This window comes from Nonomuraea pusilla, assembly GCF_900109355.1.
GTDB classification, from domain to species: domain Bacteria; phylum Actinomycetota; class Actinomycetes; order Streptosporangiales; family Streptosporangiaceae; genus Nonomuraea; species Nonomuraea pusilla.
This window is the reverse complement of record NZ_FOBF01000030.1, coordinates 1-57,671: the sequence shown is the minus strand read 5'-3', so window position 1 is coordinate 57,671 and position 57,671 is coordinate 1. Positions and strand designations below refer to the sequence as shown.

Here is a 57,671-nt window from a genome sequence, read left to right as displayed (position 1 = left end):
GCCGGTCACGTCCGGGTGGGACTGCAGCAGGTTGGTCATGACATCGAGGCCCTTGGTCCTGTCGAAGTCGGCCGGCTGCTTGGCGACGACCTTGATGCCGGGGAACGCGGCGATGCCCTGCTCGAAACCCTGGCCGCGGTCGCGCGACGCGGACGTGCCCGGCGTGCCCTGGAGCACGACCACGCTGCCCTTCTCGCCCATGTCCTTGGCGAGCTGCTCGGCGGCGAGCTTGCCGCCCGCCACGTTGTCGGACGCCACCGTCTGGGCCACGTCGGCGCCGTTGACGCCGCGGTCGGCCGCGATGACCGGGATCTTGACCCGGTCGGCCGCCTTGACGGCCGGGGCCGCCGCGTCGGAGTCGACCGGGTTGATGATGATCGCCTTCATGTTCTGGCTGGTGAAGTTCTGAACCTGGTTCACCTGCTGGGAGGCGTCGTTCTGCGCGTCGGTGACGGTGAGCGAGACGCCGAGCTTCTGCGCCTGCGCCTGCGCGCCGTCGCGGAGCTGGACGAAGTACGGGTTGTTCAGCGTCGACACCGACATGCCGATCTTGATGTCCCCGCCGCCGGAGGAGCCCGCAGACCCGCCGCCGCCGGACGAACCGCAGGCGGCCAGACCGAGGGTGAGCGCCGCACCGGCCATGACAATCGCGGGAATCCGCATGATCTTTCCCTTTCTAGTTGGTTCCCCTGCGCCGCAGGGTGTCCACGAGCACGGCGAGCGCGATCACCACGCCGATCACGACCTGCTGCCAGAAGGCCGAGACCGACAGGAGGTTCAGCCCGTTGCGCAGCACGGCCAGGATGAGCGCGCCGACGAACGTGCCGAGCGCCCGGCCCTTGCCGCCGGACAGGCTGGCGCCGCCGATCACGACGGCCGCGATGGCGTCGAGCTCGTAGCCGGCGGCGGCCTGCGGCTGCGCCGAGGCGAGGCGGCTGGCCAGCACGATCCCGGCGACCGCCGCGAACGCGCCGGACAGCGCGTACGTGATGAGCTTCTGCCTGTTCACCTTGATGCCGGACAGGCGCGCGGCCTCCTCGTTGCCGCCGATCGCGTACATGGCGCGGCCGGGGTAGGTGCGGTTGAGCACCACGGCCGCGATCAGCCCCATGATCACCATGACGACCACGGGGATCGGCAGGTAGTCGCCGAAGGTGCCGCCCAGGGTGGAGACCGCGTCCGGCATGGCGATCGGGCTGCCCTGGGAGATGACGAGGGCCAGGCCGCGGGCGATGCCGAGCATGGCCAGGGTCGCGATGAACGGCGGGAGCTTGCCGTACGCGATGAGCGCCGCGTTGACCAGCCCGCACACCACGCCGACGGCCAGGGAGACGGCGGTGGCCACCGGCCAGGGCAGCCCGGCGGAGGTCGCGGTCCAGGCCAGGACGATCGCCGACAGCGCGGCGACCGAGCCGACGGACAGGTCGATGCCGCCGGTGACGATCACGAAGGTGGCGCCGAAGGCGAGGATCGCGGTGACGGCCGCCTGGACGCCCACGTTGAGCAGGTTCGTGACGCTGAGGAAGTCGGCCGACAGCAGCGACAGCGCCACGACCAGCACGACGAGCGCGACCAGCGCGCCGTTCTCCGCGAACCACGACGCGGCCGGAGACCGCCGGGCGAGCACATTACTGGACACGAGAACCCTCCACCTCCGTGACCGCCAGCGCCATCACGTCGTCCTGCGTGGTCCCGGCCGCGGGCAGCTCGCCGACGAGCCGCCCCCGCGCCATGACCAGAATCCGGTCGCTCATCCCGAGGATCTCCGGCAGGTCGCTGGAGATCATGAGCACTGCCCGCCCGGCGGCGGTGAGCTCGTTGACGAGCTGGTAGATCTCGACCTTCGCCCCCACGTCGATGCCGCGGGTGGGTTCGTCGAGGATGAGCACGTGGGCGTCGGCCACGAGCCACTTGCCGATGACCACCTTCTGCTGGTTGCCGCCCGACAGCGTGCGGACCTCCTGGTCCAGCCCGGTCATGCGGATGCCGAGCTGCTCGGCCACTTTGGCGGCGGCGCCGCGCTGGCCGGCGCGGTCGACGAAGCCGGCCCTGGTGGCGGCGCGCATGGTGACGAGGCCCAGGTTCTCGCCGATGTCGGCGCCCAGCACCAGCCCCTGGCCCTTGCGGTCCTCGGGCACGAGGCCGAGCCCGGCCTCCATGGCGGCGTGGACGTCGCCCTTGGGCAGCCGCCTGCCGCGCACGACCACCTCGCCCGCGTCGTAGGAGTCGGCGCCGAAGACGGCCCTCGCCACCTCGGTGCGGCCCGCGCCGACCAGCCCGGCCACGCCGACCACCTCGCCGGCGCGCACCTCGAACGACACGTCGTCGAAGACGCCGGTCCTGGTGAGCCCGGAGACCTTCAGCAGGGGCTCGCCCCGCCCGGCGGCCTGCCGGGGGTACTGCTGGTCGATGGGGCGGCCGACCATGACGCCGATCAGCTCGTCCTGCGGGGTGCCCGCGGGCACCTCGGCCACGGACCTGCCGTCGCGCAGCACGGTCACCCGGTCGCCGATCTCGGCGATCTCCTCCAGGTGGTGCGTGATGAACACGATGGACACGCCGTCGTCGCGCAGTTGCCGGACGATGGCGAACAGCTTCTCCACCTCGCCCGTGGTGAGCACCGCGGTGGGCTCGTCCATGATGAGGACGCGGGCGTCGAGCGCGAGCGCCTTGGCGATCTCCACCATCTGCATGCGAGCGATGCCGAGCCGGCCGACGGGCGTGCGCGGGTCGACGTCCACGCCGACCCGGTCGAGCAGCGCCTCGGCCTGCTCGATCATGCGCTTGCGGTCCACCAGGCCGAACCTGCGGGGCGGGCGGCCCAGCGACAGGTTCTCGGCGACGGTGAGCTGGGGGACGAGGTTGAACTCCTGGTAGATGGTGGCGATGCCGAGCCGCTGCGCGTCGCCCGCGCCGCGGATCTCCACCGGCTGCCCGTCCACCAGCACCCGGCCGGCGTCCGGCCGGTACGCGCCCGACAGGATCTTGATGAGGGTGCTCTTGCCCGCGCCGTTCTCGCCGAGCAGGACGTGCACCTCGCCGGCGCGCAGGGTCAGGTCGACCCCGTCGAGGGCCTGCACGCCGGGGAAGCCCTTGCGCAGCCCCTCGGCCCGCAGGATCTCCGTCCCGTGTGCCCTGGTCCTGGCCTTGTCGCTGCTCATCATGAGCCCTTTCCCTCGCAGGACCGGCGGATCACGAGCGTCGCCGGGAGCACCGCCGACGCGGCCGGCCGGCCGTTGACGCGGCTGAGCAGCAGCCGCACGGCGTGCCTGCCCATCTCGGCGGCCGGCTGGGCGATGGCCGTGACGGGCGGGTCGATGTGCTTGAACCAGGTCACGTCGTCGAAGGAGGCGATCGCCACGTCGCGCGGGATGCGCAAGCCCCTCGCCCGGATCTCCTCCAGGCCGCCGAGCGTCATCAGGTTGTCGCCGAAGAAGACGGCGTCGGGGGGTTCGGGCAGGTCGAGCAGCTCGGCGGTGATGCGCCGGCCGCTGCCCTCGCGGAAGTCGCCGGGCCGCACGTACTCGGGCCGCAGCTCCAGGCCCTCGGCGGCCATGGCCGCGGCGAACGCCTCGGTGCGTTCCCGTCCGGTGGACAGGGTGGCGGGGCCGGAGGCCAGCGCGATCCTGCGGTGGCCCTGCTCCCGCAGGTGCCGTACGAGCTCGGCGATGGCGGACGCCCCGTCGGAGCGCACGGTCGGGACGTCCAGCCCGGCGATCGAGCGGTCGAGGAACACCAGGGGCCTGCCCGCCTCGGCGAGCTGCTGCACCAGCGGCGTCAGCTCGGCCGTGGGGCAGATGAGCAGGCCGTCGACCCGCTGCTCCAGCAGGGTGCGGACGTAGTGGTCCTGCTCGTCGGGCCGCTCGTCGGCGTTGCCCATGACGACCGTGTAGCCTTCGCGCCTGGCCTCGTCCTCGACGCCTCTCGCCAGTTCGGTGAAGAACGGGTTGAGTATGTCGCCGATGATGAGGCCGATGGTCCTGGTCGCGGTGGTGCGCAGCGAGCGGGCCACGGCGTTCGGCACGTAGTTGAGCGCCGACATGGCGTCGTAGACGCGGCGGCGCGTCTCGTCGTTGACCGACGGGCTGTCGTTCAGCACGCGCGAGACCGTGGCGACGGACACTCCGGCCGCCGCGGCCACGTCCTTGATGCGTGCCATGCACCCTCCTCCGTGTAATCGATTTCATGAGGGTATGTAATCGATTACATGATGCGCAAGAGGGTGGGCCCACGTTTTTCACCACAACGTGGGCCCGGTTGTGCGAGGTGTCAGCGGCTGATCCGCACCGCGTCGGCGATCACGTAGCCGGTGCCCGACGTCCACCGGCTGACGCCGACGACGTTGAAGGTGCCGGCGTTGAGCGAGAAGGTGCCCAGGCTGCGCCAGGAGCCGCCGCCCGACCGCTGGTCGACGTACACCGTCTGGTTACCGCCTGAGGCGGCCACGATGTACGGCGCCGAGCTGTTGTACCCCGCGTCGGCCGGGTACCACACCTCCACCTTGTACGTGCCCGCGCTGGGGATCGTCGCCTGGTACCAGGCCGGGTCGCTGGCCGCCACCGGGTTGGCGAACCGGTAGTCGGCGCCGTAGCGCTGGCTGGAGTAGGAGGACGTGCCCCAGTTGGAGCTGGCCGTGAACTGCCCGGCGGTGGTGTTGTCCACCGTCGTGGACCACGACGGGGTGCCGCCGCCGGTCACGTAGTTCATGTACGTGGTCCAGTTCCAGTACGAACCCGGGTCGGTGTGCGTCGCGCCCGGCACCTCGTTGTGCCCGATGATGTGCGAGCGGTCCTTCGGGATGCCGTACTTGTCGCAGATGGCCTTCGTCAGGGCCGCCGACGACCGGTACATCGCGTCGGTGAACCACGAGGCGTCGCTGACGTAGCCCTCGTGCTCGATGCCGATCGACCGGGTGTTGTAGGTCCAGTTGCCCGCGTGCCAGGCGATGTCCTTCTCCCGCACCATCTGGGTGATGGCGCCGCTGGAGGACTTGACCACGTAGTGCGCCGACACCTGGGCGCTCGGGTTCTGGAACCAGGAGATCGTGCCGGCGTACGAGCCCTGCGTGACGTGGATGACCACGCGGTCGATGGCGTAGCTCGACGGGCGGCTGGAGGCGGTGTAGTTGCTGGAGCTCGCGGCGACCCAGGCGGCGTCCGGGTAGTCGGAGCTGAGGATCTCCGCCTGCGCGCTGAGGTCGCGGGTGGCCGCGTACTCGCCGCGGTCGGCGGTGACCTCCTGCGGCTTGACGGTCACGCCGCGGGCCGAGACGCCGAGCCCGAGCCCCTCGTACACGGCGTCGGCGTAGAGCCTGGCCAGTTCGGGCGAGGCGGCGGCCGCGTACTTGGCGACGGCGCGGTACCACCGGCCCGCGTCCTTGCGGGCGTTCTCGTCGAGGCCCAGCTCGTCGGCGTACGAGCGGAGCACGGCGGCGCCGCCGAGGACGTTGGAGGCGTCGTCGGCGCGCAGCTTCTCGACGGGCAGGCCGGTGAGCTCGGCGGCCTTCTCCAGGGTGTGGTTGCTCGGGTTGCTGACCAGGTGCATGACGCCGTACCCGCCGCTGGCGCTGGGCTTGCCGGCGTGGCCGTCGAGGTGGGTCTCGGCGTAGGCGAGCGCCACGAGCAGGTCGCGGGGGACGTCCTGGGCGGCGGCGGCGCGGGAGAAGGCGGCGGGGAGAGGGGTGGCCCTGTCGGCGAGCGCGGGCTGTCCCGCGACGACGAGGAGGGCGGCGCTGATCGAGGTGGCGAGGGCGGCTAATCGCGGGCGACGAGACATGGGGTGCTCCTCGATGGGGGGTATCGGGTGCACCGTACGGCAGTTTCTGACTGGATGTCGATAATTGACATTACTCATGAGTTAGGTGAAACTTTTCGCCCACCACTCTGGGGAGGGGTCCCCCTGCGCCGGCGCGCGTCCCGGATGGGACGCACTGAAGGGCGCCGAGGCCCGCCGCGCGGAAGGCCCGCTGGACGTGGAAGTCCGCCAGGGGGGAAGCTCGCCGGACGTGAGGCCTCGCCATGCGGGAAGGCCGCCGGGCAGGGAGGGTTCCCCCGGGTGGGGGGGCTCGTCGGGCCGGAGGGCGTTCCACATGGGAGGGCGTTCCAGGCGGGAGCCGGTGGGGTCGGGTGGTGGATTTTTGGGTCCCCTTGCCTTGACTGAAAACTATTGCGCTTTGCCGGGGATGCGCTGAAACTTCCTTTCGTGACCGCGCTTCTGCGTACCGTCCTGGCCGCATCGGCCGCCCTCGCGACGCTGGCCGTCGCACTCGTGAGCATCGTGGCACCCGCCCCCTCCGCGGCCGCCCTGGCCTGCGCCACCGACCCCGCCACCCCCAAACGGCAGCTCCGCGCGATGTGGATCTCCACCGTCGCCAACATCGACTGGCCGAGCCGCACCGGGCTCAGCGTGTCGGCCCAGCAGTCCGAGTTCCGCGCCTGGCTCGACCTCGCCGTCCAAAAGCGCATGAACGCCGTCGTCGTCCAGGTCAGGCCCACCGCCGACGCGTTCTGGCCCTCCCCGTACGAGCCGTGGTCGCAGTGGCTGACCGGCACCCAGGGGACGAACCCCGGCTACGACCCCCTCGCCTTCATGGTCGCCGAGGCCCACGCCCGCAACATCGAATTCCACGCCTGGTTCAACCCGTACCGGATCGCGAACCACGACGACCCCACCAAGCTCGTCTCCACCCACCCCGCCCGCCAGCACCCCGACTGGCGCTTCGCCTACGGCGGCAAGCTCTACTACAACCCCGGCATCCCGGCCGTGCGGACCTTCATCGAGGACGCCGTCATGGACGCCGTCTCGCGCTACGACATCGACGGCGTCCACCTGGACGACTACTTCTACCCGTATCCCGTGAGCGGCGAGACCATCCCCGACTCCGCCACCTACGCCACCTACGGCGGCGGCTTCCCCAGCGTCGCCGACTGGCGGCGCGACAACGTCAACCGGCTCGTGCAGGAGCTCGGGCAGCGCGTCCACGCGGCCAAGCCGCACGTCGCGTTCGGCATCAGCCCGTTCGGCATCTGGCGCAACTCCTCCACCGACCCGCTCGGCTCGCGCACCTCCGGCCTGCAGTCGTACGACGCGATCTACGCCGACAGCCGCCTGTGGGTGAAGCAGGGCTGGGTGGACTACCTCGCGCCGCAGATCTACTGGCACATCGGCTACTCGGCCGCCGCGTACGAGGTGCTCACCGCGTGGTGGTCGGACGTCGTCAAGGGCACCTCCGTGCAGCTCGTCGTCGGCCAGGCCGCCTACCGGGCGGGCGCGTCCGGCCAGGACGCCGCCTGGCAGGACCCGTCGGAGCTGAGCGACCACCTGACCGACAACCGGCGCCACCCCGAGATCGCCGGGGACGTCTACTTCAGCGCCAAGGACGTCAAGGCCGACCGGATCGGCGCCATCACCACGCTGGTGAACACCCACTACACCAGGCCCGCGCTGCTGCCCGCCCGCGGCGCCGGCGCGGCTCCCGCCGCGCCGGTGATCGGCTCGGCCGTGCGCGGCTCCGGCGGCGTCCAGCTCTCCTGGACCGGCTCGGGCGCCTACTACGCCGTCTACCGGGTGGACGGCACGCCTCCGACCGCCGACCCCTGCTTCTTCGCCGACGCCCGCAACCTGCTCGGCACCACCAGGCAGACCTCCTTCACCGACGCCGCCGCCCCGGCCTCCGCCACCTACTACGTGACGGCGCTCACCCGACAGCACCAGGAGAGCCAGCCGAGCGCCGGCAGATCGGCGGGGTCGGGGACGTTCAGCGTGGTGGTGGACAACGCCGACGCCGGGTTCACCGCGTCGTCGGCCTGGGGCACCTCGTCCTACTCCACGCAGCTCCACGGCACCGACTACCGCTTCGCCACCCCGGTCGCCGCCAGCGACCCGGCCTGGTTCCGCGCGGCCATCCCGAGCACGGGCAGCTACCGGGTGGAGGTCTGGTACCCGTCCAATTCCGGCTACAACAGCGCGACCCCGTACGTGGTGGCGGCCAGTGGCGGGAACCAGACGGTGACGGTCGACCAGCGCTCCGGCGGCGGCCAGTGGCGGGTGCTCGGCACGTACACGCTGGCCGCGGGCACGTACAACGTGGTGGGCGTCAGCCGCTGGACGTCCGCGACCGGGTACGTCATAGCCGACGCCGTCAGGATCACGCAGGTGTGAGCTACCTGGCGTCCCAGGCGGCGCTTCGCACGAAGTGGTTGTCTTGACGCGCTCCCCGGCTTGAAAGCCGAGGATTCAGTCCGTGCCGCGTGTTCATGCGGCACCTCTGAGGCTTCCTGCTTCAACGGGTTGTGCCACCTGGTGAGGTGGTCTTACCTGCCCTCCACCGGAACGGCGTGCGCCGTCCCGCCCACTTTCGTGAGAGGCGTTTAACCTCTCCGCCCGTCCGGCGGCGAGGATGTTCTTCGCGGCGTTGACGTCCCGGTCGTGGACCGCCCCGCAGGGGCAGGTCCACGACCGGACGTTCAGCGGCATCGACTCGGCCACTGCTCCGCATGCCGAGCAGAGCTTGGAGGAGGGGAACCACCGGTCGATCCGGTGGAACGTACGCCCGTACAGGCGAGCCTTGTACTCCAGCATCCCGACGAACGCCGACCAGCCCGCGTCGTGCACGCTCTTGGCCAGCCGGGTACGCGCCAGTCCGTTCACGGCCAGGTCTTCCACGTAGATCGCTTGGTTCTCGCGGATCAGCTTCGTGGATTCCCGGTGGTGGAACTCGCGGCGCGCATCGGCGACCTTCGCGTACTGGCGGGCAACCTTCAGCCGGGCCTTGGCCCGGTTGTTCGACCCCTTGGCCTTGCGAGCGAGCGCCCGCTGGAGCCGCTTGAGTTTCTTCTCGGCCCGGCGCAGGAAACGCGGGAAGCCGATCTTCCGCCCGTCGGACAGGACGGCGAAGTGCCCCAGCCCGAGGTCGATCCCGGCCTCTGGCGCGGCCCGCGGGAGAGGCTTTTCGGTGACCTCGACCACGAACGAGGCGAAGTACCGCCCCGCCGCGTCCTTGACCACCGTCACCGAGGACGGTTCGGCGGGCAGGGCACGCGACCAGCGCACCGCGACGTCACCGATCTTCGGCAGCCGCAGCTCCCCGCCTGGGGTGATGGCAAAGCGGGCGTTCTTGGTGAAGCGGATCGCCTGCCGGTTGTCCCTCTTGGACCGAAAGCGGGGCGCAGCCACTTTCGGCCCCTTCCGCTTGCCTGACAGCGAGGCGAAGAAGTTGCGGCAGGCGGTGTTCAGGTCGGCGAGCGCCTGCTGTAACACCACGGCGGACACCTCACCCAGCCAGGAGCGTTCCGGAGACTTCTTCGCCTCGGTGATCACCCGCTTGGACAGGTCACCGTCGCCGATGTACGGCAGGCCTTGTTCCCGGGCGGCCTGCCGTGCGCGCAGCCCGTCGTTGAACACCACCCTGGCGCACCCGAACGCCCGTGCGAGGGCTTGACGCTGGCCCGGCGTCGGGTAGAGGCGGACGTTGTACCTGAGCTGCACGGCCATGAGTGTACGGATCTACGGACGCTCGCATGGGTATTCGAGAAACCCCGGGAACGACTCGGCGATCAGATCAATGCCGCCCACTACCTCCGCGAGGTCACCATCGTCGAGCGAAACGGCACGGTCTTCGCGGTGAAGATCGACATGTCGGTCAGTTCCTCTCTCGGGCGGCACCGCGCAGCGCGGTGGCGGTGAGTCGCTCCGCGTACGCGCGGTCCACCGGCAGCCCGGTGACGAGGACGCGTAGTACAGCGCTCCGGAGAGCTGGTCGAACAGCGCCTCGACGTAGAGGTCGGGGCGCAGCTCGCCGCGGGGGCCTGCGCCCCTCGGTCACCAGGAGACGGGCAGGCGGCGCACGCCGTAGATCGTCATGTCCGTACGCATGGGCACCTCCTCCGGCGGCACCGCCAGCCGCAGGTGCGGGAAGCGGTCGAACAGCGCCCGGTACGCGACGCGCATCTCGATCCTGGCGAGCTGGTGGCCGAGGCACTGGTGGATGCCGTGGCCGAAGGCCAGGTGGCCGGATCTGGCGGGTTTGGTGACGTCCAGCGTCTCGGGGTCGTCGAAGCGCTCGGGGTCGCGGTTGGCGGCGGGGATGGAGAGCGTCACCACCTGGCCCTTCCTGATCGTCCGCCCGGCGATCTCGACGTCCTCCAGGGCGGCCCGGAGCGGCCCGAGGTGGGCGACGGACAGGTGACGCAGCAGCTCCTCGACCGCGCCGTCCCAGAGGGAGGGGTCCGCGCGCAGCGCGGCGAGCTGGCGCGGGTGCTCCAGCAGCGCGTACGTGCCGAGGCCGAGCATGGAGGCCGTGGTCTCGTGGCCGGCGACCAGGAGCAGCATCGCCATGCCGGTGATCTCCTCGGCCGGCAGCTCCCCGCCCGTGACCAGGCCGCTGAGCAGATCGTCCGCCGGCTGGGCGCGTTTGGCGGCGACGAGCTCGTACAGGTAGCCGAACAGGGAGGTCATCGCCGTGGTGACCTCCTCCTTGGTGGACCCGACACGCAGGGCGGCGGCGGAGTCGCGCTGGAAGCGGTCGCGGTCGGCGTACGGGATGCCGAGCAGTTCGCAGATGACCAGGGAGGGCACGGGCAGGGCGAACTCCTGCACCAGGTCGGCGGGCGCGCCCTTCGCCGCCATGGCGTCGAGGGTCTGGGCGGTGATCCGTTCGATCGCGGGCTCCAGCGCGTTCAGCCTCCGCACGGTGAACTGGGCGGACAGGTGGCGGCGCAGGCGGGTGTGGTCGGGCGGGTCGAGCTGCAGGAAGAAGCCCGGCGGCTGGACGAAGCCGTCGGGGTCGAGCCCCTCCCAGGCGATCGGCCAGCGCAGGTTCTCCAGCCTGCTGCTGAAGCGGGGGTCGGCCAGCACGGCGCGCGCGGCCGCGTATCCGGTCACGAGCCAGCCCTCGTGGCCGCCCGGATAGCTCATGGGGTGCAGGGGCGCCTGTTCCCGCCAGCGTCGCAGGTCCTCCGGCGGGTCGAAGGGCGACGGGCGGTCGACGGGGAAGACAAGGGTCATGATCGGCTCCTCGCGGACACGGGACCCTCTACATCTGTAGAGGCTCTACAGGCGTAGAGTATCGGAGGCGGGCGCCGGTGCCCTCAGGGGATGCCGGGTGAGCGGGTCAGCGCTCGCCGACGGTGGCGAGCAGTGCGCGGATCTTGGGACGCAGGTCGGGGACCGCCGCGCCGGGGTCCTGGGTGAACAGCCGGTCCAGAAGCAGGCCGTCGGCGTACGCGATCAGGTCGCCGGCCCACACGCCGGCGTCGGGGATGCCGGAAGCGTCCAGCAGCCCGGTGGCGAGGGCGCGCAGGTGGGCGCGGTTGGCCGCGAGCACCTCGCGCAGTTCCGGGCGGCGGGTGGCCTCCAGCGAGAGCTCGTACCTGGCCAGCTGGCGGTCGCGGCTGGTCGTGAGCCACTGTCCGACGAGCCAGGCCACCGCCTCGACCAGGCCCTCCCGCCCGCCCGCGGACGCCTGCAGCCGCCGCCGCAGCGCGGCGACCTCGGCGGCGGTGTGCTCGGCCAGGCGTTCGACCGCGGCCTGGAGCAGCGCCTGCCGCGTGCGGAAGTAGTACGACGTGGAGCCCTGCGGCAGGCCTGCCGCCCGATCGACGGCGCGGTGGGTCAGACCGCGCACGCCCTCCGCGGCGAGGAGCCCGATCGCCACGTCGGCGATCTCCTGTCGTCTGGACACCCGGCCGAGTGTAGCCGCGCGCCACCGCCCGCCCGCTGAGCTCCGGCTCCTCCGATCGCCTGGGCCGGGCGGGCGGCGGGCAGGCTCCCGGCTCCGTCCCTAGGAGTAGAGCACCGACAGGAAACGCACGAGCACGGCCTCCCGGGCGGCGGCGGGCAGTGCGTCCAGCACCGTGTTGACCGTCGCCATCCCCGCGCCGCCTGCTTCCGGCCGGAGGTCCACGCCCACCGACGCGGCGAGCTCCGCGAACGTCGCGTCGTCGAGCGCGTCCAGGTCCATGCCCGCGATCAGCTCCACCAGCCCGTCCGGCAGCCGCACCGGGCCGCGCCCCCTGGCCGCCTCGGCCGACTCGGCGATGACCTTGAGCATGGCGTCCACACCCGCGAGCGTCACGCCGGTCACGGTGACGTGCAGGTTCGCCGGGATGCCCGCGTACGACAGCTGCGGCTGCAGGAACCAGCCGCGCGACCGCGCCTCGTCGGCCAGCACGAACACGTCCACGTCCGAGCCGGTGAACGCCACGAGCGACGACTCGGGCTCGCCCAGCACCCGCAGCCCGGGGATCGCCGCGACCCCCTCGCGCAGCCTCCTCGCCGCCTCCAGCGTGGCCCGGCCCAGCGCCTCGTACCCCTCACGGCCCAGCGCCTGCAGCGTGGCCCACGCTCCGCCCAGCGGCCCCGCCGACCTGGAGCTCTGCACGGTCGCGTTGATCACGGTGTAGCCCGGCCAGGCCGCCGAGGCGAAGTACGCCCCGCGCCGCGCCGCCGGGTCGGCGAACAGCACGACCGAGGCGCCCTTCGGCGCGTAACCGAACTTGTGCAGGTCGCACGAGATCGACGTCACGCCCGGCACCGACAGGTCGAACGGCGGGACGTGCGCGCCCGCCGCCCGCAGCCACGGCAGCAGCCAGCCGCCCACGCACGCGTCGACGTGGCACGGCACCCCGGCCGCCGCCGCCACCGCCGCGACCTCCTCCACCGGGTCGATCACGCCCTGCGGGTACGACGGCGCCGACGCCACCACCAGCACCGTCCGCTCGTCGATCGCCTCCCGCACCGCCCGCGCCGTCACCTTGTACGTCTCCAGGTCCACCGGCACGGCCCGCACCTCGACCCCCAGGTAGTGGGCCGCCTTGTGGAAGGCCGGGTGCGCGGTGACCGGCAGCACCACGACGGGGTCGGGCCGCCCCGCCAGGTCGCGGGCCGCCTTCACGGCCAGCATGATCGACTCGGTGCCGCCGCTGGTGAAGACGCCGTGGCCGCCGCCGAGCAGGTCCGCGACCGCGCCCACGACCTGCTTCTCCATCTCCACCACGCTCGGGAACGCCGTCGGGTCGAGGCAGTTGACCTCCAGCATCTCGACGTAGGCGCGGATCGCCGCGTCGTGCACCTCGGCGCGGCCCGTGTCGTACACGTAGGCCGTCACCTGGCCGCCTCGTACCGGCAGGTCGTGCGCCTTCATGCGGGCGATCTCGGCGAGCAGCTCCTCGGCGGCGCGTCCGGCGGCAGGCAGGTTCACACGGTCTCCTTCTCGCGGGCGAGCCTGCCGTAGCGGACGACGAACGGCAGGCTGATCAGCATCAGCAGGGCGGGCAGCGCGGTGAAGCCGAGCAGCAGCCCGGTGAGCGCGGACGGCGGCTGGGCGACCGGCGTCTCCACCGGAGCCGACACGAACCCCGACACGGCGAGCACCCCCGCGAACAGCCCCGGGCCGAGCGCCAGCCCGGCCGTCTCGCCCGCCGTCCACAGCCCCGTGAACGCGCCCGCCTGCGCGTGCCCGGTGCGGGCGGCGTCGGCGTGGACGGTGTCGGGCAGCAGCGACAGCGGCAGCAGTTGCAGCGCGGCGTAGCAGACCCCCGCCAGCGCGGTCAGCCCCAGCGTCGCCGCCAGGCCGCCCGCCGCGACCGACGGCACCAGCGCCACCGCCACCGCGCAGAAGGCCGCCGACGCCGCGAGGTAGCAGCGCACCGCGCCGTACCTGCGGGCCAGGCGCGCCCAGGCCGGCACGGCCGGGATGCTCGGCCCGACCAGGCAGACGAACATCAGCGACGTCAGCCCGTAGTCGCCCAGCCGGTACGACGCCACGTACGGCGCGCCCGCCAGCATGACCGCCACCGCCAGCGCCTGCGTCACGAACGCCGCCAGCAGGGCGAAGAACGGCCGGCTGCCCCTGGCCAGGCGCAGGGCCGCCACGAGGCCGAGCGGCCTGGGGCCTGGCCGGGACTCCACCCAGCGGGTCGAGAGCGTCGCCGTCACCAGCGCCGCCGCCATCACCGCGCCGACCGACGCACCCATGACGGCGTAACCGGGCCTGCCGCCTCCCGAGAGGTCCACGACCGCCGGGGCCAGCCCGCCCGCCACCAGGATGCCGACGGTCAGGCAGACCACCCGCCACGACATGATCCGCGTACGTACCGCCGGGCTGCCCGACATCTCGGCGGGCAGGGCCACGTACGGCACCTGGAAGCAGGCGAACGCGGTGGCGGCCAGCAGGAACGCCGCGCCCGCCCAGACCGCGCCGGGCAGGCCGCCCGCGATGCCGCCCGGCACGGCGAACATCAGCGCGAACGCCACCGGCAGCGCGGCGGAGCCGGCGGCCAGCAGCCGCGTCCTGCGTCCCGTCCTGACGGCCTCGCGGTCGCTGGCCGCGCCGACCAGCGGGTTGAGCAGGACGTCCCAGATCTTGGGCAGGGTCAGGACGGCTCCGCCGACGGCGGCGGGGACGCCCAGGGTGTCGGTCAGGTAGTACAGGAGCAGCAGGCCGGGGACGGCCGAGAAGACGCCGGTGCCGACCGACCCCACGCCGTACCCGAGCAGCCGCCCACCACCCGGGCGGGCCCCCTCGGGGCGAGCGTCCTCCCGGGTGGGGGAGGCCCTCTCCACGCGGAGGTCCTTCCGCGCGGGGGAGTGCGCCTCCGGGTGGGTGGTCTTCTCCCGGGCGGAGGGCGGTAAGGGGCGGGTCCCCGGAGCGGGGTCTTCCGGGGGGCGGGTCACGGGGTGGGGCCGGGGAGGCCGAGGGCGAGGTGGAGGGTGCGGTGGAGGTGGGCGCGGAAGCGGCGCAGCGCCGCCCGGTCGCCGGCGCTCCTGCGGCGGCCGTCGCCGTCGAGCACGCCGCCCTTGGCGAAGCCGTGGACGCACCAGATGACCGTCCAGATGGCGTACTCCACGTCCACCTCGGGGTCGATGACGCCGGAGCCGAGCGCGGGCGCGAGCGCGGCGGTCACCGAGGTCACCAGCGGCTGCACGTACTGGCGCTCCAGCTCGGTGATGTCGCCGGCGTCGGAGAGCCAGCGGTGCATCCACAGGGCGGGCACCTCGGGGTTGTCCACGCAGAAGTCGAGGTAGTCGTCGACCAGCCGGTGGATCGCCCCGACCGGGTCGCCGCCGGGCAGGCGCCCGAGCGCGTCGTCGAGCGCCGCCTTCTCGGCCCGGTGGGCGGCCTCCATGACCGCGAGGTACAGCTCCCGCTTGCCGCCGACGTGGTAGTTCACGGTGGCGATGTTCAGCCCCGCCGCGTCGGCGATCTGGCGCGTGGACGTGCCGTCGTAGCCGAGCGCGGCGAACAGCGTGGTCGCCACCTTGAGGATCGCGGCGGCCTGTCCGCTGTCCGCAGGTGTCATGCAGCAGAACGTAGTTCGGCTGGGCCCTCCCGGTCAATCACTTGATGGAGAACGGTCAGCCGGCCTTCCAGTACTTCGTCAGCGCCTTCTCCAGCCGCCCCACGACCGGCTGCCAGGTCTCCGGAAGGCGGTAGCGGGTCGCGCGGTGGCCCTTGTAGGACAGCGTGTACGCGAGGAAGTCCGCCCCCTGCGGCTGCGGCTCCGAGCCGCCGACCTGCAGGTGCCCGAGCGCGCCGCGCAGGCCCCGCAGCTCGGCCCGCGTCAGGCACCTGCGCACGACCGGCCCGGTACGCCTGCTGAAGCGGGCGCAGCCGTCGGTGTAGACGGTCACGCGGTCCTTCAGCCCCGCGAAGCCGCCCTCCTCGCGCAGGTCCACCAGCACCTTCGGACGTGTGGCCGCCGCCTCGGCCGGGGGCGCCGCCAGGGCCAGCAGCAGCGCGGGCAGCAGCAGGAATCGCCAGTTGCTCATGTCCCTTTGACGCACGGGAGCGGCGAACGGCTCACCTCAGCGGCCGAATCCCGCCTCCCTGGCCCGGACGATGGCCTCCGCCCGGTCGGCGACGTGCAGTTTCGCGAAGATGTTGGACACGTTGTTGCGCACGGTCTTCGGCGACAGGAACAGCGCCGAGGCGATCTGCTGGTTCGACCGCCCGGCGGCGACCAGCGCGAGTATCTCCCGTTCGCGCGGCGTGAGCTGGGGGAAGACCGTCTCGTCCGAGGCGGGCCCGGCGAAGAAGTCGGCGACGCGGCGGGCCACGGCCGGGCCGAAGATCGCCTCGCCGTGCGCGACGGCGGTGATGGCGCGCACGATCTCCGCCTGTCCCGCGCCCTTGAGCAGGTAGCCGCGGGCGCCGGCGCGCATGGCGGCGAACAGCGTGGCGTCGTCCTCCGACATGGTCAGGACGACCACGCCGATGTGCGGGCTGTCGGCCACGATGCGCCGGGTGGCCTCGATGCCGTCGAGTCCGGGCATGCGGACGTCCATGACGACCACGTCGGGCTGCAGCTCGCCGGCCAGTGCGACCGCCTGGGCGCCGTCGGCGGCGGTGCCCGACACCTCCACGCCGGGGATCGAGCCGAGCAGCAGCGCCAGCCCGTCGCGGTAGACGGGATGGTCGTCGGCCAGGACCACCCGCACCTGCCGCGCGGGCGCCTGCCGCTCGGGCCCCTGCTGCTCACGCACCGGCGGCCTCCAGCGGCAGCCGGGCCGTGACGAGCGTGCCGCCCTCCGGCGGGCAGCTCACCGCGCAGTCGCCGCCCAGCTCGGTCGCGCGCTCGCGCAGCGAGAGCATGCCGACGCCCGCCGCCACGTCGGGCCCGATGCCCGCGCCGTCGTCGCGTACCGCCACGTCGAGCCTCCCCTCGCGCACGCTCAGCCTGATCGCGCAGCGCGCCGCGCCCGAGTGCCGCGCGGCGTTCGCCAGCGCCTCGGACACGATCCGGTACGCCGCCACCTCCACTGCCGCGGGCAGCATATCCAGCGGCCCTTCACCGTCCACCGCCACCTTCAGCGCGGGCGAGCGGAACCTGTCGGCCTGCTGCTCGATCGCGCCGAGCACGCCCAGCTCGTCCAGCGCGGGCGGGCGCAGGTCGTGCACGAGCCTGCGCACGTCCGCCAGCACGCCGGCGACCTCGGCCGCCGTCTGCTCCAGGATGCGGTCGGCCTGCTCGGGGTCGGTGCCCGCCAGGTTGCGGGCCGCCTCGATGCGCAGCGCCGCAGCGCCCAGGCTCGGGCCGAGCCCGTCGTGCAGGTCGCGGCGGAGCCTGCGGCGCTCCTCCTCGCGGGCCATGACCAGCCGGGCGCGGATGCGCTGCAGGTCGGTGCTCAGCTCGCTGGCCCTGGCCGCCGCCGCGGCCTGGCGTACCAGGTCGCCCAGCAGTCGCTGGTCGCGATCGGTCAGGTCGGTACGGCACAGCACCAGCCGCCCCACCGTCTCCCCCCGGTAGGCGACCGGCAGCGACACCCGCGGCCCGCGCGGCGACCCCCGCTCCACCGCCGACCGCTCGCCGCCGGGCCGCTCGATCTCCACCCGCACGTACGACAGGCGGAACGCCTCGGCCAGCGTCCTCGCCACGGCGACGAGCTGCTGGTCGGGGTCGGTGGCGAGCTCCAGCCGCTCGGCCAGGGTCGAGACGGCCGCGTACGGGTCGCCGCCGGTGCCGCGGACCAGCCGCCTGGCCAGCCGCCACAGCCAGGTGCGCAGCGGCGCGTACACGACGGCGACGATGGCGATGGCGGCCAGCGCGGAGTCCCGCTCGCCCAGGACGCTCCCGGCCACGGTGAACACCGCCACGTCCACCAGCACGACGGCCGCGCCGAGCGCGCCGTACGCGAGGGTGGCCGACAGCAGCCGGTCCACGTCGTACAGGCGGTACTTGGTGACGGCCACGACGACGGCGGCGCAGGTCAGCGCGATGGCCACGGCCAGCAGCACCCCGGGCACCTGCGGCGGCAGCGTGAGCGGCGTGAACAGCACCAGCAGGTCCACCAGCGCCGCCCACACCAGCCAGCGGATCTGCGCCCGCCGCTCCTGCCCGGCCGCCCGGTAGCGGCGCACCAGCACGGCGAACGGCACCACCACGCTGACCAGCACCGCCGCGTACGCGACGTCGAGCGCGGGCTTCCAGGCGGCGTACGGGAGCGGCACGGCGAACGCGTCCAGGCCGAGCCGGGTGATCTCGGGTGGCAGCGCGGCGCCGTGGTAGCGCTCCATCACGGACATGGGGGCGGTGACGAGCAGCGCGGGCAGCAGCCCGGTGAGCACGAGGCTGGCGACGGACAGGCGGCGCCACAGCGGGGCGCGGGGCAGCCGCCCGTCGGGGAACAGCAGGATCAGCAGCGGCAGCCCGAGCAGCAGCGCCGCGCCGAGGCGGGAGTAGAACCAGTACGCCGCGGCGGCGCCGGGGGCGCCCGGGTCGGCGTAGAGGGCGTACGTCGACCAGCTCTCGGCGAACCCGTTGGCGAGCCACAGCAGCCCGAACCCGGTCAGCGCCCAGGCGACCGGGTGGCGCGGCAGGCGGCGCAGCAGCAGCGTGCCGGGCACGAGCTGCGCGAGCCCGGCCAGTGCCGACGGCCAGCCGGCCTCCAGTTCGGCGGCAGGGGGGACGTGCACGGCCGCGCACCGCACGTCCACGGCGACGGCGGTGGCGGCGAGGGCCACGCCGACCACCATCAGCACACCGGGCAAAAGGCCACGATCCGCATGTTTCACGCAGGCATTACACCCGATGGGGCGTCCCCACGTCCCGGGACGGCTGTCCCGCCGTGAACGGGACACCGGGCTCTGCCGTCCCGGGGCCCGCCGCCGACAGCCTGGGACGCAGCACAGAAAGGACCACCATGGACCCCCGCATCAGCACCACCCCGGCCAGGGCCCGCACCGACGTGCCCGCGGGAACCCCCGAGCCGCGGACGCCCTCGATCAGCGCCGCCACCGTGCGCAGGCTCGGCGCGACGCTCGCTGCCGGCACGCTCGTCTGGGCCACGAGCATCTTCGTGGTCGGCACCCACAACACCGGTTGGAAGGAACGGGTCGACGACCTGACCGGGTTCGCCTTCCAGATCGGCGTGTTCGCGCTGCTGGCCGTGCAGACGCGCACCCTGGCCACCGGAGGGTCGCGGGCCGCGCGGATCATGCTCCGCGTCGAGCTGGTGCTGCTCACGCTGGCGAGCCTCTACTCGGTGGTGCACGGCACCATGCCCGAGGACCTGCAGGACATCGCGGTGATGCAGGTGCTCGACGTCTTCTGGCCGCTGTCCATGCTCGGCATGATGGTGATCGGCGTCAAGCTGGCGTTCGCCGGGCGCTGGCGCGGCCGGCTGCGCTGGTGGCCGCTGATCGCCGAGAGCTGGGCCGTCGTGACGGTGCCGACGTTCATCGCCCTCGGCGACCAGGCCGGCCGCTGGGTCGGCGGCGTCCACCTGGTCATCGGGTACGCCACGCTCGGCCTGCTCCTCGCCCTGCGCCCCCACCTCGTCCTCCCCGCCCAGGACTGACCGGCCTCAGGGCGACGCGGCGGGCGGCGGGTCGAGCGGCGGCAGGGGGAGCCGGGCGCTCACCTCGGTGCCGCCGCCGGGACGCGGGGCGATCTCGCAGGCGCCCCCGATCTCGGCGGCGCGCTCCCGCATCGACGTCAGCCCCACCCCCGGCGACGGCGCGTCGGGCAGGCCCTTCCCGTCGTCCGCCACGGTCAGCCGCAGCGCCTCCGCCTCCCGCAGGAAGGCCACCACCACCGACGCCGCCCCCGCGTGGCGGCGCGCGTTCGTCAGCGCCTCCTGCGCGATCCGGTACGCCGCCATCTCCACCCCGGCGGGCAGCCCGTCGAGCGAGCCGTCCACCCGCACCTCGACCCGCGGCCCCGGCCCCGCGCCGAACGCGCGCAGCGCCCCCGCGAGGCCGAGCTCGTCCAGGACGGGCGGGCGCAGCCCGTACACCAGCTCGCGCACCGACACCAGCGTGCCCGTCATCTCCTCCCGCACCCGGGCCAGCAGCTCGCCCGCCGACCCCGGGTCGCGCTCCAGCCGCCGCCGCGCCTCGTCCAGCGTCATCGTGACGCTGGTCAGGGCGGGACCGAGCCCGTCGTGCAGCTCCCTGCCGAGCCTGCGCCGCTCCTCGTCCCTGGTGGCGCTGATGCGCTCGCGCGACTGGCGCAGGTCGGTGCTGAGCCGTACGGCGTGGGCCAGCTCGGCCAGGTGCTTGGCCATGACGGCCTGCTGCTCCCTGGCGGGGCGGGCGCCGGCGAGCAGCAGCCGGCCCACCCGCTCGCCGTGCCAGAGCAGTTCGACCGCCCGCATCCGGTGGCCCAGCGCGCCGTCCGTGAACGACAACGCGGGCTCGCCCCACACCTCGACCGCCGCGCCGCGCGCGCCGAACGCCGCCCGCACCAGCGAGATCGCCTCCGCCAGCGCCTCCGCGGGGTCGCCCGCCCGCTGCACGGCCCGGCTCAGCAGGTCGGCCGCCTTGTACGGGTCGCGCTCCACGTCGAACAGCCGGTCGACCGACCGCTGCAGCCGCAGCCGCACCGGGTGGAACACCGCGCCCGTCGCCATCGCCGCCGCCAGCCCGGCCACCGCCCCGTAGTCGCCCGCGAAGCTGCTGCCCGCCCAGATGAGCACCGAGTACGTGACGCCCATGACGAGCGCCAGCGAGCCGTACACGAGGGTGCGGTTGAGGATGAGCCTGATGCCGTAGAGCTGGTGGCGCAGCACCGAGGCGATCACGGCGATGGGGATGCCGCCCGCGAGGAACACGCGCAGGAACGCCATCACCGGGTCGTCCCCGCTACTGACCGCCCAGAACGCCACGTAGATCACCATCGCGTAGAAGTACCAGGCGATCTGGCGGCGCACCTCCGGCGCGGCGGCCCGGTACCTGAAGCCGAGCGAGACCACGCCGAGCACGGACAGCGCGAGCATCGGCAGGGCGATCCACGACTCCACCGTCTGCGGGATCGTGCCGAGCGCCGCCACCCCGAACGGGTTGTCCATCGGCACGCCCAGCTCGAACGACGGGTCGGGGGCCAGCCCGAGCATCAGCGAGTGGCCCACCATGAGCGTGAGGTCGGCGTACAGGACGAGACGCCACCGCCTGGACGGCGGCCGCCCGTCGGGGAACAGCAGCGGCATGACGGCGCTGAACGTCGGCACCGCCCACAGCCACAGCCACAGCGCCGGCCACCCGATGTAGACGGGCACGCCGGACGTGAACGCCGCCGTCCAGTGGGACAGGGAGTACAGCAGCGACCACGCCGCCCAGACCACGCCGGTGCCCCACATGAGCCAGGGGAACAGCAGGCGGGGCCGCCGGGAGATGAGGAACGCCCCGGCCGCCGGGTACATCAGGCCGATCGGGTCGACGCCGTCGCCGTCCACGTCCCACGGCACCTGCGCCGACAGCCACGCGGCCAGGAGCGTGGCGACCAGCGCCGCCGCCGCGACCGCCCAGGCGGCGGCGACGGCGACCCGCCACCGCCGCGGCGACGGCCCGGCCTCCACGGGTTCGGCGGGAGGGCACGGAACGGTCATCGGGGGGCTCCGAGAGGGAGGAGGGCGGTCACCTCGGTGCCGCCGCCCGGCCTGACCGCGAGCTCGCAGGCCCCGCCCGCCCGCTCGGCGTGCTGCCGCATCAGCTCCGCCCCCTGGCGGCGCTGCTCGGGCAGGCCGAGGCCGTCGTCGGAGACGGTGAGCCTGAGCGCGTCCTCCCGCTGCTCCAGCCGCACCAGGGCGGTCGTGGCGCGGGCGTGCCTGCGGACGTTGGCCAGCGCCTCCCTGGCGATCTCGTACGCGGCCGCCTCCACGGCGGCGGGCACCTCGGCGGGCGCGCCCGTCGCCACGACGTCCACCCGGGGCCCCGGCGCGGCGGCCAGCGTCCGCAGCGCGCCCTCCAGGCCCAGCTCGTCCAGCTGGGAACGGTCCAACCCGGGTGGCCGCAGGCCGTAGACGAGGTTCCTGACGTCCATGACGGCCTCCGTCATCTGCCTGCGGGCCCTGCTGAGCAGGGTCTCGGCGGCGTCCGGGTCGCGGGCGAGGGTGAGTCGCGCCTCGTCGACGCTCATGGCGAGGCTGGTGAGGGTCGGGCCGAGGCCGTCGTGGAGGTCGCGGCGCAGCCGGTGCCGCTCCTCCTCCCTGGTGACGAGCATGCGCTCACGGGAGCGCTGCAGGTCGGCGCTGAGGCGTACCGCGTGGGCCACCTCGGCGAGCTGCCTGGCGAGGATGTCCAGCAGGCCGGCGTCGCGCGGTTCGCCCCTGACGAGCAGGAGCCCGACGTGCCGGCCGTGCCAGACCAGCGGCACCGCCGCGTGCCCGCCGTCGTCGGCGGGGCCGTCGCCGGGGTCCTGGGCGGGGACCTCGCCGTCCACGACGGTACGCGTCCGGCCGCCGGGCAGCGGTACCTCCACGGCCACGCCACGCGCCCCCAGCGCGCGCCGCACCCACGACGCCGCCGACGCCAGCGCCTCCACGGGGCCCTCCGCCTCCTGCACCGTCCGGCTCACCAGGTCGGCCAGCCGGTACGGGTCGTGCCAGGTGCCGAACAGGCGGCTCGCCGCCTCGCGCAGGCGCAGGCGCAAGGGATGGAAGAGCGCGCCCGCGGCGAGCGCGGCAGCGAGCCCCCACCAGCGGCTCAGGTCGGAGCCGAGCCACGGCTGCGACCAGCGGCCCGCCGCGATGATGCCGAAGTAGGCGGCGCCGATCAGCGCGGTCAGGGCGGCGTGGACGGCCACCTGCTCCAGCACCCGGGAGACGAGCCCGCGCGGGCCGGGCGCGCGCACGCCGGCCAGGACCGCCGCCGCGACGATCAGCGGCCTCGCGGTCCTCAGCAGCACAAGCCTGACGTTTCTCCCCATATGCCGCGCATCATAGAAGGCCCGGCCACCCCCGCGCCTCCCCGAACCTCCGCCCCTGCGCCCGGTCCGCGCCTCCCCGGTGCCGGCGCCCCTCCCCGCCACCCGCACCCCGGCCCCTGCTTCCCCCGAACCCCGGCCTCGTGTCCGGACGGCACTTCCCGGGCGGGGATGCCGGGTGGGTGGAGTTCGTTGCGGAACGGTGTCCTGTTTGGGAGGGTTCGAGCGTGGTCCGCGCCCTCACCCTGGCCGGGTGTCCCGTGCACGAGTTGCTCGAACGCCAGACCACCCGCCTGGCCCGGCAGCTCGTCCGCGGCTTCGCCGACGAGATCCCCCTCTACCGCAGGCTGCCCCAGGAGGAGCTCGACGGCGACATCACCGGCATCACCGAGCACAACCTGCGGCTGATCGGCCGCATGTTCCGCGACGGCCGCCCGCCCACCGGGGCCGAGCTCGCGCCCGTGCGCGCGTCTGCGGCCAGACGCGCCCAGGAGGGGGTGCCGCTGGAGGCGCTGCTCGCCGCCTACCACCTCGGCGCACGCCGCGTGTGGGAGCACCTGTTCGCCGCCGCCACCCCCGCCGACCTCGACGACGTCCTCGCCGCGCACACGATCGTCCTGGCCTACCTGGAGGCCGTCACCGTCTCGGTCAGCGCCGCGTACCTGGAGGAGCGCGAGGGCGTGCTGAGCCACGAGCAGCACGCCATGCACGCGACCGTGTCGGCGCTGCTCGGCGGCGACCGGGCGGCGCTCGCCGGGGTGCGGCTCGCGCCGCGCTACCTCGTCGTGGCCCTCGCCGTCGGCCCGCACCCCGACGAGCACCCCCGCGAGCAGCCGGACGGCGGCCGGATCGCGGGACGCCGCAAGCTGAACAGGATCAGGAGGGCGCTCCAGCGGCAGGCCGCCGAGCAGGTGCTGTCCGTGCTCGACACCGCCGGGGGGCTCGCGCTGGTGCCGCTGCCCGGCGCCGACCCCGACCGGTGCGCCGTCGAGGAGCTGGCCGCCCGCGTCACGCAGGCCGCGGGAGCCCCGGTGTGGCTCGCCGCCGAGCCCGCGGCGCCCGAGGCCGTGCCGGCCGCGGCCCGGCTGGCGGAGGAGGTGCTGGAGGTGGCCAGGCTGTTCGAGCGCCCGCCCGGCGCGTACCGGCTGGTGGACGTACTGCTGGAGTACCAGCTCAGCAGGTCGAGCGCCGCGACGGACGCGCTCGCCGGGCTGCTCGACCCGCTGCTGGACAACCCCGACCTGCTGAGGACGCTGAAGGTGTACCTCGACACCGGCCTGGACCGGCGGCGGGCGGCGGAGGTGCTGCACGTCCACCCGAACACCGTGGACTACCGGCTGCGCAGGGCCGTCGCCCTCACCGGGCTCGACCCGCTGGACCCGGCGCACCTGCAGCGGATCGGGGCGGCGCTGGCCGCGCGCAGGCTCAGGTCTGCGAGAGCGCGCCCGTGACGGCGGCCGTCACGATCGTGGCGAAGTTCTTCATCCCGAGACCGTTCGGGTGGAACGGGGCGGCGGGGGAGGCGGGCACGTACGGCTCGATCCAGCGGACGCCGGGACTCGCGCACGGGTCGTGCCCGACGCTGGGCGTCTGCAGGTCGATGAAGCCGATCCCGGCCGCGGCGGCCTGCTCGGCCAGCATCTGGTTGAAGTACATGAGCGTGCCCCGGATGTAGTTGGCGTCGGCCTTGATGATCGGGACGGTCGGGTAGCAGCCGTTCGGCGGCGCGTACGTGGCGTAGCCCACCAGGAAGACGCGGGCGTGGGGCGCGCGGGCGCGGATGTCGGCGGCCAGCGCGGTCAGCTTCGGGCGCAGCGCGTCGGTCTTCACCCGCCAGCTGTCCTGCCCGTCCACCACGTAGTCGTCGTTGCAGGGGTCGCCGACGGGCGGCGGGAGCAGGTTCAGGCAGTCCTCGATGAAGCCGGTCAGCCCGACGTCGTTCGCCCCGATCTGGACGGTGACGAGCGTCGTGTCCTCGCGGAGCGCGTCGAACTGCGGCGCGACGCTGCCGAGGTCGGTCTTCTGCGACTGGTACATGTCCTTGGTCTTGGCGCCGGAGCAGGTGACGTCGCGCAGGACGGCGGCGCCGATCGCGCGGGCCGTCAGGTGCGCGTAGTTGTGGTCGGAGCGCCAGCAGCCGAGGTCGGGCACGACCTGGTCGGGCACGAGCGGGCCTGCGGCGGCCGAGTCGCCGAGCGCCACGTACACCTCGCCCTGCACGGCGCGGGCCGGGCCGGTCAGGCCGAGCGCCAGGGCGGCCGCGGCGAGCAGGACGAGCATCCGTCGGACCATGGGGGACTCCTTGGCAGGGGATTCGTGGGGGGTGGGGAATCCGGGGAGGACGGCGGATCAGCGGCGGAAGGGGCCGGTCACCTCGTACGTGATGCCGCCGGTGCCCGCCGTCTCGCCGCTGGGGCCGCGCTGGGAGGAGAAGTAGAGCCGGGTGCCGTCGGGCGAGAAGGCGGGCCCGGTGATCTCCGACTCGGCCTGCCCGTCGAGCCGCAGCACGGGGGCGACCACGCCGTCGGGGGTGATCACGTTGATCTCCATGTTGCCGCCGTCCTCGGCGACGTACAGGTCGCCCGACGGCAGGCCGGTGATGTTGTCGACGCCGTCGAGGGTGCCGCCGCCGTCGTAGACGGACGTCACGGTCTGCCGCGCGGTGTCGTACGCCCAGACCTTCCTGTCGCCCTTGGCGGTGAAGTAGCAGACGCCGGCGGCGTAGTGGCAGCCCTCGCCGCCGTCGAAGTGCCTGGCGGCGGCGACCTGGTGGCGGGTCTGCCGTTCGAACACGCCGGGCGTGGGGTCGGGCACGGGCCGCCACTCGACGCCGTCGCCGCCGGTGCCGCAGAGCACGTCCAGCCGGCCGCGTGACAGGTCGCCCCAGACGTCGGGGGTGAAGCGGTAGAGGCAGCCGTCGGATTCGTCCTCGGTCAGGTAGACCGCGCGGTGGTCGGGGTCGCAGGCCGCCGCCTCGTGCTTGAACCTGCCCATCGCCGGGCGCGCCTGGGCGGCGCGGGCGCCGTACGGGTCGGTCTCGTACACCCGGCCGCGGAACACCTCCTCGCACGACAGCCAGGTGTTCCACGGGGTGCGGCCGCCGGCGCAGTTGAGCGTGGTGCCGTCGAGGATCCGGTACGCGCGCTCGATGGAGCCGTCCGCGCGGAACCTGATGGCGGACGCGCCGCCGACCAGCGGCACCTCGGAGTTGGACACGTAGATCCAGCCGTCGCCGTCGGCGAAGCACGCGCCGCCGTCGGGCGCCGGGTGCCAGAGGAGGCCGCCGGTCAGGCGGCCCGACCTGGCCACGACCCGGCTGCGGAACCCGGCGGGCAGCGCCACGCCGTTCGCGTCGGCGGCGCCCAGCGGCCCGTAGGGGCCAGCGCCTGCGCGCAGGCCGCCGGACGGGAGGGATCGGGAGGCGGAGGCGGCGGCCTCGTGCCAGACGGCGCCGGAGAAGGCGACGGCGCCCAGCCCGGCGGACACTGCGGTGAGGAACGTGCGGCGGCGCATGGCGGCTCCACGGGTCGCGGACGGTTCGGCGCGCAGACCCACACGATGAGCCACCCCGGCTCTTCTGTGAACTGGACCGGGAAGTAAATCCGGGCTGTCAGATCTGTGACGGCTCACAAACCGGTCACTCGACCAGCGCCTGGTGGACCAGCCGCCGCAGGGCGGCCCTGAGGGGGTAGGCGTTCGACGGCAGGAGCTGGGTGAGGAAGAGCACGCTCAGCTCCTCCTTCGGGTCCACCCAGAACGCGGTGCTCGCCGCCCCGCCCCAGCTGTACTCGCCCTCGGAGGACAGCAGCCCGGCCTTCACCGCGTCCAGCAGCACCCCGAACCCCAGCCCGAACCCCATGCCCGCGTACGACACCTCGGCGAACACCGGCCTGCCGAACTCCTGCAGGTCGGCGCCCCCGGGCAGGTGGTTACGCGTCATGTACGACACCGTGCGCGGGCCGAGCAGACGCACCCCGTCGAGCTCGCCGCCGCGCAGCAGCATCTGGAGGAAGCGGTGGTAGTCGTGGGCGGTGGAGATCAGCCCGCCGCCCCCGGACGGCGCGAGCGGCGGGACGAACGCGAGGTCGCCCATGTCGAGCGGCACCATGCCGTCGCCAGGCACGAGGCTGTAGAGCGTGGCGAGCCGCTCCGCGTGCTCCCTGCCGACGCGGAAGCCGGTGTCGGTCATGCCCAGCGGCTCGAAGATCCGCTCGGCGAGGAACGCGGCGAAGGGCCGCCCTGACGCCACCTCCACGACCCGGCCGAGCACGTCGGTGGCGACGGAGTAGTTCCACTGCGTGCCGGGCTCGAACAGCAGGGGCAGCTCGCCCAGCCGGTCCGCCGTCTGGGCGAGGTCGAGGCCCTTCGGCATGCCCCGGTTGAAGCCGGCCTGCCGGTAGATCTCGTCCACGACGTGGACGTGCTGGAACCCGTACGCGAGGCCCGCCGTGTGGGTCAGCAGGTGCCGCACGCGCACGGGCTCGCGTACGGGCCTGGTGATCGGGGCGGCGGCGGTGCCGCCCTCGTGGACGCGCAGGTCGCGGAATGACGGGATGAACCTGCTCACCGGGTCGTCGAGGTCGAGCGCGCCCTCCTCGTACAGGATCATGGCGGCGACCGAGGTGACGGGCTTCGACATCGAGTAGATCCGGAACAGGGTGCCGGTCTCGACCGGCGCGCCGGTGGCGACGTCGCGGGAGCCGTACGCGGACAGGTGGGCGATCTCGCCGCGCCTGCTCACGAGGACGAGCCAGCCGGGCAGCCGCCCGTCGTCCACGTACCGCGCGAGGTGCGCGTCGATCCGGCGCAGCCGGGCGGGGTCGAAGCCGACGTCTCCGGGGTCGCAGGTGACCTTGAGCTCGCTCACGCCGCCTCCTCAGCGGAAAGGATTCTAGAATCAGATTCTAAGGCGGAGGCTCGCGCAGGGGAAGCTCAACCTGGAAGCGGACCGCCAGTCACTCCACGGGCGGACGCTGCCGCGCGCGTCCACGGCCTACCGTCACCTGGTCACGCCGCCCGGCAAGGCTAGGAACCCCCATGCTCAAGAACTCCACCGACTTCAGGCGCGTCGCCGCCGGCACGCTGCTGATCGTCGCACCCCTCCTCCAGACGATCGCCGTGATCGTCGATCCCGGCACCTGGGGCGACGACCGCGAGGTCGTCAGCTACGGCGACAACCCGGCCCTCGCCCAGCTCCAGTCCGCGCTCTACCACTGGAGCTGGGTGCTCACCGCCGTCGCCGCCTTCGGCCTGCTCCACCTCGTCAGGCGCAAGGCCGTCGTGCTCGGCAACATCGCGGGCGCCATGACCGTCATCGGCTACATCAGCCTGTCGGCGCTGCTGCTCGGCGACCCCGTCGAATGGTGGTTCGGCCGGCACTACCCCGCCGAGGAGGCCGAACGGCTCTTCAACGAGGTGATGGACCTGCCCGGCGTCGTGTTCGGCTTCACCGTCCCCTGGGTCCAGCTCGCGGTGATCGGGCTGCCCCTGCTGACCGTCGCCGTCTGGCGGGCCGGCGAGACGCACTGGTGGGTGCCCCTGGTCGTCATCGTCAGCAACGTCGCGAACTTCTTCGTGCCGTACGGCCCCGTCACCGTCCTGCTGTGGACGCTGCCCACCCTCGCCCTCGGCTGGATCGGGCTGCGCATCCTCCGCATGGACCGCGCCGCCTGGGCGTCGTACTACCCGGTGGAGAGCCCGGCTCCCTCTGCCTGACGACCGCCTCCGCCACGCCTCCCACCAGGCCGTCCCCGGGCCAGTGCCGCTCGGGGGCGGCCTGCGTCCGTGTACGGGAGGATGGGCCGGCGGCGGGCGCGACGGCCCCGGCTCACGATCGGCATCGCGGTTGCCAAGGCTCGACGCCTGATCGCCCCGCTGTTGCGATGACCGTCCGGTCTTCGGGGTTGAATGTGCGAGAGGTAGGGTGAGGATCTGTGACGACGTTCCGGATCAGCGAGGCGGCCGCGCTGCTCGGGGTCAGCTCCGACACCGTCCGCCGCTGGGTCGATGCCGGCCGGCTGCCGGCCGCACGGGACGAGCACGGCCACCGGCTGGTCGAGGGCGCCGACCTGGCCGCCTTCGCCCGCGCCCAGGTCGAGACCGGCGGCGACGGCGGCCGTTCCTCGGCGCGCAACCGCTTCCGCGGCATCGTCACCGACGTGATCAAGGACGCGGTGATGGCGCAGGTCGAGCTGGCGGCGGGGCCGTACCGGGTGGTGTCGCTGATGAGCCGCCAGGCCGCCGACGAGCTCGGGCTCGAACCGGGGGTGGTCGCCGTCGCCGTGGTGAAGTCCACGAACGTCGTCGTCGAGATCCCAGGCCACGAACGCGTGGCCGGCAGCCAGTAGAGGAGCCCCCCTTGGTGTCCAACGCGGTGTCCGGTTCTGTTCTCGGTCGGCTTTCCCGGTGGGCGGCGGTCGTGCCCGTCGCGCTCGCCGTCCTGTCCGGTTGCGGCTCAGGAGAGCCGTCCGCGGCGTCCCCGGCCGCCGCGGACGGGGCCCGGCAGGTGACGGTGTTCGCCGCCGCTTCGCTGACCGGCACCTTCACCGAGCTGGGCAAGGCGTTCGAGGCCGCGCACCCGGGCACCTCCGTCAGGTTCAACTTCGGCTCCAGCGCCACGCTGGCCCAGCAGATCACCCAAGGAGCGCCCGCCGACGTGTTCGCGGCGGCCAGCCCCGCCACCATGAAGACCGTCACCGACGCCGCGCTCACCTCGGGGGCCCCCACCACGTTCGTGCGGAACAAGCTGCAGATCGCCGTGCCCGCCGCGAACCCGGCCAAGGTGGACGAGCTCAAGGACCTGACCGACCCCAAGGTGAAGGTCGCGCTCTGCGCCGAGCAGGTGCCGTGCGGCGCGGCGGCGACGAAGGCGCTCGCCGCGGCCGGGCTGAAGGTCACCCCGGTCACCCTCGAACAGGACGTCAAGGCCACGCTCACCAAGGTGGAACTGGGCGAGGTCGACGCCGCGCTCGTCTACAGGACCGACGTGATCGCCTCGGGCGGCAAGGTGCAGGGCATCGACTTCCCCGAAGCGGACAAGGCGGTCAACGACTACCCGATCGCCGCCCTGGCCAAGGCGCCGTCGGGAGACCTGGCCGGGCAGTTCGTCGCCCTGGTGCTGTCGCCGCAGGGCAAGGACGTGCTCGCCAAGGCGGGCTTCGAGGCGCCGTGATCGTATGGACGCTCCGCTGACCCCGGCCCCCGGCCGTTCCGGCGCGGGCAAGTCAGGCGGGCGCGGCCGGGCCGCGCGGGAGCGGGGGGTGTCGGGGCGGGCGCCCCTCGCGCTCCTGGTGCCCGCCGTGCTCGGGCTGGCCTTCCTGGTGCTGCCGCTGGCCGGGCTGCTGGTCAGGGCGCCGTGGCCGACACTGCTGCGGCGGCTGGCCGAGCCGTACGTGCTGGAGGCGCTGCGCCTGTCGCTGGTGTGCGCGACCCTGGCCACCGCCGTCTGCCTGGTGCTCGGGGTGCCGCTGGCCTGGCTGCTCGCCCGGGTGGCGTTCCCCGGCAGGAGGGTGGTCCGGGCGCTGGTCACCGTGCCGCTGGTGCTGCCGCCCGTGGTCGGCGGCGTCGCCCTGCTGCTGGTGCTGGGCCGGCGCGGCCTGCTCGGCCAGTGGCTGGAGTCGGCGTTCGGCGTCACGCTGCCGTTCACCACGGCGGGCGTCGTCGTCGCCGAGGCGTTCGTGGCGATGCCGTTCCTCGTGATCAGCGTCGAGGGGGCGCTGCGGGGGGCCGACCGCCGCTACGAGGAGGCCGCCGCGACGCTCGGCGCCTCCCGGTGGACGGTCTTCCGCCGCGTCACGCTGCCGCTCATCGCGCCGGGCGTGGCGGCGGGCGCGGTGCTGTGCTGGGCGAGGGCGCTCGGCGAGTTCGGCGCGACCATCACCTTCGCCGGCAACTTCCCCGGCACCACCAGGACGATGCCGCTGGCCGTCTACCTCGCCCTGGAGACCGAACCGGAGGCCGCGATCGTGCTCAGTCTCGTCCTGCTCGCGGTGTCCGTGGCCATCCTGGCCGGGCTGCGCGACCGGTGGGTGAGCGCGTCGTGAGCGGCGGAGGGCTGCGGGCCCGGCTGGTCGTGACGCGGCCCGCCTTCACCCTGGACGTCGCGCTGGAGGTGGCGCCGGGTGAGGTCGTCGCGCTGCTCGGCCCGAACGGCGCGGGCAAGACCACGGCGCTGCGCGCCCTGGCGGGGCTCGTCGCGCTGTCGCCCGGCGGCGAGATCAGTCTCGACGGGCGGGCCCTGCACGCGGTGCCGGCCGAGCGCCGGCCCGTCGGCATGGTCTTCCAGGACTACCTGCTCTTCCCGCACCTGTCCGCCCTGGACAACGTCGCGTTCGGGCCGCGCTGCCGCGGCGCGTCCAAGGCGGAGGCCCGCCGCGCCGCCGCCGCGCTGCTGGAGCGGGTCGGCCTGGCCGCCCACGCCGCCGCCAGGCCGCGGCAGCTCTCCGGCGGGCAGGCCCAGCGGGTCGCGCTGGCGAGGGCCCTCGCCGTACGACCCCGGCTGCTGCTGCTGGACGAGCCGCTGGCCGCGCTCGACGCCCACACCCGCCTGGAGATCCGCTCCCAGCTCCGCCGCCACCTGGCGGACTTCGACGGCGCCACCGTCCTGGTCACGCACGACCCGCTCGACGCCATGGTGCTGGCCGACCGGCTCGTCGTCGTCGAGGAGGGGGCGGTCGTCCAGGAGGGCACGCCGGGCGACGTGGCGCGCCGCCCGCGTACCGACTACGTGGCCAGGCTGGTCGGGCTCAACCTGTACAGGGGCGCGGGCGACGGGGGCCGCGTCAAGGTCGGCGAGCTGCTGTTCAGCACCATCGAGCAGGTCGAGGGGCAGGCGTTCGTGGCCTTCCCGCCGGCCGCTGTGGCCCTGTACCGTTCGCGTCCCGACGGCAGCCCGCGCAACCTCTGGCAGGCCCGCATCGACGGCGTCGAACGGCACGGCGACAACGTCCGCGTCCACCTGGACGGCCCCATCGGCGCGTTCGCCGACGTCACCCCGGCCGCGGTGGCGGAGCTGGACCTCACGCCCGGCCGCACGGTGTGGGCGTCGGTGAAGGCGACGGAGACGCACGCCTACCCGGCCTGACCGCCCCTCGCCCCCTGAGGGGCGGTCGGCGCGGGCGCGTTCCGCGATCGGAGGCGCCGGTCAGGGGCCGTAGGCGCGCAGGAAGGCAGCCACGGCCGCGTCGGCGAGGCGGTCGAGGTCGCCGGGGCCGTAGTGGTCGCCTCCGCCGCAGAACATCGCCTTGTTCACGGGGATCCACAGCAGCATGCCCACGAAGTGGTCGGTGGCGAGCCCGGCGTCGTCGAGGCGGAGCAGGCCGCGCTCGGCGAGCCGTCCGAAGCCGGCGCGCAGGGTCGAGAGGACGCGCTCGAAACCCTGCTCGTACCAGGCGCGGCCGAGGTCGGGGAAGCGGTCGGCCTCGGCGATGACGAGCCGGCGCAGGCGCAGGACCTCGGGCTGCATGAGGGCGTCGAGGAAGGCGCGGGCGAGCGTGCGCAGCGACGCCGCCGGGTCGTCGCCGTCGTCGAGGGCCGCCGCGACGAGCCTGGTGAGCCCGTCGATCTCGCCGGCCGTGTCGAGGACGAGGTGGGTGAAGAGCTGCTCCTTGTCGGTGAAGTGCTTGTAGACGGTCTGCTTCGACACGGCCGCGAGCGAGGCCACCTCGTCCATGCTCGCTCCCACGTAGCCGTTGCGCAGGAAGACCGGTCTGGCCGCCTCGATGATCTGCCGGCGCTTGCGCGCCGAGCGCCCTTCTTCCATGTCCGCTGTCATGGGACCTCTCTTTCTCGCGGAAAGAGTACTGGACAGTTCCGTACTCCGTCAGTACGGTACCGTCTAGTTCCGGAGCCGAACAGGACGGGGAGACATGAGCGACCTTCAGAAACTGGTGCAGGAGACCGCCGACGAGCTGGTCGAGTCGGGCAAGGAGCGCGGGCTGCAGGTGGCCGTCTACCGCGACGGCCGGCAGGTCGTGGACGTCGCCGCGGGAGTCGCCGACCCCACGACCGGGCGGCCCGTCACCCCCGACACGCCCTTCTACAACTTCTCCATCGGCAAGGGCGCCACGGCGACCGTCGCCCACATCCTGGCCGAGCGCGGGCTCTTCGGCTACGACACGCCCGTCGCGGAGCTGTGGCCGGAGTTCGCCAAGCACGGCAAGGAGGGCGTGACCGTACGCCACGTGCTCACGCACACCGCCGGCGTGCCGGGCGTGCCGCTCGACACCACCCCCGAGGACGTCTGCACCTGGGAGACCATGGTCGCCGCGCTGGAGGACGCCGAGCTGTGGTGGGAGCCCGGCACGAAGATGGGCTACCACGCCTACACGTTCGGCTTCCTCGTCGGCGAGATCGTCCGGCGCACCACCGGCAAGCCCATCTCCCAGGTGCTGCTGGAGGAGGTGAGCGGCCCCCTCGGCGTGGGCCGGGAGCTCTACTTCGGGATGCCCGCCTCCGAGCACCACCGCCTCGCGGTGCTGGAGGACGCCCCCAGGGACCCGTCGGCCTTCGCGGACATGCCCGAGGACCTGCCGATGTTCAAGGCGGCCCCGATGAGCCTCATGCCGACGGCCGCGCTGGGCAACCGCCCCGACTACCTGTCGGCCGACATCCCGGCGGGCGGCAAGACGTCGGCCAGGGCGATCGCCCGCATGTACGCCGCGCTGCTCGGCGAGGTGGACGGGATCCGGCTGATCTCCCCCGAGCGGCTGCGCGAGGCGACCGCGATCGCCTGGAGCGGCCCCGACGAGGTCTTCGGCATGCCGTCGGCGTGGGGGCTCGGCTACGCGATCGGGCGGCCGGGGTCGGCGCCGGAGGAGACGCCGACCGTGTTCGGCATGGGCGGCGCGGGCGGCAGCATGGCGTACGCGGACAGCGCCACCGGCACCGTCCTCGCCATCACCAAGAACCTGCTCGCCCAGGACTTCGAGACGGTCGGCAGGATCGCCGCCGTCGTCGAGCGCGGCTGACGGCGGCCGGCCGCGCTCACCGGCCCCGGCGGCAGGGCGCGCTCAGCGGCCCCGGCGGCCGGGCGCGCTCCGGCGGCTCCGGTGGCAGGGCGCGCGTGGCCCCCCGGCCTGCTCAGCCGTCGTGGCAGAAGGGGGTGCCCCCCACGACGCAGGCGATGCCGCCCAGCTCGCAGCTCACCAGCGTGCCGTCCATGCCGAGCACCAGCACGAGCACGAAGCCTGCGCGCTCTGACCGCTGGGCCAGCACGACCTGCCCCACAGCGCCGTTATCCAAGATCACGATCGGGCGTCCAGTCGCGATGTCCATGCCCTTCGTGACTCCTCTCCACGTTCAGAAGCGGGCCCGGCGCCGGGCCCGCCGCCACCAGGATGCCCATGCGAGCGGGTGCCGCGCATCGGCCATGTGGCTTGTCATTCCACAGGGCTTACGGGGTGTTCCGCCGGGTTTTGCGGAGGTTGGGGGGAGGGCATTTCGGTCGGAAGAGGCCGGGTTACAGTGGCCCGAAGGAATCTTGGGGCCAGGGCCGGGGGAGAGGGGCGCCATGACGATCCGTACGTGGCTCACCGACAGGTTCGGGCTCACCGTGCCCGTGGTCGGCGCGCCGATGGCGGGGGTGGGCGCGGGCCGGCTGGCCGCCGCGGTCTCCCGGGCCGGCGCGCTGGGCATGATCGGGGTCTCCGGCGCGGTGACCCCGGCGTGGATCGAGGAGCAGGCGGGCGAGGCCGCCGCCGCGGGCCGCCCGTACGGCATCGGGCTCATCGCGTGGACGCTGGCCCGCGACCCCGCCAAGCTCGACGCGGTGCTCGCGGCCCGTCCCGCGCTCGTGTCGGTCAGCTTCGGCCCGTACGCCGAGCACCTCGGGAAGCTGCGCGCCGCGGGCATCGTCGTCGTCACCCAGGCGGGCACCACCGAGGAGGCCGTCGCGGCCGAGCGGGCGGGCGTCGACGCGGTCGTGGCGCGCGGCGGCGAGGGCGGCGGGCACGGCAGGAACGAGGTGGCCACGCTGCCGCTGCTGCAGAGCGTCCTCGACGCCGTGCGCGTGCCCGTGCTCGCCGCCGGCGGCATCGCGACGGCTCGCGGTCTGGCGGCCGTCCTCGCCGCCGGGGCGGAGGGCGCCTGGGTCGGCACGGCGTTCATGGGCTGCGCCGAGACCGTGCTCCCACCGGCGGCGGCGGAGCGCGTCCTTGCGGCGGCCGAGACCGACACCGCGTACGGGCGGGTCTTCGACGTGGCCCAGCGGCTGGACTGGCCGCCAGAGTACGGCGGGCGCGCCCTGCGCAACGCCTTCTTCGAGCGCTGGAAGGGCCACGAGGAGGAGCTGGCGACGCACGAGGCCGCCCCCGCCGAGATCGCCGCCGCCCGCGAGGCGGGCGACTACGAGACGGCCTGCGTGTACGCGGGGCAGGCCGTCGGCATGGTCCGTGAGCGGCGCACGGCGGCCGACGTGGTGGCCGGTTTCGCCGACGCCGAACACCTGCTCAACCGCTTCCGCTGACGCCCGGCGGCGCGCCCGGAAGGGCGGGTGGGCGGCGCCGGAAGTGCCGGGTGGGACGGCCGTCCGGAGCGGAACGGGCCGACGTAGGATGGCGCCAGCCGACCAGCACGGCCGTTCGAGGCGAAGGAGAGCGCAGCCGGATGACCGAGCTCGACCGCGTTCCGCCGGGCGTCGACCCGAGCGTCCCCAGCTCCGCCCGCGTCTACGACTACCTGCTCGGCGGCAAGGACCACTTCGCCGTCGACCGAGCCGTGGCCGAACGGCTGCTGGCCGTCGCCCCCGACTCCCGCGAGGTGGCGAGGGCCAACCGCAGGTTCCAGGTGCTGGCGGTCCGCCACGCCGCCCAGCTCGGCGTGCGGCAGTTCCTCGATCTCGGCACCGGCATCCCCACATCGCCCAGCATCCACGAGACGGTCCGCGAGGTGAGCCCTGCCTGCCGGGTCGTCTACGTCGACTACGACCCGGTGGCGCGCCTGCACGCCCAGGTGCTGCTGGCCGACTCCCCGGGCGTGGCCGGCATCCAGGCCGACCTGCGCCGTCCCGCCGAGGTGCTCGCCGACCCGCACGTCACCGGGCTGATCGACTTCGACCAGCCGGTGTGCGTCCTCATGGTCGGTGTGCTGCACTTCGTCATGGACCACGAGGACCCGGCGGGCATCGTGGCCGCCTTCAGGGAGCGCATGGCGCCGGGCAGCCACCTCGTCCTCTCGCACGCCATGGCCGAGAGCCCGCCCGAGGCCGTCGCCCAGCTCCAGGCGGCCACCGCCGGCACCCCGGCGCAGGGCAGGTTCCGCACCCGCGAGGAGGTGCTGAAGCTGTTCGACGGCTTCGAACTGATCGGCCCGGGGCTGGTGCCGGTGCAGGACTGGTACGTCACCGAGGACGACGAGCTCCGCATCCCCCTGCTGACCGGAAAGCCCCACCTCCGCCTCGACGCAGGAGTGGGCCGCCTCCCGTAGCGGCGCCCGGCCCGCCGGCGTGGCGGCCCGCGCCCGGCGCGCCTGCGGCCTCCCTTCACCAGGACACCGCGCCCGCCGGCCGTCACGGCGGACGTCTCCCGATGGCCGCGGTGGCGGCGCCGGCGATCGGCGCGCGCGGTTTCCCGATGGTTCCCGTGCTCCCGTACGGCACGCGTACGGCCAGGCCAGGGGATTACGTACGCCCGCGCTCGTGAAATGTCGGTATTGCTTACCGATGGCGCTACGGATTCCCAGGCGGGCGGGCGGCGCTTAGCGTCTGGCGACAACGAGGAGAAACGGTCCGCTCACCTCGTCGTCATGTTCTGTCACCCCCCGTTCCCCGTCTCGTCGCCGGGCGATCCCCGGCGGCGGCGGCCGGCGCGCGCTCACAGGCGGCCCGGCCAGGGGAATCCGCCGAAAGGAGCACGACAGCGTGAAACGCTTACTCGCGGCGGCCGTCGGCGTGGCCACGGCCGCGTCGATGGCGCTGCTCGCCTCACCCGCGAACGCCGCGCCCCCGGGCGCGGCGAAGGACCAGGACAGCGCGTCCGCCCGTGCCGCCGCCGACCCGGCGTCGCTCGCCGCGGCCGTCGCCGACAGGGCCGTGGCCAGCGGGCTGGACGAGCTGAGCAGGGGCCCCGACGAGTCGTACCGCCGCGTCGGCGTGACGCCCGGCGCCAGCGACATGTACTTCGTCTCCTACGAACGTACGTACAAGGGGCTGCCGGTGGTCGGCGGCGACGCGGTCGTCGTGACCGACGCCGCCGGGCACGTCCGCGACACGGTGGCCGCCACCGGCGCCACGACGGCCGACGTGGACACCAGCCCGAAGATCAGCGCCGAGAAGGCCACCGAGGTGGCCAGGTCGAAGCTGTCGCGCGTGGACGACACGGCCGAGCCCCGCCTGGTCGTGCTCGCCTGGGGCGGCAAGCAGCGGCTGGCCTGGGAGGCGACCGTCTCCGGACTGGCCGACGGCAAGCCCAGCATCCAGCACGTGTTCGTGGACGCCCGCACCGGCAAGGTCGCCGACTCGTACGACCTGGTGCGCGCGGGCACGGGCAACGGCTACTACTACGGCCAGGTCACCATCGCGACGAGCGGCTCCGGCAGCTCGTACTCGATGACGGACTCCACCAGGCCCGGCATCCAGTGCGGCGGCCAGAACGGCTCGGCCTACACCGGCACCGACGACGCGTGGGGCAACGCCTCCGGCACCAACCTGGAGACCGCCTGCGTGGACGCGCTCTACAGCGTGCAGCGCGAGTGGGACATGCTGCGTGACTGGCTGGGCCGCAACGGCATCAACGGCAGCGGCAGGGGCTTCCCGGCCCGCGTCGGGCTCGCCGACGTCAACGCGTACTGGAACGGCAGCTACACCAACTTCGGCCACAGCCAGGACAACGCCCGGCAGGCCACCCCGATCGACGTCGTGGCGCACGAGTTCGGCCACGCGATCTTCCAGACCACGCCGGGCGGCGCGGGCTCCGGCAACGAGAACGGCGGCCTCAACGAGGCCACCGGCGACATCTTCGGCGCGCTGACCGAGCACTACGCCAACAACCCGAACGACCCGCCGGACTACCTGGTCGGCGAGGAGGTCGACCTCGTCGGCGACGGGCCGATCCGCAACATGTACAACCCGAGCGCGCTCGGCGACCCGAACTGCTACTCGTCGTCGATCCCGAACACCGAGGTCCACTCGGCGGCCGGGCCGCTGAACCACTGGTTCTACCTGCTCGCCGAGGGCAGCAACCCCGGCGGCGGCAAGCCGTCCAGCCCGATCTGCTCCGGCGGCCCCTCGTCGGTGACCGGCGTGGGCGTCCAGAACGCCGGCAAGATCTTCATGGGCGCGCTGAACAGGAAGACCTCGACGTGGCGCTACGCCAACGTGCGCGCGGCGTCCGTGGCGGCGGCCATCGAGCTGTTCGGCGCGAACAGCGCCGAGTGCAACACCACCAAGGCGGCGTGGAGCGCGATCAGCGTGGCGGCGGCGTCGGGCGAGCCCGCCTGCGGCACCTCCACCAGCGACTTCTCGCTCACGCTCAACCCGACCTCGGGCAGCGCGACACCGGGCGGCCAGGCGACGGTCACCGTGAACACGCAGACCACCTCGGGCTCCGCCCAGACGGTCGCGCTGTCGGCGCCGAACCTGCCCAGCGGCATCACCGCCGCGTTCAACCCGGCGTCGGTGACCTCGGGCGGCTCCTCCACGCTGACGCTGTCCGTCGGCTCGTCTGTCGCGCAGGGCTCGTACCAGATCACGGTGACGGGAACCGGCTCGACCAGCCACAGCGCCACGTTCGGCCTGACCGTGGGGCAGGGGCCGGGCGGCACCGAGCCGCCTGACGTGAGCCTCTCCAACATCAAGGGCCACCTGACGCAGCTCCAGAGCATCGCGACGAGCAACGGCGGCAACCGCAGGTCCACCACCAACGGCTACCTGCAGTCCGTGCAGTACGTCGAGGACAAGCTGAAGGCCGCGGGCTACACCGTGACCAGGCAGAGCTGCACCTCGGGCTGCACCAGCGGCGCGGGCCCCAACCTGATCGCCGACTGGCCCGGCGGCGACGCCAACCAGGTGATCATGTCCGGCGCCCACCTCGACAGTGTCTCCGCCGGCCCCGGCATCAACGACAACGGCTCGGGCTCGGCCACCCTGCTGGAGGTCGCGCTCACCCTGGCGAGCAAGAACCCGACCCTGGCCAAGCACGTCCGGTTCGGCTGGTGGACGGACGAGGAGCAGGGCCTCAACGGCTCCGAGTTCTACGTGAACTCGCTCAGCTCCACCGACCGGTCGAAGATCAAGGTCTACTACAACTACGACATGGTCGGCTCGCCCAACGGCGGCTACTTCATCAACAACATCAGCACGACCGCCGCCCAGTACCTGAAGGAGTTCTACGACAAGCTGAACCTGCAGCCCGAGGAGAACACCGAGGGCGCCAACCGCTCCGACGACGCCTCCTTCCGCAACGCGGGCATCGCCAGCTCCGGCGTGGCGGCGGGCGCCAGCTACACCAAGACGTCGGCGCAGGCGTCCAAGTGGGGCGGCACGGCCGGCCGGGCGTACGACTCCTGCTACCACTCCTCGTGCGACACCACGACCAACATCAACGACACCATCCTCGACCGGGCGGCCGACGCGGCCATGTACGCCGTGTGGAAGCAGTCGGTCGGCACCGGCACGCCGACCCGCGACTTCTCGGTCTCCACGAACCCGGGCTCCGGGACGGTGCAGGCGGGCGCGCAGGCCACCACCACGGTGGGCACGACCACCACGGCGGGCACCGCGCAGACGGTGAACCTGTCCGCGAGCGGCCTGCCGACCGGCGCCTCCGCCGCCTTCAACCCGCAGTCGGTGACGTCGGGCGGCTCGTCCACGCTGACGATCTCGACCTCGGCCACCACGCCGGCCGGCTCGTACACCGTGACGGTGACGGGCACCGGCGAGACCGGCGCCCGCACCGCCACGTACGCGCTGACCGTCCAGGGCACCTCGGGCGGCCGGACGTTCACCAACGACACCGACGTCCAGATCGCGGACTGGGCGAACGTCCAGAGCACGATCACCTCCACGGCGTCGGGCGCGGCGGCGTCGCCGGTCAAGCTGTCCATCACGATCAACCACACCTGCGCCGAGGACCTGGACATCTGGCTCCGGGGCCCCGACGGCACCTGGTACGCGGTGGACAGGTACGGCGGCACGACCTGCACCCAGTACGGCACCAGGACCTTCTCGGTCCCGGTGAGCCAGCAGGCGTCCGGCCAGTGGGTGCTCGACATCGAGGACGTCTACCTCGGTGACACCGGCACCCTGGACTCCTGGAGCATCACCGTCTAGCTCCTGCCGCTAGAAGGTGGGCTCGGGCCCCGGCCGGTCGTCCGGCCGGGGCTCGCGCACGTCGTTGCGGGTGCGCACGCCGAGCTTGTGCAGCACTCGCGCGACGTGGGTGTCCACCGTGCGGCGCGACAGGAACAGCACCTCGGCGATCTCCCTGTTGGTGTGGCCGAGCGCGACCAGCCTGGCCACCTCGGCCTCCCTGGGCGACAGCACGCCGCCGCCCGCCTTCCTGGCCCTGCGCGCCGGCCCCGCCGCGCCGATCTCGCGCAGCAGGCGGCGGCAGCGGGCCGCGTCGCGGGTGGCGCCGAGCGCGGCGTACCGTTCGGCCGCGCCGCCGACGAGCCGGGCGGCCTCGTCGCGCGCGCCGAGGGCGAGCCGGACGCCCGCCTCCGCCTCGGCGGCCCGCGCCGCCGCGTGCGGGCGCGGCATCGCCTCGTAGGCCGCCTTCGCCTCCGCGTACCTGGCGGCCGCCTCCTCGTGCCCGCCCTCGTGCTCCGCCAGCGCGCCGAGCGCCAGGCCGAGCGCGGCGTGCGCGGACGGCGCCGTCCTGCGTTCGACGCCCGCCGCGAACTCCGCCACCAGGCCGGCCGCCTCGCCGGAGCGCCCGGCCTTGAGCAGCGCCTCCACGGCCTGCGGGACGAGCTGGTCGCCCCACACCCAGATGCCCTTGCGGCGCAGCCGGCCCACCGCCCACTCGGCCTCGGACAGCGCGGCGTCGAGGGCGCCGCGGGCCAGGTGCAGCTCGATCAGCCCGGCGGACGCCAGCACCGCCACCGGCAGGAAGCCCGACTCGCAGTCGCGCACGCCCGCCTCCCCGAGCTGCTCGGCCGCCTCCTCCCACTCGCCCCTGGCCAGCGCGAGCATGCCGAGCACGAGCCGGGCGTCCACGGCGAGCAGCGGCGCCTCCGGCGTCATCTCCACCGCCGCGACCGCGCGCTCCCGCAGCCCCTCCCAGCGGCCGGTCAGCCAGTGGAGCCTGACCGACGACATCTCGACCAGGTACACCGGGTAGAGCGCGCCGCTCTCCTCCGCGATCGTCCTGCTGCGCGCGGCGAAGCCCTCGGCCGCGCCGTAGTGGCCGAGCGCCATCGCCGCGTCGCACAGGTTCGAGTACGCCCGCGCCGCCTGCCTGCGCACCGCCGCCGACGGGTGGTTGACCGGCAGGGTCGAGACCAGCGAGAACGCGTCCGGCGAGCCCACCAGCATGGCCAGGGTGACCTTGTTGGCGTGGACGGCCGCGGTCAGCTCGGGGTCCTGGTCCTCGACGGCGGCGAGCAGCTTCTCCGCCTCGTCCATCCACGCCTCGTGGGTGGCCAGCGGCTCGCTGCCCCAGGCGGGCATCGCCAGCAGGGCCAGGCCGCGGGCGGCCAGGCCGGGACGGTCGTGCAGGTCGGGCAGGGCGGTGAGGATCTCCTGGCGTCCCTCGGCGATCGAGCCCGCCTGGTTCGACAGCAGCACGCCCAGGTTGAGCCGCGCCTCGCCGCGTACGTGCCGGGAAAGGAAGTCGTCGGACAGCAGGTGCCGCAGCAGCCGCACCACCCGCCGGTACGAGAGGCCGACGGCGGCGATCCTGCTCAGCCGCAGCGCGAGGGGGCCGCGGGCGTCGGGCGGCAGCTTCGGGTCGGCCAGCATCGCCTCCAGCACCTCGACCGCGAGCGGCACGTCGCCGACGGCGGCGGCGTGGTCGGCCGCCGCGCCGCCGTGGCGCCGCCACGCCTCCAGGTCGCCCGCGCGCCTGGCGTGGTAGGCGAGCTGCACCAGCGGCGCCGGGTCGAGCGTGGAGAGCGCGGCCATCGCCCGCCGGTGGATCGGCCACCGGTCCGGCCCGGGGATCGCGTCGTAGGCGGCCTGCTGGGCGAGGGCGTGCCGGAAGCCGTACTGGCCGTCGGGCTGTTCGAGCAGGACGCCCGCCTTGACCGCCTCCGACAGCCCGGCGCCGGGCGTCTCGGCGCCCTCCTTCTCGTCGTCCGCTCCCTCGCCCGACACCGCGGCGAGCAGCGGCTCGTCGGCGGGCACCCGGAGCACGGCGGCGGCGCGGACCACGCGCAGGGCGGCGGGGGAGAGCCCGGCGAGCTGCTCGGCCATCGCCTCGCGCAGCAGCAGCGGCACGGGCAGCCGGTCGAGCACCTCGGGGCCCTCGGCGCCGCCGGGTAACCGGCCCTCGTCGTCGAGCAACGAGCGCACCACCTCCTCGATCACGAACGGCACCCCGGCGGTGCGCTCGTGCAGCGTGGCCGCGAAGCCCTTCGGCACCGGCGCCCCGCCGAGCAGGGCGCCGGTCAGGTTCCGCACGTCCTCCACGTCGAGCGGGGCCAGCGAGATCACCTCGCTGCGCACGCCCGGCTGGGGGCGGTAGGCGTGGCCGAACGGCAGGCCGGGCACCGGCAGGTCCTCCCTGCGGAACGTCACCACCAGCGCCAGGCCCTCCGGCGGCTGGTCGGTGAGGAAGCGCAGCAGGTCCCTGGTGCCGTCGTCGGCCCAGTGGAGGTCCTCGACGACGAGCGTGGCGGGCGCGGCGGCGGCGAGCAGCGCGTGCACCGCCCGGAACAGCCGGTGCCGCTCCGCGCGCACGTCGTCGAGCGGCGGCGGGGTCGGGGCGGGCGGGAGCTGGCCGGCGAGCTCCGGCAGGTGGCCGCGCAGCGCCCCGGTGACGGGGTTGAGCCGGTCGACCGGGGGCAGCGCGGAGGCGGCGTGGCGCAGCGCGTCGAGCACCGGGCCGTACGGGAACGGCTCCCTCAGCTGGTGGCAGTGGCCGAGCAGCACCGTGCGGCGCTCGGCCCGCAGCCGCTCGGTCGCCGCGCGCACCAGGCGGGTCTTGCCGATGCCCGCCTCGCCCTGCACGAGGATCACGGCGGGCGGGCCGCCGATCGCCTGGAGGAGGGCCCGTAGCTGGGCGTCCCGGCCCACCAGGGCCGGAGAGGCAGGGCCGGTCATCGGCGGCTCCGTAACAGTGCGGGTTGACTCCCCCTGTCGGAACTCAGTTATCCAATACCAGTCAATCTTGGTCAACCCTCCCGGACCTTCCGAAGCCGGTCACCGTTGGGTCCTGCGCCGGCGCCGGACGGGGTAGGGGACGCCCGCCAACAATGCGTAATCGACTGCCCGGGGGCCGGGGTCAGCCGCCGACGTGGATGCCCGGGCGCTTCGCCGGGTCGGGCTCGCTCTTGCGGATGATCTCCCTGACGACCGGCGCGGTGTCGCCGCGGCCGAGGATCAGGTAGCGGAACAGGTGCAGCAGGGGCGAGCCCTCCGCCCACTCGAAGTAGCAGTGGGGACGCACCCCGGTCGCGTCGCGCAGCGCCAGCAGGATCGCGGCGATGGCGTTCGGCGCGGCCGGGCTGCCGGCGCGCAGCACCCGGTGCCCGTCCACCTCGACGCCCCGGATCTGCAGCACGTCGCTGAAGCTCGACGGGTCGATGACGTCGATCTCCAGGAACAGCACGTCGGCCGGGCCCGGCACCGGGTTCATGCCCCGCTGCTCGGCCTCCTTGGCCGCGTACTCGGCCGCGTCGCCCTTCTGCCTGCGGTTGGCGATGAGGTTGAGCGCGCCGTCGTGCTTCAGCGAGTCGGTGACGAACCCGCGGGCCGCCTCGTCGAACTCGATCCTGTCGGCGCGCAGCTCGGTCGTCCGCGAGACGCGCGAGATCAGCGAGATCACGATGATGCCGAGGATGAAGACGGCGGAGATGGCGATGCCGTCGGGCTTCTCCCTGATGTTCTCCACCAGCGCGTACGTCAGCACCGCCGTCAGCACGCCGAACCCGGCGACGGCCCACCGGCTGCGGCGGCGGACGGCGGAGATGGTGACGGCCACCGCGCCCGACACCATCATCGCCAGGATGCCCGTGGCGTACGCGCCCGCCTGGGCGTCCACGTCGGCGTCGAAGGCGAGGGTGATGCCGACGCAGATGACGGTGTAGACGAGCACGACGGGCCGCACCGCCCGGCCCCACTCGGGGGCCATGCCGTACGACGGCAGGTAGCGCGGCACGATGTTGATCAGGCCGGCCATGGCCGACGCCCCGGCGAACCACAGGATGAGGATGGTGCTGACGTCGTACACGGTGCCGAAGCCCTCGCCGAGCCGCTCGTGCGCCAGGTACGCGAGGGCGCGCCCGTTGGCCTGCCCGCCGGGCGCGAACTCGGCGGCGGGGATGAGCACGGTCGTGACGAAGCTGGTGGCGATCAGGTAGACGCTCATGATGAGCGCGGCGGTCGTCAGCAGCTTGCGGGTGTTGCGGATGCGCGAGCGCAGCCGCGCCTCGGGCGTCTCGCCCGACGCGGCGACGAGCGGCATCATGCTGACGCCCGTCTCGAAGCCCGACAGGCCGAGCACGAGCAGCGGGAACGCCAGCACGGCCGGGCCGATCAGCCCGCCGAAGCCGCCGCCCCCGCTGGTCAGAGCGCCGACCCAGCGCGAGACCGCCTCGGGGTCCGACACCACGTCGGCGAGCCCGACGGCCACGACGACCGCGTTCAGCAGGAGGAAGAGCGCGACCAGCGGGATCGCGACCCCGACCGCCTCGGTGAAGCCGAGCAGGAACACCCCGCCCAGCACGAGCAGCAGCACCACCGTGATGGCGACGGCGTGCCCGTGCAGGAACGCGGGGAAGTACGGGTTCTCCAGGATGTGGACGGAGGCGTCGGCGGCCGACAGCGTGATCGTGACGATCCACGACGTGGCCACGAACCCGAGCAGCACCAGCACGAACAGTTTGCCCCGCCAGAACGGCAGCAGCGTCTCCAGCATGGCCACCGACCCCTGGCCGTGCGGGCTCTCCGCGGCCACCCTGCGGTACATCGGCAGCATGCCGAGCAGCGTCAGCGCCACGATGAGCAGGGTGGCGAGCGGCGACAGCGCGCCGGCCGCGAGCGCGGCGATGCCCGGCAGGTAGGCGAGGGTGGAGAAGTAGTCGACGCCGGTCAGGCACATGACCTTCCACCACGCCTGGGGTTCGGCGTGGCCCTCGGCGGTCTCCGGGCCCACGGGCTGCACGCGGTGCCTGAGCAGCCAGCGTGCCGCCCCGCTGCTCGGCTCGGCGGCCGGTGATGGACTCGGGACCACCGGGGGAACGGCCGGCTCGTTCACGGGACCTCCCTCTCGGCGGGAAACGGGACAACATTAGGGCCTCCCGCCGTCCTGCCCGCCGAGAGGGTCGGTCAGGCTCCCCCTCCGGGGACGAACGGTGAAGGCAAGGTGCCCTCCGTCATCAGCGTGTCGAAGGTGCGCCGGATCGCGGCGGAGTCGTTGAGGTGCGGGAACGGCTCGCCGGGGACGTCCACGCCGAGGAACGCGCACAGCGGCCCCCAGCCCTCGCGCACGTCGAACACGAGCAGCCGCTCGGGCGGCAGGCTCGCCCTGACCTCGGCGGCGTGCCGCTCGAACACCTCCACGGCCGCGCGCTCGTCGGGCAGCCCGCCGTCAAGGGTCCAGTCGTCACCGAAGGTGGAGCGGCCGATGTGGGCGAGCACGGGGGAGAGCCTGGCCATGGTGCCGGCCACGGCCGCCGCCCCTTCGGGCAGTTCGCGTCCCTCTGCCTGCCGCAGCGGGTTGTCGGCGAACAGCGCCTTCATGCTCACGTACCAGCGGGACGGGTCACGCACCGTCAGGACGACCTTCGCCTCCGGGAACGCCTCCGCCTGCTCGCGCCAGAAGAAGCTGGCCGGCCAGTCCTGGGCGGAGCGGTAGCCGTCGAACACCCGGTTCCAGTCGAGCGGCTGCCCTGACGCCGCGGGCAGCCACCGGTCCACCTGGCTGGGATCCGTCATGATCTCGAACATGTGGTAGCAGGGGCCGAACCCCAGCCGTTCCAGCGCCGCCTTCATCGAGACGGTCCCGGTCCGCGGGAACCCCGCGCCGATCACCTTGAGCACGCCTGCCTCCCCTGTCGTACGGACGGTCGGTCGAGTGGTGCCTCATGGTGAACGTACGGGACCCCGCGGACGAATTCAATGGCAGGTGAGTTCTCCTACCAGTTGGCCGGCAGGCCCGGCGTGGTCGCGGGCAGGGCGTGGCCGGGCGGGTGGATGACGTACACCACGCCGCCGCTGCTGGAACTGCGCAGCCACACGTTCTCGAAGTCGGCGCGCGGGTAGACCCGGCGGACGGCGTCGTTCGAGGGCGAGGCCGGGTCGTTCGCGATCACGTCGCCGGTGGCGGTGAAGCCGACGATCACCATGAGGTGGCCGTTCGTGCCGTACCCGGCGCCGGGCAGCTCGCTCTTCTTGAACGACTGCGACGTGATCACCGGGACGCCCGCGGAGATCAGCCGCTCCAGCTCCGTCAGCGTGCGCAGCCGGGTGACGAAGCCGTCCAGGCCGTAGCGGCCCGCGTAGGCGGTGTTGAACGGCCAGTTGCCCGCGCCCTGGTAGGCGTGGTCGTAGGTGTAGCGGGCCGCGTAGTCGACCTCCGGGTTCGGGTCGGACGGGTCCACCCACGCGGTGTCCTGCGCGCTCGGCCAGCTGTCCCAGTACCCCAGCACCATCGTGGTCGAGGTCGGGCTGCACCAGGCCTCGCCGCCGCCGTCCCACTCCGGGTAGTGGCCCTGGTGGATGCTCTGCGAGCGGCGCGGCACCGCCAGCTCCTTCCCCCACGCGCCGCCGCCCGGGCTCACCGGCACGGTCTTGCGCTCCGGCACGTACGACGCCATCGCGCCCAGCGTCCGCACCGACGGCGCGACGGACGAGCCCGGCGTCCGGTACAGCGTGAGACGGAGCTGGTAGGCGCTCAGCTGCCGGCCCGCCGCCGCGACCAGCGTGTCCACGGACACGCTCGCGTTCGCGTCGCTCTGGCCGGCGACCGAGGTGCGCCGGATGTCGCCCTCGCCGTACGCCCAGCGGCCCAGCACGTACCAGCCGGTGAGGCCGGCCGCGTTGCGGACCCTGGCCTCCACCTGCAGCCAGCTCCCGGGCGGCGTGTCGGCCGTCCAGGAGGCGATCAGCTCGGTCGCGGGGAACCCGACGGCCTGCTCGGGGCCGGTCCAGCGGGCGTACTCCCAGGTCTTGGTGCCGAGGGCGTCGGTGTACGACGTGGTGCCCGCGGGTGAGGCGAACGACAGCACGGCGCCCGCCGCCGTGCCCTCGGACGTCCCCGAGGTGAAGGACTCCCGCTGGTAGACGACGTCCGCGGCGCCGGCCGCGGACTTCTGCTCGGCCCCGGCGGGAGTGGCGAGGGTGGTGGCCAGCAGGACGGTGGAGAGGAAGACGGTCAGCGCACGCATGAACCCACCTTGCTCGATGACGCATGGTCGGGCCGAGCGTAGGCAGGGCCGCCGCCGGCGCGCATCGGCGAATCTACGTAGGACGCCCCTCGGAGAGGGAGGCGGGCAGGCGCAGCTCGGCGAACACGCCGCGGTGGTCGGTGCGCGGCACGTCCAGGATCTCCGCCGCCCCGACCCCGGCCCGCTCGTCCACGAGGACGTGGTCGATCGTGATCATCGGCGGGATCAGGCGGCCGTTCGGCCAGGTCGGCACCAGCCCCTTGCCCGCCTGGACGGCGGCGTCCACGTAGCCGCGCCCGAGCAGCGTGCGCAGCGCCCGGTGGTCGAGGCTCGCGTTGAAGTCGCCGGCCAGGACCCTGACCGCGTCCGGCGTCGGGGCGGGGAGCGCGGCGAGCGCCCGGTACCACTCGTCCGCCATGCGGCCGAGCGGCGGGTTCGGGTGGATGGCCACGACCTCGACCCTGGCGCCGCCGGGCAGCGTCATCGCGGCGGCCGGCATGTTGTGCCCGACCGGGGTGAACAGGTGCGGCAGCTCGGTGAGCGGGTGCCTGGCGTACAGCCCGCTGCCGGTCGCGCCGTAGTCGGTCTGCAGCACCTGGTACGGCAGCAGCGCGCGGATCCCGGCGGCGTCCAGGGCGGCCGCCTCCCCGTGGGTCAGCTCCAGCGCGCTGAACACGTCCGGCTGGAGGCGGCGGACGAGGTCCACGACCGCCTGCGGGTCGGCCCGTCCGAACAGGTTGATCGACAGCACCCGCAGCGGCGCCCCCTGCGTGGTGGTGTCCTCGACGAACGCGCGCGGCAGCACGCACACCGCCATCGCGGCGCACGACACCACCGCGACCAGCGCCCGGACCAGGTTCCCGCGCAGCGCGAGCACGGCCGCCGTCACCAGCGCCGCGATCGCGCCGTAAGGGGTCAGCGTCATGAGCTGGGTGACGAACGACCCCCACTCCAGCCCGCCCGCGCGGATCACCGCCCACGCCGCGAGGAACGCGACGACGACCCAGGACATCCACCGCCTGCGCCGCCGGGGCCTCGTCCTGCCGCCGCCGCTCGCCTGCGCCGTCTCCACCGTGGTGCTCACGTTGCGGGCCACCCCGACCGTCTCGTCCCGACCTTGCCCGATCGAGCCTAACCGCCGGTCATGAGAGCACCCTGAGAACGGCCTCAGGACGCGCGCGGCGCTGGGACGTCAGCGCAGGACGATCGTGGTCGACCACGCGCGAGCCGTCCGGGTTGGCGAACGCCGACACTTTCAGCGCCTGGTCCGCCGCCGACGCCTCCAGCCGCACCGTGGCGGGGCGTCGGGGCCGCCCGGTTCAACCCCCCTTGGACGAAGTCCGGGCGCGGCGGCGGGTAGGCAGAAGGATGTACGCGGGGGTTCCCTCGGCGGGAGGAGGCAGGCGGGGGCGGGACGCAGCATGATCGCTGTATGACCACCGGTCTGCTGCTCACCCTCGCCGCGCTGGCGCTCGTCGACAGCACAAGCTTCGGCACGCTCGGCATCCCCGTCTACCTGCTGGTCGCCATGGACAGGTCACGGACGTCGCGGCTGCTCGTCTACCTGGCCACCGTCGCGTCCTTCTACTTCCTCGTGGGCGTGGCGCTGATGCTGGGGCTGTCGGCGGTGATGGAGCGGTTCGGCGAGGCGCTGCACAGCCGCCCCGCCTACTGGGTGCAGCTCGTGCTCGGAGTGGGACTGTTCGCGCTGAGCTTCAGGTTCGACCCGAAGCGGCGCAGGAAGCTGGGCAAGCCGGAGCGCAGGTTCGAGCCGCGCGTCGGCGGGCCGAGGACCATGGTGGCGCTGGGGCTCACCGCCGGGGCGGTCGAGGTGGCGACGATGGTGCCGTACCTCGCGGCGGTCGGCATGATGACCACGTCCAAGCTCGCGGCGGCGCAGTGGGTGCCGCTGCTGGCCGCGTACGTGCTCGTCATGATCGTGCCGCCGCTGGCGCTGCTCGGCCTGCGGGCGGTGGCGGGCCGATGGCTGGATCCGAAGCTGGAGCGGGTGCGCGACTGGCTGGCCAGGCACGCGGAGTCTGCGCTGGGCTGGGCGCTCGCCATCGTGGGTTTCCTGCTGGCGAGGGACGCCGCCTCGTACCTCTTCGCCGACGGCTCCGGGGTGATCCTGCGGCTGTGACGCCGCGCCGCCGGGCCTCCCGCAAAAGCCCACTTGCCCCAAAAGTCGGGACTTTGGTCCCTTTTTGCGATATTTCGTGGCTCGGCACACTGTTCCGGTGAAAACCCCGTCAATGTCGATGACGGTGCCCGCATGACCTCCCGTGCCCTCAGGGACCTGTCCGAGCGGGACGCCCTGCGGTTGCTGGCCGGCGTGCCGCTCGGCCGCATCGTCTTCACCCGCCACGCCCTGCCCGCCGTCAGACCCGTGAACCACATCGTGGCCGACGGCCGGATCGTCATCCGCTCCAGCTCCGGCACCATGCTCAGCGACGAGGTGGCGTCGCCCGGCGCCGTCGTCGCGTTCGAGGCGGACGACCTGGACACCGACCTCAGGCTCGGCTGGAGCGTCATCGTCACGGGCCTCGCCGGCGTCGTCGAGGACCCCGACCAGGCCGCCAGGTACAAGGCCAGGCTGCGCCCCTGGCTCGTGGGCGACATGGACCAGGTCATCGCCATCCGCCCCGAGATCGTCACCGGCTTCGAACTCGTCCGCGCGACCGGCTGAGCCGTGCCCGCCACTGGTGACCTTCGTCCCCGAGGAGGATGACCTTCAGCCGCCGCCGCCCGATCCCCCTTCGACGAGCATGAAACCGGACACTCGACACGAAGGGGACGACGATGACCGTCACATCGGCCGCGCTCGCGGCCTGGCGCGGCTTCCGTGGCACGACCTGGCGCACAGCCGTGGACGTACGCGCCTTCATCCAGGCGAACTACACCCCGTACGAGGGCGACGAGAGCTTCCTCGCCGGGCCGACCGCGCGCACGCGGGCGGTCTGGGAGGCGGTGGCGTCGAAGTTCCCCGAGGAGCGCGAGCGCGGCATCCACGACGTGGACGCCTCCACGCCGTCGTCCATCACCTCCCACGCGCCCGGCTACATCGACCGCGACCTGGAGCTGATCGTCGGCCTCCAGACCGACGCGCCGCTCAAGCGTGCCATCATGCCGGCGGGCGGGCTGCGCATGGTCGAGAGCGGCCTGGCCGCCTACGGCTACACGCTCGACCCGGCCGTGAAGGAGATCTTCACCAAGTACCGCAAGACCCACAACGACGGCGTCTTCGACGCGTACACGCCGGAGATCAGGGCCGCGCGCCGCTCCGGCGTCATCACCGGCCTGCCCGACGCGTACGGCAGGGGCCGCATCATCGGCGACTACCGGCGCGTCGCCCTGTACGGCGTGGACCGGCTCATCGACGTCAAGCACGAGGAACTGCACGCGCTCGACGACGCGTTCTCCACCGACCCGGTGATCCGCGACAGGGAGGAGCTGTCGGAGCAGATCAGGGCGCTGGAGGAGCTCAAGCGGATGGCCGCCTCCTACGGCCACGACGTCTCCCACCCGGCCGCCACCGCCCAGGAGGCCGTCCAGTGGCTGTACTTCGCGTACCTGGCCGCGGTGAAGGAGCAGAACGGCGCCGCGATGTCGCTCGGCCGCACCTCCACCTTCCTCGACGTCTACCTCGAACGCGACCTCGCCGAGGGCCTCATCACGGAGGAGCGGGCGCAGGAACTCGTGGACGACTTCGTCATCAAGCTGCGCATCGTGCGCTTCCTGCGCACCCCCGAGTACGACCAGCTCTTCTCCGGCGACCCCACCTGGGTGACCGAGTCGATCGGCGGCATCGGCGCCGACGGCCGCCCCCTGGTGACCCGCACGAGCTTCCGCTACCTGCAGACCCTGCGCAACCTCGGCCCGGCCCCCGAGCCGAACCTCACCGTCTTCTGGTCGCCCGCCCTGCCCGAGCCGTTCAAGCGCTTCTGCGCCGCGCTGTCCATCGAGACAAGCTCCATCCAGTACGAGAGCGACGAGCTGATGCGCCCCCGCTTCGGCGACGACACCGCCATCGCGTGCTGCGTGTCCGCCGCCCCCGTGGGCCGGCAGATGCAGTTCTTCGGCGCCCGCGTCAACCTCGCCAAGACCCTCCTGTACGCGATCAACGGCGGCCGCGACGAGGTCACCGGCGCGCAGGTCGGCCCCGCGTACCCGCCGCTGACCGGCGAGTACCTCGACTACGAGGAGCTGAGGGCGGCGTTCGACCGGATGATGGACTGGCTGGCCCGCACGTACGTCAACGCGCTCAACGTCATCCACTACATGCACGACAAGTACGCCTACGAGCGCGTCGAGATGGCGCTGCACGACCACCCGGTCAAGCGCACCCTCGCCTGCGGCATCGCGGGCCTGTCGGTCGCCGCGGACAGCCTGTCGGCCGTCCGGCACGCCCGCGTCCGCGTGATCCGCGACGAGACGGGGCTGGCCGTGGACTACGAGGTGGAGGGCGAGTACCCGGCGTTCGGCAACAACGACGACCGGGTGGACGGCCTGGCCGTGGAGCTGGTGCGGTCGTTCATGGAGAAGGTGCGGCGCCACCCCGCCTACCGCGACGCCGAGCACACGCAGTCGGTGCTGACCATCACCTCGAACGTCGTGTACGGCAAGCACACCGGCAACACCCCGGACGGCCGCCGCGCGGGCGCGCCGTTCGCGCCGGGCGCGAACCCGATGAACGGGCGCGACAGGCACGGCCTGGTGGCGTCGGCCCTGTCGGTGGCCAAGCTGCCGTACGAGGAGGCGCAGGACGGCATCTCCCTCACCAACACGGTCACCCCGCAGGGCCTCGGCCGCACCCCGGAGGAGCGGGTGGCGAACCTGGTGGGCGTCCTCGACGGCTACTTCGACGCCCGCGGCTTCCACATGAACGTCAACGTGCTCGACCGGGCGACGCTGCTCGACGCCATGGAGCACCCCGAGCGCTACCCGCAGCTCACCATCCGCGTCTCCGGCTACGCGGTCAACTTCGTCCGGCTCACCCCGGAGCAGCAGCGCGACGTGGTCGAGCGCACCTTCCACGGCTCGCTGTGAACGGCCGGGCGGCGCCGTCGGGCGTGATCAGCTCCTGGGACCTGTCCATCGGGGTGGACGGTCCCGGCACCCGGTTCGTGGTGTTCACCGGAGGGTGCCCGCTGCGCTGCCTGTACTGCCAGAACCCGGAGACGTGGCGGATGCGCGACGGCCGCCGGGTGACGGTGGACGAGGTGATGGCCGAGGCTGCCAAGTACCGCAGGTTCATCGAGGTGGCGGGCGGCGGCGTGACGATCAGCGGCGGCGAGCCGCTGCTCCAGCCCGCCTTCACCGGCGAGCTGCTGCGCCGCTGCCGCGCGCTCGGCCTGCACACCGCGCTCGACACCTCGGGCCTGCTCGGGGCGCGCGCCGGCGACGCGCTGCTGGCCGACACGGGCCTCGTGCTGCTCGACGTCAAGTCCTGGGACCCGGCCACCTACCGCCGGGTCACGGGAGGGCCGGTGGAGCCGACGCTGCGCTTCGCCCGCCGGCTGGCCGAGCTGGGGCGCCCGACGTGGGTGCGGTTCGTGCTCGTGCCCGGCCTCACGGACGACCCGGGCAACGTGGAGGGGCTGGCGCGGTTCGTGGCGGGGCTGGGCAACGTCGAGCGGGTGGACGTGCTGCCCTTCCACCGGCTCGCCACCGCCAAGTACGAACGCCTCGGCCTGCGCTTCCCGCTGGACGGGGTCGAGCCGCCCGATCAGGCGCTGCTCGACCGCGTCCACGCCCAGTTCAGGGCCCACGGGGTCACCAGCGTGTGAGCACGCCCGGCTCCTGGCCCGCGGGGTCGTCCGCGGGCGAGCAGGCCCCGGGCCCGCGGGGTCGTCCGCGGGCGATAAGGCCCCGGGCCCGCGGGGTCGTCAGCGGGTGAGCGCGCCCGGGTCGGACAGGGTGACGATGCCGTTCCTGACCTCCACCACGACGCCGTCGCGGCTGTCGCGGCTGTCGCGGCGCCCGGCCTCCGCGCCCGCGCCCTCGTCGTCGCGCAGGAAGACCTTCAGCAGGTCCCGCCGGGTGACGACGCCCGCGAGCCGGCCCTCCCCGTCCACCACGACGAGCTGCCTGATGCCCGCCTCGTCCATGATGCGGGCCGCCGCCACGGTCGAGGCGTGCGGCGGGACGGTCACGGCGGGCGCCGTCATCAGCGCCGCCGCGGTGCCCGCCGCCGCCTTCTCCCTGGGGTCGCCCGGCTGACCCGCGACGCGGCGGCGCAGCCGGGTCCGCAGCGGCGGCCGGTAGCTCTCACCGTGGTACTGCTCGCGGAACTCCTCCTTACGCATCAGGTCCGCCTCCGAGACGACGCCCATGACGCGGCGCTCGTCGTCCACGACGGCGACGGCCCCGGTCTCGCGGGCGACGAGCACCTCGGCGACGTCCTTGAACGACGTGTCCGCGTGGACCGAGGCGGCCCGGGGGTCCATGACGTCCTTGACCGTGATTCGCATCGCGGATCTCCTCCTTCCGTTCCCTGCCATCGCACCTCCTGCTCGGGGGGTGCGCGTAGGGACGGAAGTCCCAGGCCGGGCCGCCTTAGGCCCGTCAGGCGGGGGTGGGGGTGATGAGGCCGTAGTGGCCGTCGTAGCGGTGGTAGAGGACGCAGCCCCTGCCGGTGGCGGCGTCGGCGTAGAAGACGAACGGCCGTCCGGTGAACTCCAGCCGCTCCACGGCCTCCTGCTCGGTGAGGACGGGCGCGGGCACCGGGCTGACCGTGAGCGCCGCGCGGACCGGCCCGAGCAGGCCGGGCCGCGGGTCGAGCTGGGCCAGGCGGTAGCCGTCGCCGCGGGAGCGGGGCCCGGCCCGGTAGACGACGCTGTCCTGGCCGGTGGCGGCCTCGGTGAAGAGGTGGAAGTCGTAGTCCGACTGCTCCATGTCGAAGACGGCCTCGTCGGGGATCGCGCGCTCCAGCGCGTACGTCTTCCTGCGGACGATCACCGGGTCCTCCCGCCTCGGCCGGTGGGGCAGGGGCTCCTCGGGCGGCGCGGGGTGCCGGCGGCCGGGCTCGCCGTCGCGCAGCTCCCGGCCGCGCAGGTTCTCCCAGTCGCGCGTGGTCTTGAGCAGGCGGGCGCGCAGCCGGTCGTTCAGCAGGTGGACGGCCTTGCGGGTGGACTCGGCGGTGGCCTGGGCGTGGATCAGGCGCCCTCTGACGTCCAGGACGGCCTGGGCGGTCCGCCGCTCCCCGGGGTGCGGGGAGGCGACGAGCTTGACGGTCGCGCGCAGCACGGGCTCGTGGGCGAGCCGTGTCAGGGCCGCGACGGTCTCCTTGGCGTGCCTGACGTCCGCCGGCCGGATCCCGCCGCGGACCTCGACGTCCACGGCGGCGGGCTCCAGAGCGATGGGCCTGTGGCTCATGCGATCACACCTTCTTCGCGTCTCGACTGGACGCCTCCACCCTCTGGCCGGGCGAGACGCGGAGAACAGGGACTTGCGGCCTTCATGATCAGGGACCTTCGGCCGTGCGGGAGCGGGCGGTCAAGGCCGAACGGCCCTGTCGGAAGACCGATAGGTCAGCAACTATCGGGCATATGACACAGATGCCGATGATGCAGAAAATCGATGCCTTCTGGCGGGCTGCCAACTACTTGTCCGTCGGGCAGATCTACCTGCTCGACAACCCCCTGCTCGCCGAGCCGCTGCGCCCCGAGCACATCAAACCCCGCCTGCTCGGACATTGGGGCACGACGCCCGGGTTGAACTTCTGCTTCGCCCACCTCAACCGTGTCATCAACGAGCGCGACCAGGACATGATCTACATCGCCGGCCCCGGCCACGGCGGGCCGGCCGCGGTGGCGCACGCCTGGCTCGAGGGGACGTACTCGGAGCGCTACCCCGACGTCTCCCAGGACGCCGAGGGCATGCGGCGGCTGTTCCGCCAGTTCTCCTTCCCCGGCGGCATCCCCAGCCACGTCGCCCCCGAGACGCCCGGGTCGATCCACGAGGGCGGCGAGCTGGGCTACTCGCTGGCGCACGCCTTCGGCGCCGCCTTCGACAACCCGCGCCTCGTGGTGGCCTGCATCGTCGGCGACGGCGAGGCCGAGACCGGCCCCCTGGCGACGAGCTGGCACTCCAACAAGCTGCTCGACCCGTACCGCGACGGCGTCGTGCTGCCCATCCTCCACCTGAACGGCTACAAGATCGCCAACCCCACGGTGCTCGCCAGGATCCCCGAGCCCGAGCTGCTCAAGCTCATGGAGGGCTACGGCTACCGCCCCCACCTCGTGGGCCCCGACCACGAGGAGATGGCCCAGACGCTGGACGTGGTCTTCGACGAGATCGCCGCGTACAAGCAGGGCGAGGAGCGGCGGCTGCCCATGATCGTCATGAGGACGCCGAAGGGCTGGACCGGCCCCCGCGAGGTGGACGGCGTGCCGGTCGAGGGCACGTGGCGGGCGCACCAGGTGCCGCTGTCGGCCGTGCGCGACAACCCGGCGCACCTGGAGATGCTCCAGGAGTGGATGCTGTCGTACCGGCCGCGCGAGCTGTTCGACGCCGACGGGCGGCCCGTCGCCGAGCTGACCGAGACCGTGCCCGAGGGCCCGCGCAGGATGAGCGCCAACCCGCACGCCAACGGCGGCGAGTTGCTGCGGCCCCTGGCCCTGCCCGACTTCCGCGAGTACGCCGTCGAGGTCAAGGCCCCCGCGACCGTGTCCAGCGAGCCCACCAGGGTGCTGGGCGGCTTCCTGCGCGACGTGATCGCCGCCAACCCGCACAGCTTCCGCCTCATGGGCCCGGACGAGACCGCCTCCAACCGCCTGCAGGCCGTCTTCGAGACGACCGACAGGGAGTGGAACGCCGAGGTGCTGCCCACCGACGAGCACCTGGCCCCCGGAGGCCGCGTCATGGAGGTGCTCAGCGAGCATCTGTGCCAGGGCTGGCTGGAGGGCTACCTGCTGACCGGCAGGCACGGCCTGTTCAACTGCTACGAGGCGTTCATCCACATCATCGACGCCATGTTCAACCAGCACGCCAAGTGGCTGGAGTCGTCCAGGAAGATCCCATGGCGGCGGCCGGTGGCCTCGCTCAACTACCTGCTGTCCTCGCACGTCTGGCGCCAGGACCACAACGGCTTCAGCCACCAGGACCCCGGCTTCCTCGACGTCGTCGTCAACAAGAAGGCCCAGGTGGTGCGCGTCTACCTGCCGCCGGACGCCAACACCCTGCTGTCGGTGGCCGACCACTGCCTGCGCTCGCGGGACTACGTCAACGTGATCGTGGCCGGCAAGCAGCCCGTCCTCGACCTGTTCACCATGGACGAGGCCGTCGCCCACTGCACGCGCGGCCTCGGCATCCTGCCGTGGGCGTCCACCGACGACGACGGCGAGCCCGACGTCGTGCTGGCCTGCGCCGGCGACGTCCCGACGCTGGAGACGCTGGCCGCCGCCGCGCTGCTGCGTGAGCACCTGCCGCACCTCAAGGTGCGGGTGGTCAACGTCGTGGACCTCATGCGGCTGCAGCCGTCCACCGAGCACCCGCACGGGATGTCCGACGCCGAGTTCGACACGCTGTTCACCACGGACAAGCCGATCATCTTCAACTTCCACGGCTACCCGTGGCTCATCCACCGGCTCACCTACCGGCGGCACGGCCACGACAACCTGCACGTCCGCGGCTACAAGGAGGAGGGCACGACGACCACGCCCTTCGACATGGCCATGCTCAACGACATCGACCGCTACCACCTGGTGATCGACGTCATCGACCGGGTCCCCGGCCTCGGCAGCAACGCCGCCCACCTGCGCCAGGAGATGATGGACGCCCGCCTGGCTGCGCGCCTGCACACCCGCAGGACGGGCGAGGACGCCCCCGAGATCCGCGACTGGACGTGGGCCTGAGCGCCGGTCGAACCCGCCGTCCGGCCCTGCCGGGAGGGGCCCAAGGTCCCACCCGCCAGGACCGGACGGCTCTGCCGGGTCAAGGGCTCCCCAAGGTTTCCTAGAAGTGTCACCAAGGACACCGATCCGGCTCAGCGAAGGAGGCCGTCATGGCCACCACCCTCCACCCCCCGGTCCTCCACACTCCGGCGGCCACGGCGGCCCGCCACCCCGTCGACTACGTCTGGGCCGTCGCCCGCATCGCGATCGGCTGGATCTTCCTGTGGGCCTTCCTCGACAAGACCTTCGGCTGGGGCTTCGCCACCCCCGCGAACAAGGCGTGGATCGCCGGCGGCAGCCCGACGACCGGCTTCCTCAAGGGCACCGGCGACAACGCGCTCGGCGGCTTCTTCAGCGCGCTGGCCGGCCAGGCGTGGGTGGACTGGCTGTTCATGCTCGGCCTGCTCGGCATCGGCGCCGCCCTCGTCCTCGGCGTGGGCACCAGGATCGCCGCGGTGGCCGGCCCGCTGATGCTGGCCCTGATGTGGGCGGCCGAACTGCCCCTCGCCAACAACCCGTTCATGGACGAGCACATCGTCTACGCGGTCGTCCTGGTCGGCCTGGCCATGGCCAACGCCGGAGCCACCCTCGGCCTGGGCAACCTGGAGATCGTCAAGCGGAACCCGTACCTGCGGTAGTCGCCACGCCGCACCCG

The 57,671-nt window shown here is 73.3% G+C and carries 44 protein-coding genes and 1 pseudogene (1 of these 45 running past the window's edge); 18 read left to right on the top strand and 27 right to left on the bottom strand.

Features of this window, described 5'->3' with window-relative positions:
* The 4 genes and pseudogenes from BMX74_RS46135 to BMX74_RS39220 all read right to left on the bottom strand — a co-directional run.
* Positions 1 to 1,639, bottom strand: a pseudogene (locus tag BMX74_RS46135) (ABC transporter permease/substrate-binding protein); it reaches 279 nt to the left of the window's first position.
* Positions 1,629 to 3,161 (bottom strand): sugar ABC transporter ATP-binding protein, encoded by a 1,533-nt coding sequence (locus tag BMX74_RS39230; protein WP_091105514.1) that lies wholly within the window; start codon positions 3,159 to 3,161, stop codon positions 1,629 to 1,631. The pseudogene BMX74_RS46135 and the gene BMX74_RS39230 overlap by 11 nt, the downstream one beginning before the upstream one ends.
* Positions 3,161 to 4,159 (bottom strand): LacI family DNA-binding transcriptional regulator, encoded by a 999-nt coding sequence (locus BMX74_RS39225; RefSeq protein ID WP_055509202.1) that lies wholly within the window; start codon positions 4,157 to 4,159, stop codon positions 3,161 to 3,163. Before BMX74_RS39225 ends, BMX74_RS39230 begins: the two co-directional genes overlap by 1 nt.
* A gap of 110 nt (positions 4,160 to 4,269) precedes the next feature.
* The gene (locus BMX74_RS39220; protein ID WP_055509205.1) at positions 4,270 to 5,775 is read right to left on the bottom strand and encodes a golvesin C-terminal-like domain-containing protein; all 1,506 of its coding nucleotides are present in this window, start codon (positions 5,773 to 5,775) and stop codon (positions 4,270 to 4,272) included.
* A gap of 426 nt (positions 5,776 to 6,201) precedes the next feature.
* On the opposite strand from BMX74_RS39220, the gene BMX74_RS39215 reads away from it, so the two are divergent.
* A complete protein-coding gene (locus BMX74_RS39215; RefSeq protein ID WP_055509207.1) occupies positions 6,202 to 8,160 on the top strand; it encodes a family 10 glycosylhydrolase in 1,959 nt (652 codons plus the stop codon).
* 93 nt (positions 8,161 to 8,253) lie between these two features.
* On the opposite strand, the gene BMX74_RS39210 is transcribed toward BMX74_RS39215, so the two are convergent.
* From BMX74_RS39210 to BMX74_RS39170, 9 genes are all read right to left on the bottom strand, one after another.
* Positions 8,254 to 9,486 (bottom strand): RNA-guided endonuclease InsQ/TnpB family protein, encoded by a 1,233-nt coding sequence (locus BMX74_RS39210; RefSeq protein WP_143078926.1) that lies wholly within the window; start codon positions 9,484 to 9,486, stop codon positions 8,254 to 8,256.
* A 333-nt stretch (positions 9,487 to 9,819) separates the two neighbouring features.
* Positions 9,820 to 11,004 carry a cytochrome P450 gene (locus BMX74_RS39205; RefSeq protein ID WP_091105510.1) on the bottom strand — a complete coding sequence of 395 codons (1,185 nt, stop codon included), beginning with the start codon at positions 11,002 to 11,004 and terminating at the stop codon, positions 9,820 to 9,822.
* A gap of 106 nt (positions 11,005 to 11,110) precedes the next feature.
* On the bottom strand, positions 11,111 to 11,680 hold the full coding sequence (locus BMX74_RS39200; RefSeq protein WP_055509210.1) for a TetR/AcrR family transcriptional regulator: 570 nt from the start codon (positions 11,678 to 11,680) through the stop codon (positions 11,111 to 11,113).
* 99 nt (positions 11,681 to 11,779) lie between these two features.
* Positions 11,780 to 13,198: a pyridoxal phosphate-dependent decarboxylase family protein gene (locus BMX74_RS39195; protein WP_055509212.1), complete on the bottom strand. Its 1,419-nt coding sequence runs from the start codon at positions 13,196 to 13,198 to the stop codon at positions 11,780 to 11,782.
* Complete coding sequence (locus tag BMX74_RS39190; protein ID WP_091105509.1) at positions 13,195 to 14,562, bottom strand: MFS transporter; 1,368 nt, start codon at positions 14,560 to 14,562, stop codon at positions 13,195 to 13,197. The genes BMX74_RS39195 and BMX74_RS39190 overlap by 4 nt, the downstream gene beginning before the upstream one ends.
* Positions 14,563 to 14,669: 107 nt before the next feature.
* On the bottom strand, positions 14,670 to 15,299 hold the full coding sequence (locus BMX74_RS39185; protein ID WP_055509214.1) for a TetR/AcrR family transcriptional regulator: 630 nt from the start codon (positions 15,297 to 15,299) through the stop codon (positions 14,670 to 14,672).
* A gap of 55 nt (positions 15,300 to 15,354) precedes the next feature.
* A complete protein-coding gene (locus BMX74_RS39180) occupies positions 15,355 to 15,768 on the bottom strand; it encodes a hypothetical protein (protein ID WP_055509216.1) in 414 nt (137 codons plus the stop codon).
* Between the two features lie 36 nt (positions 15,769 to 15,804).
* Entirely contained in the window at positions 15,805 to 16,482 is a 678-nt protein-coding gene (locus tag BMX74_RS39175) for a response regulator transcription factor (RefSeq protein ID WP_256257551.1), read from the bottom strand.
* Positions 16,475 to 18,478: a sensor histidine kinase gene (locus BMX74_RS39170; RefSeq protein WP_091105507.1), complete on the bottom strand. Its 2,004-nt coding sequence runs from the start codon at positions 18,476 to 18,478 to the stop codon at positions 16,475 to 16,477. The genes BMX74_RS39175 and BMX74_RS39170 overlap by 8 nt, the downstream gene beginning before the upstream one ends.
* A gap of 161 nt (positions 18,479 to 18,639) precedes the next feature.
* On the opposite strand from BMX74_RS39170, the gene BMX74_RS39165 reads away from it, so the two are divergent.
* Positions 18,640 to 19,296 (top strand): hypothetical protein, encoded by a 657-nt coding sequence (locus BMX74_RS39165; protein WP_091105505.1) that lies wholly within the window; start codon positions 18,640 to 18,642, stop codon positions 19,294 to 19,296.
* A gap of 6 nt (positions 19,297 to 19,302) precedes the next feature.
* On the opposite strand, the gene BMX74_RS39160 is transcribed toward BMX74_RS39165, so the two are convergent.
* Positions 19,303 to 21,324, bottom strand: a complete 2,022-nt coding sequence (locus tag BMX74_RS39160; RefSeq protein WP_091105503.1) for a sensor histidine kinase — start codon at positions 21,322 to 21,324, stop codon at positions 19,303 to 19,305.
* Positions 21,321 to 22,622, bottom strand: coding sequence for a sensor histidine kinase (locus tag BMX74_RS39155; protein ID WP_236715130.1), 1,302 nt, complete (start codon positions 22,620 to 22,622; stop codon positions 21,321 to 21,323). The genes BMX74_RS39160 and BMX74_RS39155 overlap by 4 nt, the downstream gene beginning before the upstream one ends.
* Positions 22,623 to 22,867: 245 nt before the next feature.
* Between BMX74_RS39155 and BMX74_RS39150 the strand changes: the two genes are divergently transcribed.
* A complete protein-coding gene (locus tag BMX74_RS39150) occupies positions 22,868 to 24,091 on the top strand; it encodes a PucR family transcriptional regulator (RefSeq protein ID WP_091105502.1) in 1,224 nt (407 codons plus the stop codon).
* On the opposite strand, the gene BMX74_RS39145 is transcribed toward BMX74_RS39150, so the two are convergent.
* The 3 genes from BMX74_RS39145 to BMX74_RS39135 form a co-directional block, all read right to left on the bottom strand.
* Entirely contained in the window at positions 24,066 to 24,932 is an 867-nt protein-coding gene (locus BMX74_RS39145) for an SGNH/GDSL hydrolase family protein (protein WP_055509230.1), read from the bottom strand. The genes BMX74_RS39150 and BMX74_RS39145 overlap by 26 nt on opposite strands.
* A gap of 57 nt (positions 24,933 to 24,989) precedes the next feature.
* Positions 24,990 to 26,153, bottom strand: a complete 1,164-nt coding sequence (locus tag BMX74_RS39140) for an alkaline phosphatase PhoX (RefSeq protein WP_055509232.1) — start codon at positions 26,151 to 26,153, stop codon at positions 24,990 to 24,992.
* Positions 26,154 to 26,277: 124 nt separating this feature from the next.
* The gene (locus BMX74_RS39135; protein WP_055509234.1) at positions 26,278 to 27,507 is read right to left on the bottom strand and encodes a serine hydrolase domain-containing protein; all 1,230 of its coding nucleotides are present in this window, start codon (positions 27,505 to 27,507) and stop codon (positions 26,278 to 26,280) included.
* A gap of 170 nt (positions 27,508 to 27,677) precedes the next feature.
* Between BMX74_RS39135 and BMX74_RS39130 the strand changes: the two genes are divergently transcribed.
* The 5 genes from BMX74_RS39130 (at position 27,678) to BMX74_RS39110 (ending at position 31,722) form a co-directional block, all read left to right on the top strand.
* On the top strand, positions 27,678 to 28,355 hold the full coding sequence (locus tag BMX74_RS39130) for a hypothetical protein (RefSeq protein WP_055509236.1): 678 nt from the start codon (positions 27,678 to 27,680) through the stop codon (positions 28,353 to 28,355).
* 218 nt (positions 28,356 to 28,573) lie between these two features.
* A complete protein-coding gene (locus tag BMX74_RS39125; RefSeq protein WP_055509238.1) occupies positions 28,574 to 28,987 on the top strand; it encodes a TOBE domain-containing protein in 414 nt (137 codons plus the stop codon).
* 14 nt (positions 28,988 to 29,001) lie between these two features.
* Complete coding sequence (modA, locus tag BMX74_RS39120) at positions 29,002 to 29,811, top strand: molybdate ABC transporter substrate-binding protein (protein WP_256257550.1); 810 nt, start codon at positions 29,002 to 29,004, stop codon at positions 29,809 to 29,811.
* Between the two features lie 4 nt (positions 29,812 to 29,815).
* Positions 29,816 to 30,682 (top strand): ABC transporter permease, encoded by an 867-nt coding sequence (locus BMX74_RS39115; RefSeq protein WP_055509241.1) that lies wholly within the window; start codon positions 29,816 to 29,818, stop codon positions 30,680 to 30,682.
* The gene (locus BMX74_RS39110; protein ID WP_236715132.1) at positions 30,679 to 31,722 is read left to right on the top strand and encodes an ABC transporter ATP-binding protein; all 1,044 of its coding nucleotides are present in this window, start codon (positions 30,679 to 30,681) and stop codon (positions 31,720 to 31,722) included. Before BMX74_RS39115 ends, BMX74_RS39110 begins: the two co-directional genes overlap by 4 nt.
* 60 nt (positions 31,723 to 31,782) lie before the next feature.
* Here the strand turns inward: BMX74_RS39110 and BMX74_RS39105 are convergent, their stop codons facing one another.
* Positions 31,783 to 32,412: a TetR/AcrR family transcriptional regulator gene (locus tag BMX74_RS39105; protein WP_091105500.1), complete on the bottom strand. Its 630-nt coding sequence runs from the start codon at positions 32,410 to 32,412 to the stop codon at positions 31,783 to 31,785.
* A gap of 94 nt (positions 32,413 to 32,506) precedes the next feature.
* On the opposite strand from BMX74_RS39105, the gene BMX74_RS39100 reads away from it, so the two are divergent.
* A complete protein-coding gene (locus BMX74_RS39100; protein ID WP_091105499.1) occupies positions 32,507 to 33,607 on the top strand; it encodes a serine hydrolase domain-containing protein in 1,101 nt (366 codons plus the stop codon).
* Positions 33,608 to 33,719: 112 nt separating this feature from the next.
* Here the strand turns inward: BMX74_RS39100 and BMX74_RS43545 are convergent, their stop codons facing one another.
* Positions 33,720 to 33,914, bottom strand: coding sequence for a hypothetical protein (locus BMX74_RS43545; RefSeq protein WP_055509249.1), 195 nt, complete (start codon positions 33,912 to 33,914; stop codon positions 33,720 to 33,722).
* A 235-nt stretch (positions 33,915 to 34,149) separates the two neighbouring features.
* Between BMX74_RS43545 and BMX74_RS39095 the strand changes: the two genes are divergently transcribed.
* From BMX74_RS39095 to BMX74_RS39085, 3 genes are all read left to right on the top strand, one after another.
* Positions 34,150 to 35,103: an NAD(P)H-dependent flavin oxidoreductase gene (locus BMX74_RS39095; protein WP_055509251.1), complete on the top strand. Its 954-nt coding sequence runs from the start codon at positions 34,150 to 34,152 to the stop codon at positions 35,101 to 35,103.
* Positions 35,104 to 35,243: 140 nt separating this feature from the next.
* Positions 35,244 to 36,062, top strand: coding sequence for an SAM-dependent methyltransferase (locus BMX74_RS39090; protein WP_091105498.1), 819 nt, complete (start codon positions 35,244 to 35,246; stop codon positions 36,060 to 36,062).
* A gap of 433 nt (positions 36,063 to 36,495) precedes the next feature.
* Positions 36,496 to 39,903, top strand: a complete 3,408-nt coding sequence (locus tag BMX74_RS39085) for a M28 family peptidase (protein WP_256257549.1) — start codon at positions 36,496 to 36,498, stop codon at positions 39,901 to 39,903.
* A 9-nt stretch (positions 39,904 to 39,912) separates the two neighbouring features.
* Here BMX74_RS39085 and BMX74_RS39080 read toward each other — a convergent pair whose 3' ends face one another.
* From BMX74_RS39080 to BMX74_RS39060, 5 genes are all read right to left on the bottom strand, one after another.
* A complete protein-coding gene (locus BMX74_RS39080) occupies positions 39,913 to 42,837 on the bottom strand; it encodes an ATP-binding protein (RefSeq protein WP_091105497.1) in 2,925 nt (974 codons plus the stop codon).
* A gap of 181 nt (positions 42,838 to 43,018) precedes the next feature.
* Complete coding sequence (locus BMX74_RS39075; protein WP_091105495.1) at positions 43,019 to 44,992, bottom strand: APC family permease; 1,974 nt, start codon at positions 44,990 to 44,992, stop codon at positions 43,019 to 43,021.
* Positions 44,993 to 45,063: 71 nt separating this feature from the next.
* Positions 45,064 to 45,777 carry a sulfotransferase family protein gene (locus BMX74_RS39070; protein ID WP_177227684.1) on the bottom strand — a complete coding sequence of 238 codons (714 nt, stop codon included), beginning with the start codon at positions 45,775 to 45,777 and terminating at the stop codon, positions 45,064 to 45,066.
* Positions 45,778 to 45,872: 95 nt separating this feature from the next.
* Positions 45,873 to 47,123, bottom strand: coding sequence for a C39 family peptidase (locus BMX74_RS39065; protein ID WP_055509258.1), 1,251 nt, complete (start codon positions 47,121 to 47,123; stop codon positions 45,873 to 45,875).
* Positions 47,124 to 47,196: 73 nt separating this feature from the next.
* Positions 47,197 to 48,207 (bottom strand): endonuclease/exonuclease/phosphatase family protein, encoded by a 1,011-nt coding sequence (locus BMX74_RS39060; protein ID WP_256257548.1) that lies wholly within the window; start codon positions 48,205 to 48,207, stop codon positions 47,197 to 47,199.
* Positions 48,208 to 48,555: 348 nt separating this feature from the next.
* Here BMX74_RS39060 and BMX74_RS39055 point away from each other — a divergent pair, with 348 nt between their 5' ends.
* From BMX74_RS39055 to pflA, 4 genes are all read left to right on the top strand, one after another.
* Complete coding sequence (locus BMX74_RS39055; protein WP_055509260.1) at positions 48,556 to 49,263, top strand: GAP family protein; 708 nt, start codon at positions 48,556 to 48,558, stop codon at positions 49,261 to 49,263.
* 132 nt (positions 49,264 to 49,395) lie between these two features.
* Entirely contained in the window at positions 49,396 to 49,809 is a 414-nt protein-coding gene (locus tag BMX74_RS39050; protein WP_091105494.1) for a pyridoxamine 5'-phosphate oxidase family protein, read from the top strand.
* A 113-nt stretch (positions 49,810 to 49,922) separates the two neighbouring features.
* Positions 49,923 to 52,169: a formate C-acetyltransferase gene (pflB, locus tag BMX74_RS39045; protein WP_055509263.1), complete on the top strand. Its 2,247-nt coding sequence runs from the start codon at positions 49,923 to 49,925 to the stop codon at positions 52,167 to 52,169.
* The gene (gene pflA, locus BMX74_RS39040) at positions 52,166 to 52,909 is read left to right on the top strand and encodes a pyruvate formate-lyase-activating protein (protein ID WP_091105492.1); all 744 of its coding nucleotides are present in this window, start codon (positions 52,166 to 52,168) and stop codon (positions 52,907 to 52,909) included. The genes pflB and pflA overlap by 4 nt, the downstream gene beginning before the upstream one ends.
* A 99-nt stretch (positions 52,910 to 53,008) precedes the next feature.
* Here the strand turns inward: pflA and BMX74_RS39035 are convergent, their stop codons facing one another.
* A complete protein-coding gene (locus tag BMX74_RS39035; RefSeq protein ID WP_091105491.1) occupies positions 53,009 to 53,593 on the bottom strand; it encodes a CBS domain-containing protein in 585 nt (194 codons plus the stop codon).
* A gap of 94 nt (positions 53,594 to 53,687) precedes the next feature.
* Positions 53,688 to 54,497: a sigma 54 modulation/S30EA ribosomal C-terminal domain-containing protein gene (locus BMX74_RS39030; RefSeq protein ID WP_055509269.1), complete on the bottom strand. Its 810-nt coding sequence runs from the start codon at positions 54,495 to 54,497 to the stop codon at positions 53,688 to 53,690.
* Between the two features lie 173 nt (positions 54,498 to 54,670).
* On the opposite strand from BMX74_RS39030, the gene BMX74_RS39025 reads away from it, so the two are divergent.
* Both BMX74_RS39025 and BMX74_RS39020 read left to right on the top strand, forming a co-directional pair.
* The gene (locus BMX74_RS39025; protein WP_082535616.1) at positions 54,671 to 56,977 is read left to right on the top strand and encodes a phosphoketolase family protein; all 2,307 of its coding nucleotides are present in this window, start codon (positions 54,671 to 54,673) and stop codon (positions 56,975 to 56,977) included.
* 149 nt (positions 56,978 to 57,126) lie between these two features.
* The gene (locus BMX74_RS39020; RefSeq protein ID WP_091105489.1) at positions 57,127 to 57,654 is read left to right on the top strand and encodes a DoxX family membrane protein; all 528 of its coding nucleotides are present in this window, start codon (positions 57,127 to 57,129) and stop codon (positions 57,652 to 57,654) included.
* The last annotated feature ends 17 nt before the right edge of the window (positions 57,655 to 57,671 follow it).

Excerpts from the sequence above, each read along its gene's own strand:
- BMX74_RS39080 (WP_091105497.1), bottom strand. The coding sequence starts at position 42,837 with ATGACCGGCCCTGCCTCTCCGGCCCTGGTGGGCCGGGACGCCCAGCTA.
- BMX74_RS39220 (WP_055509205.1), bottom strand. The coding sequence starts at position 5,775 with ATGTCTCGTCGCCCGCGATTAGCCGCCCTCGCCACCTCGATCAGCGCC.
- BMX74_RS39205 (WP_091105510.1), bottom strand. The coding sequence starts at position 11,004 with ATGACCCTTGTCTTCCCCGTCGACCGCCCGTCGCCCTTCGACCCGCCG.
- BMX74_RS39020 (WP_091105489.1), top strand. The coding sequence starts at position 57,127 with ATGGCCACCACCCTCCACCCCCCGGTCCTCCACACTCCGGCGGCCACG.
- BMX74_RS39185 (WP_055509214.1), bottom strand. The coding sequence starts at position 15,299 with ATGACACCTGCGGACAGCGGACAGGCCGCCGCGATCCTCAAGGTGGCG.
- BMX74_RS39030 (WP_055509269.1), bottom strand. The coding sequence starts at position 54,497 with ATGAGCCACAGGCCCATCGCTCTGGAGCCCGCCGCCGTGGACGTCGAG.
- BMX74_RS39130 (WP_055509236.1), top strand. The coding sequence starts at position 27,678 with ATGCTCAAGAACTCCACCGACTTCAGGCGCGTCGCCGCCGGCACGCTG.
- BMX74_RS39225 (WP_055509202.1), bottom strand. The coding sequence starts at position 4,159 with ATGGCACGCATCAAGGACGTGGCCGCGGCGGCCGGAGTGTCCGTCGCC.
- BMX74_RS39180 (WP_055509216.1), bottom strand. The coding sequence starts at position 15,768 with ATGAGCAACTGGCGATTCCTGCTGCTGCCCGCGCTGCTGCTGGCCCTG.
- BMX74_RS39140 (WP_055509232.1), bottom strand. The coding sequence starts at position 26,153 with ATGCGCCGCCGCACGTTCCTCACCGCAGTGTCCGCCGGGCTGGGCGCC.
- BMX74_RS39055 (WP_055509260.1), top strand. The coding sequence starts at position 48,556 with ATGACCACCGGTCTGCTGCTCACCCTCGCCGCGCTGGCGCTCGTCGAC.
- BMX74_RS39025 (WP_082535616.1), top strand. The coding sequence starts at position 54,671 with ATGACACAGATGCCGATGATGCAGAAAATCGATGCCTTCTGGCGGGCT.
- BMX74_RS39115 (WP_055509241.1), top strand. The coding sequence starts at position 29,816 with ATGGACGCTCCGCTGACCCCGGCCCCCGGCCGTTCCGGCGCGGGCAAG.
- BMX74_RS39145 (WP_055509230.1), bottom strand. The coding sequence starts at position 24,932 with ATGGTCCGACGGATGCTCGTCCTGCTCGCCGCGGCCGCCCTGGCGCTC.
- BMX74_RS39230 (WP_091105514.1), bottom strand. The coding sequence starts at position 3,161 with ATGAGCAGCGACAAGGCCAGGACCAGGGCACACGGGACGGAGATCCTG.
- BMX74_RS39050 (WP_091105494.1), top strand. The coding sequence starts at position 49,396 with ATGACCTCCCGTGCCCTCAGGGACCTGTCCGAGCGGGACGCCCTGCGG.
- BMX74_RS39035 (WP_091105491.1), bottom strand. The coding sequence starts at position 53,593 with ATGCGAATCACGGTCAAGGACGTCATGGACCCCCGGGCCGCCTCGGTC.
- BMX74_RS39100 (WP_091105499.1), top strand. The coding sequence starts at position 32,507 with ATGAGCGACCTTCAGAAACTGGTGCAGGAGACCGCCGACGAGCTGGTC.
- BMX74_RS39095 (WP_055509251.1), top strand. The coding sequence starts at position 34,150 with ATGACGATCCGTACGTGGCTCACCGACAGGTTCGGGCTCACCGTGCCC.
- BMX74_RS39105 (WP_091105500.1), bottom strand. The coding sequence starts at position 32,412 with ATGACAGCGGACATGGAAGAAGGGCGCTCGGCGCGCAAGCGCCGGCAG.
- BMX74_RS39065 (WP_055509258.1), bottom strand. The coding sequence starts at position 47,123 with ATGCGTGCGCTGACCGTCTTCCTCTCCACCGTCCTGCTGGCCACCACC.
- BMX74_RS39090 (WP_091105498.1), top strand. The coding sequence starts at position 35,244 with ATGACCGAGCTCGACCGCGTTCCGCCGGGCGTCGACCCGAGCGTCCCC.
- BMX74_RS39160 (WP_091105503.1), bottom strand. The coding sequence starts at position 21,324 with ATGACCGTTCCGTGCCCTCCCGCCGAACCCGTGGAGGCCGGGCCGTCG.
- pflB (WP_055509263.1), top strand. The coding sequence starts at position 49,923 with ATGACCGTCACATCGGCCGCGCTCGCGGCCTGGCGCGGCTTCCGTGGC.
- BMX74_RS43545 (WP_055509249.1), bottom strand. The coding sequence starts at position 33,914 with ATGGACATCGCGACTGGACGCCCGATCGTGATCTTGGATAACGGCGCT.
- BMX74_RS39165 (WP_091105505.1), top strand. The coding sequence starts at position 18,640 with ATGGACCCCCGCATCAGCACCACCCCGGCCAGGGCCCGCACCGACGTG.